Genomic DNA, 57,671 nt, shown 5'->3' on the forward strand with positions numbered 1-57,671 from the left:
ACAACCCCAGCCCGGCGCCCCGCTGCCCTACCCGCCGGAGCAGACGAACACGCTGGCCACACTCTCGGTCGTGTTCGCATTCGTGTTCGCACCCGTCGGTGCGCTGTTGGGACACCTGGCGCTGGGGCAGATCAAGCAGACACATGAACGCGGTCGCGAGCGTGCGCTCATCGGGATGACACTGTCGTATGCGGTGATCGTCTTCGCGGTGATCGCTCTCGTGGCGATGCTCACGGTCGTGGATCGATCGGGTGACACCCCCACGGTCGCCAGCGACGAACCCTCGCTGACGGTGCCCGCCCCCGCCGCGCCGCCGGCGACCACCGCACCGAGGCAGTCCCGCGTCGACATCTCCAACGTACTGCTGAGCCTCGACGAGGTCAGAACGATCATGAAGACCCCTGGTCTCTCGCCGTCGTCCTCGAGCGGCTCCGGATCGGGTGCTGATTCCGACAAGGACGTCACCGCCGAACCCGAGGAATGCCTGAGTGCCGTCGCCGCGGGCATTGACACGGTGTACGAGGGCAAGGGCGGCCGGGACTACAAGAGGGCCAGCTTCAGCGACAACAGCGTCCTCACCATCGTGGATCAGGTCGCGGTCGGCTTCCAGGACGCCGCCGCGGCGCACAAGTTCGTCGCCGAGAGCCGCACTCAGTGGCAGCAGTGCGCGGGCCGGACGTTCTCGCTGACGTCGCCGAGCGGCACCATCACGTGGGATATCGGCACCCCCACGGGTGGGCCGGAACGGGTCGCGGTGCGAAGCACCATCACCGCCGGACCGGGGGTTCCGCAGTTCCGGGTGCTGGCGGTCAAGGGCAGCGTCGTGGTCGACATCGCCGTGGTCTCACCGACCGCGACCACCGAACCCGACGTGATCACCGACCGGATCCTGGCGCGGATTCCGTCCTGAGCCACAATGGTGCAGATGGATCAGCCACAGCAGAGCTTCTACGACGCCGTCGGAGGCCACGAGACGTTCACCAAGATCGTCGCGCGGTTCTACGAGTTGGTGCGCGACGACGAGATCCTGCGGCCGCTGTACCCCGAGGATGACCTCGACGGGGCCGAGGAACGCCTGCGCATGTTCCTCGAGCAGTACTGGGGCGGCCCGAGGACCTACTCCGATCTGCGTGGACACCCCCGACTGCGCATGCGCCACAACCCGTTCCGCATCGGATTCCTTGAGCGGGACGCGTGGCTGCGCTGTATGCACACCGCGATCGCCGAGATCGACACGCAGACTCTCGACGACGCCCACCGGCGGGCACTGCTCGACTACCTGGAAATGGCCGCGCAGTCGATGGTGAACACCCCCTTCTGACCGCCCCAGCCTGCGTTTGCGAGGAACCCGCACCTTTCATCGATCTCGGCGAGCCCCCACGGCGTGTCCTCGCAACCATTTAAGGTTCGCGGGCACAAGGGGACGGAAGCCGCGCGCGAGGGTGAAGGTATAGCGCGCGCCACAGCCCCACCCGGGGCAGCGCGCCTGACTACCGCAGCACCACCGCGGGATCTCCCCTGCGCCGGTACACCGACCCGAACCGCGCGTCGATACGCAGCCACGCGGGCAGGATCCGGACGCGCACGATCTCGTCCGCAGGCACCGTCTCGGCGCGCTGCGGCAGGAAACCCATCGCCGTCAACGCGAAGACACAGCGCATCGGCACCCCCACGCTCAGATCGCCACCCGGTGCGCTGACCGCGAGCACCTCCTGGTCGAGCAGTGAGGTCGGCGGACCGTGCGCGCTGCCGTGCTCGCGAGCGAGTTCGGCGCCGCGCGCAGCGAGATCGAGCATGACGCGCGCGGGAACGTCGTCGAGGTGGACGAACCCGGTGTCCGGGGGCAGCACGCCCCGCCATGCCGAATCCATCGGGAAGCCGGGTTCAACGCGCACGGTGTCGGCGGCCAGCCCACGCGCCAGCGCGTCAGCGCCGGCCGACAGGTCCGCGGGGTTCACCCGGCCGTGCACCACCCTGCTGGCCAACACATCGAAACCCGTTGCCACCCAAGCGACAACCCGGTCCGAACCGCGGGACCGCAGCCGCACCACCGCGGCCTCGTCCAGACGCAGCGCCCGGTCGGTGAACGTCGCCAGATCGGTGCGATCGGCCGAGGTCGCCGGCCAGAGGCCGAATTCGCTCTCCCCGCTGTCGCTTCGACCGTTCCCCCGGTGGGGGGATGTCACTGCAACCACCGCTCCAGGTATGCGCGATGCTCAGGCGACAGCCGCACCAGTTTCTGCTCCTCGATGTCGAATGCCGCCAACTGCGTCTCGGCGATCACCGCGGGTCGAGAGTCCGGATCGGCGCTCACCGAACGCACCTCGTAGCCCAGCGTGAAGTCCACGGCCCGCAGTCTCTTCACCCAGATGGTGACCTGCAGGGGCGTGTCCACCAGCCGCAGCTGCCCCTTGTAGGACACCTTCACCTCGGCGATCAACAGCCCGGTGGTCGTGATGGTGGGCCCGAAGGCCTCCGACAGGAACGGGACTCGTGCCTCTTCGAGGATGGTCACCATCGTGGCGTGGTTGATGTGCTGGTACATGTCGATGTCCGACCAGCGCACCGGGACCGGTGTGACGTAGCGCTCCCCAGGCATTTACCTGCTGCTCCTGTTCAACTCGATCTCGTCATGTTGCGGATCTGGCGCGCCGCCACCGACAGCGTCGCCAGGTCGTGGGCCCCGTCGGCGTTGATCTCACCGAGCGTGCGCCGCGCCCGCCCCAACCTCGAGGAGTTGGTCTGCTGCCACTCCTCGATCTTCTCCTCGCCGCTCTCCTCGGGCTCGCCGACCGCGAGCACATCGAGAGTGAGCATGCGCAACGAACTGTAGAGGTCGTCTCGGATGGCCAGACGCGCCAGGGCGTGCCAACGGTCATCACGGGGCAGCCCGGAGACCGCGGTCAGCAGACCATCGGTGCCGAGATGGTCCATGAGGGCGAAGTAGGTGTCGGCCACCTCGACGACGTCGCGGTCCACGATGTCGGCGACGTCGATCACGTCAAGCAGGCTGTACTGGTACAGGCCCGTGCTCACCATGAAGGCGAGGTCCTTCGGGGCGCCGTGCGCGGCGAACTCCTCGGCCTCCTTGGTGACGATCGCCAGATCGTCTCCACGCAGCCACTCGAGCATCCGCGGCGTCAGCGCCGCGACCTTCGCCGCGAACCGGTTGATCTCGGCGCCGACGGCCAGTGGCTGGGGTCGGTAGTTCAGCAGCCAACGGCCGGCACGATCGATGAGCCTGCGCAGGTCCAGTGTCATCCGGTCCGAGATGTGAACGGGGATGTCGTTTTCCAGCGACGCGGCCCGAATCTGGCGCCAGACGTCTCCGATGCCGAAGATCGCATCGGTGGCCGCGTAGGTCCGCACGGCGTCGACGTAGCCGACGCCGACGTCTTCGGTGATGCGGTAGGCGTAGGTGATTCCGGCTGTGTCGACCATGTCGTTGACGAGCATGGTCGTGACGATCTCGCTGCTCAGCTGGTGGTTGCGGATCTCGGCGGTGAAGCGCTCCCGCAACTGCCGCGGGAAGTAGTTCGGCAGCCGGGATGCGAACACGTCCTGGTCGGGCAGTTCGCTGGCCAGCAGCTCCTCTTTGAGCGCGAGTTTGACGTGTGCCATCAGCGTGGCCAATTCCGGTGAGGTCAGCCCGATTCCGGCGTCGATGCGACGACGGATCTCCTTGTCGGTGGGCAACGCCTCAAGTTCCCGGTTGAGACCGCGAGTGTCCTCGAGCTCCTTGATCTGACGGGCGTGCACGTTGAGCAGCGCCGCGGCGTTGGCCCGGCTGGTGCCCATCAGGTCGTTCTGCTCCGCGTTGTTCTCGAGCACCAGCGCACCGACCTCGTCGGTCATGGACTCCAGCAGTGCCGATCGTTCGTCGGCGTCGACCCTGCCCAGGGTGACGAGCGAATCCACCAGGATCTTGATGTTGACCTCGTGGTCGGAGCAGTCCACGCCGGCTGAGTTGTCCAGGGCGTCGGTGTTGATCCGGCCACCGGCGAGGTCGAACTCGACACGGCCCCGGGACGTGACGCCGAGGTTCCCGCCCTCCCCGATCACCTTGGCGCGCACTTGATTTCCGTTGACCCGCACCATGTCGTTGGCACGGTCACCCACATCGGAATCGGATTCGGTCTCGGCCTTGACATAGGTGCCGATGCCACCGTTCCAGAGCAGGTCCACCGGGGCCATCAGGATCGCCTTGACCAGTGCGGGCGGGGTCAGCTCGGTGACGTCGGCGCTGATGCCCAGCACCCTGCGCATCTCGGCGCTGATCGGAATCGACTTCTGCTCACGGCTGAAAACGCCACCGCCAGAGGAGATCAACGACTTGTCGTAGTCGTCCCAGGTGGACCGCGGCAGATCGAACAGACGCCGGCGCTCGCGCCACGAAGCCGCGGCATCCGGGCTGGGATCGACGAAGATGTGCAGGTGGTTGAACGCCGCGATCAGCCGAATGTGCTCGGACAGCAGCATTCCGTTGCCGAAGACGTCACCGCTCATGTCCCCCACGCCGACCACGGTGAAGTCCTGCGACTGGGTGTCCCTGCCCATCTCCCGGAAGTGCCGCTTGACGCTCTCCCACGCACCCCGGGCGGTGATTCCCATGGCCTTGTGGTCGTAGCCGACGGACCCTCCGGACGCGAACGCATCGCCCAGCCAGAATCCATAGGACTTGGCGACGTCGTTGGCGATGTCGGAGAACGTCGCGGTGCCCTTGTCCGCGGCGACCACCAGGTAGGCGTCCTCGCCGTCGCGACGCACGACCTGGGGCGGCGGCACGACCGCCCGGGTCGCCTTCTCGACGTTGTCGGTCACGTCCAGCAGACCCGCGATGAACAGGCGGTAGCAGGCCACCCCCTCGTTGCGCGTGGCCTCGCGATCGGCCGCCGGGTCACCGGTCGGCGCAGGCGGACGCTTCACGACGAAGCCGCCCTTGGCCCCGACCGGCACGATGACGGCGTTCTTGACCGCCTGCGCTTTGACCAGGCCGAGGATCTCGGTGCGGAAGTCCTCACGCCGATCCGACCAGCGCAGCCCGCCGCGCGCCACCGCCCCGAAGCGCAGATGCACACCCTCCACCCGGGGTGAATAGACGAAGATCTCGAATCGTGGCCTGGGCAACGGCAGTTCGTCGATCAGACCGGGGTTCAGTTTGGTCGCGAGCACACCCTGGCTCCGCGCCGACTCCGGCCGTGTCACGAAGTAGTTTGTCCGCAGCGTGGCCTGGATAAGGGAGGCGAACGCGCGCAGCACCCGGTCGGTGTCCAGACTCACCAGGGCGTCGATGTCAGCGGCCACGGCCGCGGCAGCCGCCTGCGCCGCGGCCTTGGACGCCTCGGTCTGCTCGGGGTCGAACAGCGCCTCATAGAGTTCGACCAACGACCGCGCGGTCTTCGCGTTGTCGTTGACCACCGTCTCGATGTGCGACTGGCTGTACGGAAAACCGGCCTGCCGCAGATACTTTGCGTAGGCCCGCACGATCACGACCTGCTGCCAGGTCAGGCCGGCCCGCAACACCAGTTCGTTGAACCGGTCGATCTCGACACGGCCCTGCCAGATGGCGGTGACCGCGTCGGCGAACCGTTCGGCCACACCGCCGATCTCCTCGGGTCCCGATGCCGGGATCTCGGGGCGCGGTGAGATGCGGAACTGGTAGAGCCACACCTGGAGGCCGTCGGGCCGCCTGACGGTGAAAGGCCGCTCCTCCAGCACCACCACGCCCATGCACTGCAGCATCGGCAGCAGTTCCGACAGGGACGCCGACCTGCCACCCAGGTACCAGTTGAGTTGGTGATGTCTGGTGTCGACGTCAGCGGTGAGGACCAGCTTGACGGCGTCGGCGCTCAGGCTTTCGATGACCGCGATGTCGGCGAGGGCGTCCTCGGGAGCCACCACCTGCCGGTAGGACACGGGCAGCGCCGCGGCGTAGTGCTCGGCGGTGGCCCTCTCGATCGAGTCCGTGGGCACAGAGCTGAGCAGGCGGTCACCCCAGGTGCGGGCGGCCTCGGTGAGCAGGGCCTGGATCCGCGTCTCGTTCTCCGGGGAGACGTCGATGTCCTGCGGCTTGGCGCGGTCCGGCAGTCTGACCGTGAAATGAACCAGCGCCCAAGGTGATTCACTGACTCGCGCGGCGTATTCGATACCCACGCCGCCGAACTCTCGGACCAGGATGTCCTGCATCTCGAGGCGTACATCCGTGGTGTAGCGGTCCCGCGGCAGGTACACCAGGCAGGACACGAAGTGGCCCAGTCGGTCGGCGCGTGCGAACAACAGCGTGCGGCGTCGCGAGCCCAAATCGATCACCATCATCGCCATGTCGTGCAGTTCCTGGGCCGACAACGCGAACAACTCCGAGCGCGGGACGGTCTGAATGACGTCCAGCAGCATCTGTCCCGGCTGGCTGGGGTCCTCGGCCGCCATCGCCAGTGCGTCCTGCACCCGACGCGAGATCAGTGGGATCTCCATGACATTGGCATTGATCGCGGTCACCGTGAACAACCCGACGAAGCGGTGTTCGACGGCGGTGCCCGCAGCACCGTGTTCCCGCACGACGACGATGTATGGGTACGCGCCGTACCTCAGATAGCTCGGGACGGTCGCCTGGGCGAGCACCAACAGGTCATCGTCACCGGCCAGGCGCGGCAGGTCGTCGTCCCGCAACTTCAGCACGCCCAGCCTGCTGTCCTCGTCCACGGCGACGTGCCCGTCACTGACGACGCAGCGCTGGTGGCCCAGCAGCACGAAATGGCCATCGGCCAGCCACCGCAACCACCCAGCCACGTCTCGGCGGTCGGCGCCGGGGAAACGTCCGTCGGTGTCGCCGTCGAGTGCGTCGGCCAGGTCCTGGAGTCGCTGGGCCATCGCCGCGGAGTCCTCGGCGACCTGCCGGGCGTCGGCCAACACGTCCGGGATGAGTCGTTGGGCCTCTTCCAGCGCACGCCGGTCGACCGCCGGTGACAGCACCACCTGGATCCACGTCTCGACCATCCCGTCCGCCTGGTCCGCGCCGGCCGGTTCGATGTCGAGCAGCTCACCGGCGCCGTCGCGCCGCACCGTGAACGACGGATTCCGGATGGCCACATAGGCCACCGCGAGTCGGTGCAGCAGCACCGTCACCGAGTCCAGCAGCATCTCGGACTGGTCGGTCACCACCAGCAGCGTCCACCCGTGCGCCGGGTCGCCTACGACCTCCACCGCGGTCTGGCCGACCTGACGGCGCCCGCCCAGACTGAGGTGCGCGGCCAGCAGCGAATCCGGGACCGCAGCGGCGCGATCCGCCCCGTCGGTGCCGACGTCGGTACCGGCGTCGATGCCGGTGTCGGGTGCATCGCCCTGCGGGCCCCGGTGGGTGCCCAGGAACGCCTGCCGGAGTCGGTCGACCGCCGCCGCGGAGAGTCTGTCCAGGGCCGGTGGACGAGAGTCGGACGTCTCGGCCTCGGGCGGATTCACCGTCATGCGGTCACTCCTGACTACAGCGCTGTAGGTGCCGCGTCGGAGTCGCCTGCTGCGGTCCGACGCGCAGGCGTCACACTAGTCGCGTGTGAGCTTCCGGTGGGTCACCCTGTGCGGACGCGCCGCTTCCGCACCGAGACGCTCGATCTTGTTCTCCTCGTAGGCGCCGAAGTTGCCCTCGAACCAGAACCACTTGGCCTCGTTGTCGTCATCGCCCTCCCACGCCAGGATGTGCGTGCAGGTGCGATCGAGGAACCAGCGGTCGTGGCTGATCACCACGGCGCAGCCGGGGAACTGCTCCAGCGCGTTCTCGAGTGAGCCCAGCGTTTCGACGTCGAGGTCGTTGGTGGGCTCGTCGAGCAGGATCAGGTTGCCGCCCTGCTTGAGCGTGAGCGCGAGGTTCAGCCGGTTGCGCTCACCGCCGGAGAGCACGCCGGCGGGCTTCTGCTGATCGGGTCCCTTGAAGCCGAACGCCGAGACGTAGGCGCGCGATGGGATCTCGTTCTGCCCGACCTCGATGTAGTCCAGGCCGTCGGAGACGACCTCCCACACGTTCTTCTTCGGGTCGATGCCGGCACGGTTCTGGTCGACGTAGCTCAGCTTGACCGTCTCTCCGACCCGGACCACGCCGCTGTCGGGCTGCTCGAGGCCGACGATGGTCTTGAACAGCGTCGTCTTGCCGACGCCGTTGGGGCCGATCACGCCGACGATGCCGTTGCGCGGCAGCGTGAACGACAGGTCCTTGATCAGCTGTCGGCCGCCGAAACCCTTGTCGAGGTGTTCGACCTCGACCACCAGGTTGCCCAGCCGGGGACCGACCGGGATCTGGATCTCCTCGAAGTCGAGCTTGCGCGTCTTCTCCGCCTCGGCTGCCATCTCCTCGTAGCGCTGGAGGCGGGCCTTGTTCTTGGCCTGGCGGGCCTTGGCACCCGAACGGACCCAGGCCAGCTCGTCCTTGAGCCTCTTCTGCAGCTTCTGGTCCTTCTTGCCCTGCACCTCGAGGCGCTCGGCCTTCTTCTCGAGATAGGTCGAGTAGTTGCCCTCGTAGGGGTAGGCACGGCCGCGGTCGAGTTCGAGGATCCACTCGGCGACGTTGTCCAGGAAGTACCGGTCGTGGGTGACCGCCAGGATCGCACCCGGATAGCTCGCCAGGTGCTGCTCGAGCCACAGCACGCTCTCGGCGTCGAGGTGGTTGGTGGGCTCGTCGAGAAGCAGCAGGTCGGGCTTGGACAGCAGCAGCTTGCACAGCGCGACGCGACGACGCTCACCACCGGAGAGGTGGGTCACCGGTTCGTCCGGCGGCGGGCAGCGCAGCGCGTCCATGGCCTGCTCGAGCTGGGAGTCGATGTCCCAGGCGTCGGCCGCGTCGAGCTCCTCCTGGAGCTTGCCCATCTCCTCCATCAGCTCATCGGTGTAGTCGGTGGCCATCAGCTCGGCCACCTCGTTGTACCGGTTGAGCTTGGCCTTGATCGGCACGCCGTCCTCGACGTTCTCGCGGACCGTCTTGGTCTCATCCAGCGGCGGCTCCTGCTGGAGGATGCCGACGGTGGCGCCGGTGGCGAGGAACGCGTCACCGTTGTTGGGCTTGTCCAGGCCCGCCATGATTCGCAGGACGCTCGACTTGCCCGCCCCGTTGGGGCCGACCACGCCGATCTTGGCTCCGGGAAGGAAGTTCAGCGTGACGTCGTCGAGGATGACTTTGTCGCCGTGCGCCTTGCGGACCTTTTTCATCGTGTAGATGAACTCAGCCATGCCGCAGTGTCGCCTTTCTGGTCGGCAGGAATACTCGCGACCATCCTAGGCGGGTCCGCCGGTGCCGCCGAACGTGACGGGTGCCGCGGACCCGTCACGCTCGGTCTGCGGTCACGCGGCGGAGTCGCGCTCCTGCTCGTCCGGCGCATCTCCGGTGTCCGGTACGACCTCCGGGATCGGGCTTGGGGCGGGCCGCTCCTCGACCCGCTTGAGTTCCACGACGTACTTGGACAGGTCCGGTCCGACGCTGGTGGCGCGCATCTCCAGCGACGACCGGCGGTTGCCCTCCTTGTCGGCGTATTCGGCGGTGTGGACCGATCCGACGCAGATGACCGCGTCGCCCTTGGCCAGGCTGGCTGCGACACCGGTGGCCAGCTTTCCCCAGCAGTTCACCGCCAGATACAGCGAGTTTCCCGGCTCCCACGTGCCGTCGGCGGTGCGCCGACGCGCATTGCTGGCCACTCGGAACTTGACCACGTCCTGATCGCCGACGTGGCGGAGCGCCGGATCGGTGACGATGCGGCCGACCACGGTGATGGGTGTTTCGAACATTGCAGGGTCCTTTCGTCGTGCGGATGCTCGTCCCCAGTCCGCCCGACGGGTCCGACATCCGAGGCCACACCGGTGCGGCGCTGGCAAAGGGCTGTGGATGAAGTCGCAACTGTGGAGTCGCGCGAATACCTGTCAAGCGCTAGTTTTGCGGCATGTCCGTATGGATAAGTCGCAGAGCCCAAGCCGACATCGACGCGGATCTCGCCGCCAGCCGCGCCGCGGGCGGCCCGTTGGCCGGCCTGCGACTGGCGGTCAAGGACAACGTCGACGCGGTGGGCCTGCCGACGACCGCCGCATGCCGGGAGTTCGCGTACTCTCCCGAACGAGACGCCCCGGCCGTCGCCGCACTGCGCACCGCAGGTGCGGTCGTGGTCGGCAAGACCAATCTCGACCAGTTCGCGACCGGGCTGGTGGGCACCCGTTCACCGCACGGCGCGGTGCCCGACAGCCGTCGGCCCGAGTTCATCAGCGGTGGTTCGAGTTCGGGTTCGGCCGTCGCCGTGGCCACCGGCGAGGTCGACATCGCGATCGGCACCGACACCGCCGGGTCGGGCCGGGTGCCCGCGGCACTCCAGGGCATCGTCGGAATCAAACCGACGGTCGGTGTGATCAGCACCGTCGGCGTCGTTCCGGCGTGCGAATCCTATGACTGCGTCACCATCTTCGCGTCGAACCTGCACCTGGCCGACCGCGCGATGGCGGCCATGGCCAGCGGTGCCCCGGCGCGTGCATGGCCGAGCGATGCGAGGTTGGCCGCGCCCCCGCACCCCGTCGTCGCGATCCCAGACGAACTTCCCGAACTCGACGCGACCTGGCACGCGGCGTTCGACACCGCGGTCGCCCGCCTGGCGAGTGCGGGAGCGCGGATCGTCACCGTGCCCATCGCGCCATTCCTGGCCGCCGCCAAGCTTCTGTACGACGGCGCGCTGGTCAGCGAACGCTACGCCGCGACAGGCGAATTCATCGACAGCCACCCCGACGCCGCGGTCGACCCGGTGGTCAAGCGCATCATCACCGCCGCCCGGGAGCATCCCGCGCACCGCCTGGTCAGCGACCGTCGCCAGGTGGCCCGCCTGCGCGACGAGGCCATGGCCCACCTCGCCGGGGCCGATGCGCTGCTGGTCCCCACGGCGCCCACGCATCCGCGCCTCACCGAGGTCGCCGCCGACCCGGTCGGGGTCAATTCGCGCATGGGCACCTACACCAACTTCTGCAATCTGTTCGACCTGTGCGGCGTCGCGGTGCCGGCCGGGATGGCCGGCGAAGCGCAGTTCGGCGTCACCGTTCTGGCTCGCGCCTTCGAGGACGCGGTGGCACTCGACATCGCCGCGCTTCTCACCGGCGACGCGGCCCATCCGCGGGTCTGGCCACTGGCCGCGGCCCCGACCACCGACCTCGTGGTGTTCGGTGCGCACCTGCTGGGCGGCCCGCTCGCGCACCAACTGACCGACCTCGGTGCCCGGTGGGGCGGCGAGGTGGTCACCGCGGCCCGTTACCGCATGACGGTGTTGGACACCGTGCCACCCAAACCGGCAATCGGCCGGGTGCCCGACGGCGCCGCCGGCACGGCGCTGACGGGCCAGCACTGGCTGCTCTCCCCCGCGGCCCTGGGCCGGTTCCTGGCCCAGCTTCCCGCGCCCATGCAGCTGGGCAGCGTGGAGTTGGCCGACGGCACCTGGGTCACGGGATTCGGATGCGACGGCGCCGCGGCCGGCCGGGACATCAGCGGGTACGGCAGTTGGCCCGCGGCGATTGCGGCCGGGCAGGTCTGAGGCCGGCGCCTCCTCCCTTGCGCGAGCTAGTCGTTGCGTTGGGCCAGCTTGGCGAGCATCGCGTTGTACGCCGCGAGGTCCGCGTCGTCGTCGCGGTCGGCGGCCCGGTCGAGGCGCTTTGCGGTCCTGCGGTCGCTGCGCGTCCACTGGATCAGCAGCGCGATCATCACGACGACCAACGGCACCTCACCCGCCGACCAGGCGATGCCGCCACCGAGCTTCTGATCCCCCAACAGGTCGGTGTGCCACGGCAGCAGCAGCGAACGGTAGAACCCTTCCGCCAGAACGGTGTTCATGCCCATCAGAACCACCCCGAAGAAGGCGTGCAGCGGCAGGGACGCAAACACCATGCCCAGTTTGCCCAGCGGTGGGATGGGCCGCGGGGTCGGATCGATTCCGATCACCACCCAGTAGAAGAGGTAGCCCGACAACAGGAAGTGGATGTTCATCGCGACGTGACCGGCGTGACTTCCGGCCGCCGCGTCGAAGATGCCACCGAAGTACAGGCCGTAGAAACCGGCGACGAACATCACCGTCGCCACGATCGGGTGGGTGAAGAACTTCGACAACCGGCTGTGCAGGGCGGCCAGCAGCCATTCCCGCAGGCCCGGTGGACCGTCCCGACCGGCGGCGGGCAACGCCCGCAGGGCCAGCGTCACCGGCGCCCCGAGCACCAGGAGAATCGGCACGAGCATCGACAGCAGCATGTGCGCGGCCATGTGCATGCTGAACATCGCAGGCATGTAGCGGCCCAGCCCCGACGAGGTGGCCACCAGCAGCGTCGCGCAGCCCAGCAGCCAAGCCACCACCCGGCCCACGGGCCAGGTGTCCCCACGCTTGCGCAGGCGGCGCACTCCGGCCAGATACACCACCGCGAAGACCAGTGCGGCCGTGCCGAACACGAGGTCGAAGCGCCAGTCGAACAGCAGGCGCGCGACGGTCGGCGGGCCGGAGAAGTCGTAGCCGATCTCGACTTCGGGCACGGTGGGGTTCAGGTTGATCGGCGGCGGTGGCGGGGTGCGCCCGAGCGCCACCGCGATCCCGAACGTCATACCGAAGAGGACGGCCTCGGTCACGGCCAGCCGGATCAGCGGACCGCGGGACGTGGGTTGCGCCTGCAGTGCCGCGACGCCGGAGCGTCGCTGTCGCCAGCCCAGCACGCCCAATGCCCCCAGGGCCACGATCTTGGCCAGGATCAGCGCGCCATACCCCGTGCTGAGCAGGTCCGCCGGACGCAACCTCAGCAGTGCGTTGATCAGCCCCGAGGCCGCGACCGCGACGAAGCACCACAACGCCACCGAGGAGAACCGGCGCGCCGCCAGGGGCCCGTGTTCGCCGCCCCGCAGGGCGTGCGCGAGCAGCGCTAGCAGACCGCCGGCCCACACCGTCGTGGCCACGAGGTGGATGAGCAGGCTGTTGGTGCCCATGTCATGGGCGCCGCCGGCCGACGAATGGCCGGTCAGGCCCAACGGCAACAGGGTCACCAGTGCGCCGGCGAACAGCACCGGCGTCCACGTCCAGCGCAGGACGGGGATGCTGCACAGCGTCAACAAGGCCGCGAGGACCGCGGTCCAGCGCCACGCGCTCGCGGTGTCGACGTAGCCCGCGGCCGACCACAGCTCCACGACACTGAGGTGCTCCCGCAGCGGCTGCCCCGACACGTCGGACACCGTCAGCGGTACCAACAGTGCCGCGCAGACCGCCCACAACCCCATCGCCACGGTCCCGGTGCGCAGCGCCCGGTAGCCCGCTGCGTCGAGGACACCGTTGCGCTGGGGCGGCACGAAGAAGGCCGCGAACAGGAAGCTTCCGATCGCACACGCCGCGGCGATCTCCCCCGCGGCCCGAACGAACGGCAGACCGACCGTCGTCACAGGTCCGGGGTCAGGCAGTCCGCTCGCGGTCAGCGCCTCGGCCAACGCCAACGCCGCCAGTGCCGCGGCGGTCAACCCGGCCAGCAGGCCCACGCCGAGCAGCAGCGGCCACACCGAGATCGAGCGGGTGCGGACGGGTGTGGTCATCGTTCCAGCGTATGACCCCGCCAAGGTGGTCCACGTCGCCCGCCCCCACGCGCCGGAGTCGGGTTGTGCACGCCCACTCCTGGGCCGACACGTTCGGACGCAGACTCGGGCGGTGTCAGGCCGGGTTCGCCGGCTCGCTGCGGGCGGCGTCGCGCTCGAGGAAGTGGCGCCGCGAGAGCATGTGCACCTTGTTCATGTCGGCCATGATGCCGCGCAACTCCTGCAGGAACGCCTCGCGGCGCTCGGCCAGATCGGCCGCAGGCGTCAGCAGACCCTGGTCGGCCACCACCTGCCGGGCCGTCGCGAACAGCAGCGCCGACACCGACTCGTTGCTCCGCACGCGGCGCTGCGCCGCCAGTTGCCTGCCGACGCCGAGCGCGCGGTTGGTCAGGTCCTTCTCCGACACGTCGGCAGGCGAGTCTCGCAGCACGTCCGCGACGATCTCGTAGGCCTCGATGAACGGCCGCAGCATCGCGTGCGACATCAGCGGCTGCTTGTCGTACAGCAGTCGATCGATGCCCTCGCTGCCGGCGGCGACCTGCGCCTCCCAGTTGGCATGCCAGGTCATCTCCTGCGCGATGTTCTCGCGGAACGTCGCCGAATCGGCGAAGTAGAACTCGAACTTGAGCAGATCACGCAGACGCATCGCCTGGTCCCAGAACGCCTCGAGCCGGTCGCCTTCGGCGCGACCGGCATACGCCAGCGCCAACTCGACGATCGAGGTCTCCTGGAAGGCGTGGATGATCGAGTTCCGGTAGAACGCGGCCTCGTGCTCGTCCTCGGGAGCGATGCGCCACACCGGTTCTCGGCCACTGTCGACACGGGTCACGGGGTTGCCGCCCGACAGCGCGTCAAGGGCGGCCCGCACGCCCTCGGGCGTGCGCAGGCGCAGCGCCGATTCTGTCATCGGCGTGCCCTTGCGTTCCAGGTAGTCCAGCGACGGTGCCAGCGTGTGGTGGACCTGGTCGAGCGTCAGCGCGACGCCGCGCGTGGTGAGCAGCAGCGCCGACACCAGACCGGTCGCGTTGATCGGGGTGGCCTCGAGAATCCGCCACGCGACGTCGAACGCCATCTTCTGCAGCGCAAGACGTTTGGCATCGGGATCCTTCTCGAACTGCCCGTGCGGGGGTCCCAGATGGTGGCGCATCGACACCGCGGCCGGGAAGCGCACGTAGATCTTTCCGAAGTTGCGTTCGCCCTGGGCCTTGATGAAGTTGTACAGCCAGCTGACACCCTCGGGCGTCTTCTCGCCGCCTCTGGCATATGCGGCGTACTCGCGGGTCTCGTGCAGTTGGTCGAAGCTGATGGACACCGGCTGCAGCAGGATGTCGTCGCTGCGGCCGTCGAGGTACGCATCGGCGACATAGGCCAGCAGACCGAGCTTGGGCGGCAACATCTTTCCGGTGCGGGACCGGGTGCCCTCGATAGACCAGCTCAGGTTGAAGCGCTTCTCCACGATGTACCCGACGAACTGCCGCAGCACGTACTTGTACAGCGGATCGTCGAGCTTGCGACGGATGAAGATGACACCCGAGCGCCGCATCAGCGGCCCCATGAAGCCGAAGGACAGGTTGATGCCGGCGAAGGTGTGCACCGGGGGAAGCCTGTTCTCCTGCATGGCCACCGGGACGATCGCGCCGTCGAGGTACGACCTGTGCGAGAACAGCAGCACGGCGGGGTGCGTTTCGAGAGCCCGCCGCAGCGACTCGATCTCGGTGCCGTCATAGTCGATGTCGGGATCGAACCCGCGACTGAAGATCGCGCGGCCGAGGTTGGGCATCAGGTCGACGGAGAAGCGACTCCACCCGGTGGCCAGCTCGTCGAGCATCTCCCCGGCCTTCTCGACGGTGGCGCCCGGAATCTCCTCCAGACCGTCACGGAATCGGCTCGACGCCAACATCTCCGGCTTGATCAGCCGCGGCGACTTGTACTCCGGCCCCAGCAACCGGAGCTCGATCCGCTCAATGGCCAGACTGGCGCGGCGCAGCACGAAACGCGCGAAGTCACGGGGTGAGTCCGCGACCGTGGTGTCCTGCCACTGCTGGCGCAGCTCGGAGACCTTGGCGGGCTCACCGGCGACCACTCGGGCACGGCTCTTGTCCCGCCGCAGAATTCCGCGCTGCAGGAACTCCGGTGGGCGGTAGGTTTCCCGGCCCGACAACAGGCCGACGATCTTGACCCGCGTGGGAAGGCCACCAGGGACCCAGAACACCCGCACCGGGACCACCGACCGATCGTCGCCGGTCTGCAGTTCCTCCACCAGGCTGGCCACCACGGCCGGCGGCGGGTCCTCACCCGGCATCTGCAGCACGTCGATCTGGGCGTCGGGATGGTTCGCGCGCTGCGTGCGCACCCAGTCGTTGAGCAGCGCGGCCTCCGCCGGGGAGGAGACCGAGGCGAGCACCAGCGCGTCCCCGCTGATCGTCACCTCCGGCAGTTCACCGGAGTTCCTGACTCCCGTCACGACTGGTCCCGACCGGTGTCGTCGGCCGCGGGCGCGGCCTTCTTCGCGGCTTTCTTCGCCGGCGCCTTCTTTGCTGCCGCTTTCTTCGCGGCCTTCTTTACCGGCGCCTTCTTCGCGGCCTTCTTGGCGGGTGCCTTCTTCGCCGCCTTTCTGGGCTTGTCCCGCGCGGGCAGCAGATAGGGCTCCAGGCTGGGTAACTCGTCGACCGGCCAGTCCGCGAGGGTGTCCAGATAGAGCTGACGCACACCGGCGATCCGGTCACCCAGATCCTCGACCGTCCAGTCCTGCACCGAGATCGGCGGAAACACCGCGACGTCGACGGTGCCCGGGTTCATCAGTGTCGAATCACGCGATCCGATCGCCTCGGCGTTCCTGATCACCACGGGGACGATCGGGATGCCCGCGGCCATCGCGAGCCGGAACGGCCCCTTCTTGAACGGTCCGACGGTCGTGGTGTCGAGGCGGGTGCCCTCCGGGGCGATGACGATCGACAGGCCCTTGCGAGCGAGGTCTTCGACCTGCTTGAGCGCCGCCACGGCCGACTCGGTGTCGTCGCGGTCGATGAACACCGCGTCCATGAGCTTGCCGAGAGTCCCTGCGATGGGGTCGCTTTCGAGTTCCTTCTTCCCGACGCCGGTGAAGTTGTCCTTGACCAGTGCGCTGGTGATGACGGGATCGAAGTTGTTGCGGTGGTTGAAGATGAAGACCGCGGGCCGCTGGGCGGTCAGGTTCTCCCGACCGAGCACATTGAGCGCAACTCCACTGGAGGCCAACAGTATCTGCCCCCAGTTGCCGGTGAAGAAGTTGATGGCGCGGCGTCTGCTGCGGGTCAACAGGCCCCAGCCGACCGCGCCCGCGGCGATCGGCACGGCGGCGCCCACCCCGGCCAGGGTCTTGATGGTTCCGGTGACACCGGGACCACCGCGGCTGGTGAATCTCAGTATGGGCCAACCGCGTTGCCGCGCGACGGCGGCCATCTTGCCCTCGGGGTTGGTGGGCCGGGGGTTGCCGACCAGATACATCAACGCGACGTCCTCATTGCCGTCGGCGTAGAAGTAGCTGTCCTTCAGGTCGATTCCGCGCTCGGCGGCGAACTTCTGCACCGCGTTGGCCTTGCCCGGACCCCACAGGATGGGACGGACGATGTCACCGGTGAGCATGCCGTCGTCGTCGAGTTCGAATTGGTTGGTCAGGGTGTTGGGGATGCCGAGGAAGCGCGCGACCGGTTCGGCCTGGATGGTCAGTGCCGACGAACTCAGGCATACGGTGTGCCCACGATCGAGGTGTGCGCGCACGAGTTCCCGCATCTCCGGGTAGATCCGGGATTCGATCTTCGTGCGGAACAGGCGCTCCCCCACCTCATCCATGTCAGTGATCGACCGGCCCCGCATGACCTTCGACGCTGAGGTGATGAGGTCTTCGAACTCGGCCCTGCCCAGTTGGTGGTTGAGCCCGGCCTGGATCATGCCGATCAGATCGCCGATGCCCATCTCGCGCCTGCGGAACTGTTCCTGGGTCAGGATGACGCCGGTGAATCCCGCGACCAGGGTGCCGTCGAGATCGAAGAAGGCGCCGATCTTCGGGCCGGGCGGGCTGGCTTTGACCTCGGCCACCGATCCAGGCAGTCGAAGGTCACGCGGTGAGGTCATGAAGCCGCCGTTCCATTGTCCGATGGGTTCTGCTGAGCGCTCTGCGGCGACGCGCTCTCCGCCGCCGGGAAGAAGGATGCGGGTGCCGACACCGGTGCGGGGTCACCGGCCAGTGCCAGCACCTCGTCGAAGCCCGCGAGCAGGCTGCGCGCGAACAGGTCCCCGTTGGTGATCGAGGCCTGGTCGTACCGGGTGCTGATCGTGCACCAACCGCTTCGCGACACCAGCACCACCATCATCGCGACACCAGGAAGCGGACCGATTCCGTACTGCCGCAACACCTGTGCGCCGGCGATGAAGGTGTCGCCGGAGAACACCGGGATATTGCTGGCCTGCACGTCGGAGACGATCACGCTTCCGGTCATGGACTCGAGGATCGCGTCGGGCAGCAGTGAGAACAGCGGCGCCACCGCCCCGACGACGTCAAGGGCGACCTCCTCGCGCCGCTGCGTCATCTGGGTGCGGATCCTGCGGATGCGTTCGGCCGGGTCTGCGACACCGATCGGCGCGGCGAGATTCACACCGGCGAAACGGTTTCCGCCGGCGGGGTCGGAGTCCGAGCGCAGGTTCACCGGCACCGCCATCGGCAGTGTCGCGATCGGTACCCCGAGCGCCTCGTGGTAGCGGCGCAGCGCGCCGCACAGTCCGGCGAGGTAGGCGTCGTTGATCGACCCGCCGGCGGCCTTGGCGGCCCGATGCAGGTCGGAGAGCCTGATGTCGATCGCCTCGGTGCGGGTCGACAGACTGCGGCGACGCAGCAGCGGCGACGGCGGGGCCGCCTGCCGGGTGACGCGGCGACTGGAGCTGGCGTAGTTCAACGCACCGGTGACCACTGAACCGGGGCGGGCGATGGCCTTGCCCGCCATGCCGATCGCGCCACTGACGGCACCGAGGATGCCGCCGACGATCGTGCCCGGAAGGTCGTTGATTCCCTGACGCATCAAGTCGTTGGCCGACAGGTCCTGCGGGATCGGCAGCGGCGCCCTGGGGCGGGGGGCGGCATCGCGTTCGAGGTCGTAGAGTTCCCCGAACATCGCCACCGTGCCGACCCCGTCGGCCACGGCGTGACTCAGGTGCAGAATCTGGGCGGCCCGCCCGTCCTCCAGGCCCTCGATCAGCGTGGCACTCCACAACGGCCTGGTGATGTCCATGGGCGACTGCTGGATGATCTCGGCCATGTCGAACACCTGCCGCAGGGTGCCGGGCTCCGGCACCCGCACTCGGCGGACGTGGAAGTCGAGATTGAAGTCGGGGTCGATCACCCAGCGGGCCGAAGCGGTGGGCAGGGTCGGCACGACCACCTTCTGCCGCAGCCGAGGAAGACGGCGCGAGGCGTTGTCGAACGTCGCGCGGTAGCGCTCCCACTCCGGGGCTCTGTCGAGCACCTCGAGGGCCATGATCCCCGACCTGGTGCGCGGATTGGCCTCGCCGCGGTGCAGCAACTGGTCGACCGCGCTCAGTTCGTCGGACAGCTGCGTGGCATCGAAGGAATCATCCACCGGTCCCTCACTCCTCCCAGCCGTCTCACGCTGACCGCACACCACGCTAGTCGCAGCCGCGGTGCCGCGGGAGCTGATTGTACGGATCACCCGGGCCTGTCGCCCGCGCTCGACTCCGGGGCCGGAATCCCGCCCTTACACTCCACCAAAAGCGGTGGCGTATCGATGAATTGGCGTCAGCAGCGGCTCACCCGGCGCTGTGCATCAGTTCCGGCAGCGAGGCCCGGTGCTGGCCGTAGGCGACCCCGAGGAAATCCGAGACAGCGTCGCACACCAGTTGGGACCGGACCGTGGCCACCGTGTCGAAGGCGTGATGCGCGTTGGGCAGCTCGGCGTGCCCCACGGTCGAGGCTCCCGCGCCCCGCAGCGCGTCGACGAACGCGCGCGCCTGGGTGTGCGGGATGACGGCGTCGTTGCGGCCGTGCAGCACGAAGAACGGCGGCGCGTCGCGGTGGACGTGGGCGATCGGCGACGCGGCCCGGTACAGCGCGGGCGCGTCGGCCAGCCGGGCCCGCATGACGAACCGCTCCAGGAACGGCAGCATCAGCTCGCACATGTTGTCCTGATCGGTCAGGTCATAGGCCCCGTAGTACGGGACCGCGGCCTGCACGCTGGTGTCGACGTCCTCGAATCCGGGCTGCAGCTGGGGGTCGTTGGCCGTCAGCGCCGCCAGCGAGCCGATGTGCGCCCCCGCCGAACCGCCGGTGATCGCGATGAAGTTCGGGTCGCCCCCGTAGTCGGCGATGTTCTCCCGCAGCCAGGCGATGGCCCGTTTGACGTCGACGATGTGCGCCGGCCAGGCCGCCCGCGGGCTGCGGCTGTAGTTGATGGTGACGCAGATCCAGCCCAGTTCCACCATCCGGCTCAGCAGCGGCACCGCCTGGCCGCGCTTCTCGCTGATCGCCCACGCGCCGCCGGGAACCTGCAGCAGCACGGGCGCGCGGTGGCCGGGCGTCACATCGGGCCGACGCCAGATGTCGAGCAGATGGTCGCGGCCCCCGGGGCCGTAGGACACGTCGCGGGTGACGGCGGCGTACCTGCTGCGCTGCGCGGCGTACAGCACGCCGGCCACGCTGTGACGCCGAACCTCGGGATCGGTGACGGGGTGCGACACCCGGTCGGCGTACTCGCCACCGTGCGCCTCGGCGAGCGCCTCCCGCAGCACATGATCGGCGCGCTGCCCGGCCAGGTGGTTGGTGTAGCGGTGCACGTGCGAGACGTCCACCGCGGACAGCGCGTGGCCCGTGACGACGCGCAGCGGGAACTCCGTCAGCGCCCAGCCGGCCATCCAGAGAGCCAGCCTGGGCGCACCGCGCACCAGCACCGAGGCCGCCTGCGCGGTTCCGACCGGATCGCCGGCCAGCCCGCGCGCCATTTGGAACACCCCTGCTCCAACGCGGGTGGCGCGTTCGGGCAGAGACATCGACATCGGCGTCGCGGTCATGGCAGATGCATCCTCGCAATCCAGGTTCGGGCGTGGGTCCCGACTACGGACAACCGACGTGAAGGTTGTGCCGTGGCTCACACCATAACCATCGTTGTGGTGGCGTAAACACATTCCCCCCGGCGTGCCACGCGCCTACCGCGGCTCCGATCGCCGTTGGATACACTGACCTGCGCGTTGCCTCCGTAGCTCAGTTGGATAGAGCAAGGGCCTTCTAATCCCTAGGTCGCAGGTTCGATTCCTGCCGGGGGCGCATCGTGACCGGTATCACTTCGGTTGATGCATGGCATTTCGTCGTCGGTTGATGGGCGACAGTGTTTCGGCTGATGCCTCACAGTTGCTTCGGTTGACTCTTGATGCCCGCTGGATGAAATTTCGCGTCGCGTCTCGGCGTGCCAGCGTCACCAGACCAACGACATCGCGCCCGCATTCCCTGAGAACGGCGATCCGCCATCCGTAATCACCCCGCGACGTGCGTTTGGTCGCCGGTGGCGAGCTTCAGCGCACGGCTGCTTCAGGTGCAGGGTCAGGTGAAGATAGCGCGAACGTGGGATTTATGGTCATACTTATGACTATGACGGAAACCAGTTCGCTCGCTGAGACGAAAGCCCACCTGTCCGAGTTGGTGGCCCGGGTCGGCGAGCAACACGAGCGGGTCACCGTCACGGTCCACGGGCGACCTGCCGCGGTCCTCATCGCTGTCGATGATCTGGAGTCATTGGAGGAGACCATTGCGATCCTGTCCGACTCCGCTGCACTGCGCGCGTTGAGCGAAGCCGATGCTGAACTGGCCCGAGGCGAGGACGTGAGTATGGGCGATCTCGCCGCAGCGATGCGGAACCGTCGAGCCGGGAAGTGACCGGCCAACGCTACGACTTGGTCGTCGCCCCGACCGTGCGAAGACAGTTGACCGAAACCCTGCCCGAGGCGGTGGCGTTTGCGGCGTACGAGTTCATCACCGGACCACTGCTCGACAACCCGTACCGGGTCGGCAAACGATTGCGGCCGCCGCTGGAGGACCGTCACAGTGCCCGCCGGGGAACCTATCGCGTGATCTACCGGATTGACGACGAGCATCGGCGCGTCACGGTTGTGGGAGTCTTCGGCCGCGCCGACGCCTACCGCACGCAGTGAGCCCAGGTTCGATTCCTGCCGAAAGCACCTTCCACCCTCAGTGCGTCGGCGTACCACCCGCAGGACTCGGCTGCGTCGCCGTGAAGAACGCCGCGACCACGGCGACCACACTGATCACCGCCGCGGCCAGGAACGCCGCATGGATGCCGGGCATGTCCGGCGCACCGCCCGACTGCGATGCGTTTGTCATCACCGTCACGAACAGCGCGGTGCCCGCCGCGCCCCCGACCTGCTGCAGCGTCGTCAGGATGGCGCTGCCGTGGGAGTACAACCGGTCCGGAAGGACGCCGAGCGCGTCGGTCATCAGCGGCGTGAACATCAGCGCCAGGCCGACCATCATCACGGACTGCAGGACCACGAGCTGCCAGATCGGTGACGACGCGGTCAGCAGGGTCAGCCCCCACAGCGACGCGCACAGCAGCATCGACCCGGGCACGACGAGCACTCGGGCGCCGCGCCGGTCGTAGACGCGGCCGACCAGCGGACCCGCGACACCCATCAGCACGCCGCCGGGCAGCGTCGCCAACCCGGCCACCAGCGCGCTCCTGTCCAGAACGTCCTGGACGTACAGCGGCACCATGATGATCGCGCCGAACAGCCCCATGAAGCCGAGCACCACCAGGCCCAGCGACACCGAGAACCGCCGGTGGGAGAACGGCCGCAGATCGAGGAATGCCCGGTCCTGCCGCTGCAGGCGCACCTGCCGCACCCCGAAGACCACCATGGCGACCGCACCGACCACCATCGGCACCCACGCGGGCACTCGCTGCCCGCCGTGGCCGGACTCGCCGAGCAGCGAGAGTCCGAGCACCAGACCGGCGAACGCCGTCGCCGACAGCGGCACCGAGAACGCGTCGATCGGCGTCGGCTCCTCGCGCTCATCGTCGACCCACAGCCACACCGCACCGGCGACCAGCGCGGCCACGGCGATGGGCAGCACGGTCCAGAACGTCCATCGCCAGTCCAGCGAACCCAGGATGAACCCGGACAGCGTCGGTCCCACCGCGGGCGCGACCGCGATGACGATCGAGATGGTTCCCATCATCTGCCCTCGCCGTTCGGCGGGGATCAGCATCATCACCGTCGTCATCAGCAGCGGCATCATCACGGCGGTGCCGCACGCCTGCACGATCCGTCCCGCCAGCAGCACCGCGAAACCCGGTGCCAGCGCCGCGATCAGGGTCCCGGCGCAGAAGGCCGACATCGCCCCCAGGAAGACGGCCCGGGCCGAAAAGCGTTGCAGCAGCGACCCGGACATCGGAATGACCACAGCCATGGTCAGCAGAAAGCCGCTGGTGAGCCACTGCGCGGTGCTCGCCGAGATGTCCAGGTCGACGATCAGGGCGGGCAGCGCGACGCTCATGATCGTCTCGTTGAGGATCATGACGAAGGCCGAGAAGACCAGCAGCGCGATGATCACGTTGGCGCTGGGTTGGGCCCGTCGCGTCGACGCGGCGGTTCCGGCCCGCAGTCCGGTGCCCATACCCACACTCCTTGGTTGCGCTGTCTTCGGCGGCTACTCAGGGTAGGCGGGACACCTCGTGGGGAGAAAACGAATTCTTCGGTGCACTGGGCCGCAGGATTGAACGCAGGTACAAATGGGCATAGTTCCCCGGCACATCTGTCATGCAAAGGAGCTCACATGTCGTCGCCCGCTGCCGGTCCCGAGGTTCGAAAGAGGACGTCGACCGACGTCGCACTGGCCACCCTGGTGACCCTGGCCACCGCGGTCACCCTTCTGGTGAACGCCCTGGCCAACGGTCTGCCCATCAACGGCAAGACCACCGGCGACGTCACCCGTGACTTCGACGTGTACTTCTCCCCCGCCGGTTACGCGTTCAGCATCTGGAGCGTCATCTACACGGGGCTGATCGCCTACACCGCATACCTGTGGGTGGCCGTCATCAAGGGCGGGGCTGGGGTGCGCGCCGACACCGCGCGCGCCATCGCGCCCTGGTACCTGCTGACCGCCGTCGCGAACTGCTCGTGGCTGTTCGCCTGGCACCACACCCAGTTCCCGCTGACCATGCTGCTGATGGTGGTTCTGCTGGCGGCGCTGATCGTCATCTACCTGCTTCAGGCCGCCCGTACCCCCTCCTCGGCGTGGGAACTGTGGGCCGTGCACATCCCGTTCCGCGTCTACCTGGGCTGGATCTCGGTGGCGACCATCGCCAATGCGACCATCACGCTCAAGGACGCCGGATGGGACGGGTTCGGCATCTCCGAGCCGACCTGGGGCGTGATCATGATCGTGGTCGCGGCCGCGCTGGGCCTGGTGATGAGCTTCCGCTACGCCGACGCCGCCTACGTCGCGGTGATCGCCTGGGCGCTGGTCGCGGTCGCGGTGCGCCTCAGCGAGACCACCTCGATCCTGGTGGCCGCGCTGGCCGGTGCGGCCGTGGTGGTGGCGTCACTGCTGATCACCGTGCCGCGCCGCCGCGTCACACCCGTTCGAGCACCACGACCGGAATGACCCGGTCCGTCTTCTTCTGGTACTCGGCGTAGTCGGGCCAGACCTCGAGCATCCTGTCCCACATCGCCGGCTTCTCGTCGTCGGCGGCGATGCGGGCACGAACGGGGAAACGGTCGGCTTTGATCTGCACCTCGGCGTTCGGGTCGGCCTCGAGGTTGCGGAACCAGGCCGGCGGCGTGTCGTTGCCGCCCTTGGACGCGACGACGAGATACGCGTCATCGCCCCATGTCCGGAAGATCAGTGCGTGCCTGCGCGGCTTCCCGGACTTGTGGCCCTTGGTGAACAGGATCAGGATCTCGGTGCCGTTCCAGTGGTAGCCGTCGGCACCGTCGGTCTCGAGGTAGCGGTCGACGTGCGGGTCGCCGTGCAGGGAGTCTGCGGTAGTCATGACCTCCACGGTGCCACTGCTGCCCGAGCGCGTCACCCGGATGCCGAGATCGACGAAATGGAGCGATCCACTCGCACTTCTGCGCCCATGTGTCCGTTTGGGCGGAAAGGGAGGCGGGGTAGCGTGCCGCTCATGAGTTCAGATCTCGTGCTCTACGCCGTCACGGACAAGGTCGCCCTGCTCACGGTCAACGACCCCGACCGGCGCAACGCCGTCACCGACGCGATGTCGGCGCAGTTGCGCGCCGCGGTCGAGCGCGCCGAGGCAGACCCCGACGTGCACGCACTCGTCATCACCGGCGCGGGTAAGGCGTTCTGTGCGGGGGCGGACCTGAGCGCGCTGGGTGCCGCGGCCGAAGAGGGCCTGCTGCGGATCTACGACGGTTTCATGGCCATCGGCAACTGCACCCTGCCGACGATCGCCGCCGTCAACGGCGCCGCCGTGGGCGCGGGCCTCAACCTCGCCCTGGCCGCCGACGTCCGGATCGCCGGACCGCACGCACTGTTCGACCCCCGCTTCCAGAAACTGGGCATCCATCCCGGCGGCGGCGCAACCTGGATGCTGCAACGCGGTGTCGGACCTCAGGTCGCGCGCGCAGCCCTGCTGTTCGGCATGCGGTTCGACGCGCAGGCGTCGGTCGCTCACGGTCTGGCACTGCAGGTCGCCGACGACCCGGTGGCCGCGGCCCTGGAACTGGCGTCGGGCCCCGCATCCGCGCCCCGCGAGGTGGTCCTGGCCACCAAGGCCACGATGCGGGCCACAGCGACACCCGGCCAGGTGGACACCGACCTGCATCACACCGCGATGCGCACCGAACTCGGGCCACAGGCCCAGTCGATTCAGTCGCCGGAGTTCCAGGACCGATTGAAGGCCGCACAGCGCAGGTAGTCACAGGTCCAGCAGCGCGGTCTCGGGCGACTCGACCAGGGACCGAAGTTCGGACAGGAACGCGCCGGCCTGCGCACCGTCGGCCACCCGGTGGTCGAAGGCACAGGTCAAGGTCATGGTCGACCGAGCCGCCACCGCCCCGTCAATCACGACTGCCCGCGGCTTGATCGCCCCCATGCCCAGAATCGCCACCTCCGGGGGATTGATCACCGGCACTCCGCGGTCCAGGCCGAGCGCACCGAAGTTGGACACGGTGAACGTCGAGCCCTGCAGCTCAACGGGTTTCAGAGTGCCCGCGCGCCCGTTGTCGACAAGTCGGGACACTTCGTCGGCCAACTGCCGCGTGGTGAGTCCATCGGCGTCGCGCACCACAGGCACCAGCAGTCCGCGCGGCGCGGCGACCGCAACGCCCAGGTGTACGCCGGGATGCGAGTGCACCTGGGGGCCATCCGGTCCGTCCACCCACATCGAATTGAGCACCCGATGATGTGTCAGTGCGAGCACCGCCAGCCTCAGGGTCAGTGCGAACGCGCTCACCGAGAGGCGCTCGTGCACCTCGAGAAGCCTGGTGCAGTCGACGTCGACGCTGGCGTGCGCGTCGGGAATCTGGCGGCGTGACAGCGTCATCCGCCTGGCCATCTCGGCGCGCACCCCGCGAACCTCGCTGACCTCGTCGCGTCCGGAACCGGTGTGGGCCGCCGCCAGCACGGACTCCCGGGACACCACACCACCGGGCCCGGCGGGCAGGTCCTCGAGGTCGACCCGCAGCTGGGCGGCCAGCCTGCGCACCGACGGCTTGGCTCTGGCCCGTCGCCTGCTGGTGTCGAATTCTGCGTCGGTGCCGTAGCCGACCAGCACCGGATTCCGCGTGCGGGCGCCGTTGGTCTCCTGCGCGCCATTCGTTTTCGGCGAATCCGGCTCCGAGGGCGTCGAGGCCGACAGCTCCGGGGGTGGCCCGGCAGCCGCATCGATCCCGGTGTCGATCTGCACCAGCACCGCGCCCACCGCCAGCACGTCGCCCTCGGCGCCGCCGAGCGCAGTCACCCGTCCCGCGTACGGACTGGGAATCTCGACCTGTGCCTTGGCGGTCTCCAGCGTGCACAGCGTCTGGTTCAGTTCGACGGTGTCGCCGACCGCGACACTCCAACTCGTCACGGTGGCGTCTTCGAGACCCTCACCGAGGTCGGGAACCAGGAAGTCGCTCATGGCAACTCCAGCACCCGTTCCACGCAGTCCAGCAGCCGGTCGGGGCCCGGCAGCCAGAGCTTCTCCAACCTGGCGGGTGGATTCGGCGTGTCGAACCCGGTGGCCCGCAGCACCGGAGCCTCGAGGTCGTAGAACAACTCCTCGGACAGGCGGGCCGCGAGTTCGGCGCCGAAACCCAACGTGCGCGGGCCTTCATGCATCACCACACACCGACCGGTGCGGCGCACCGACTCCGCGACGGTGTCGAAGTCCAGGGGGTTCAGCGACCTCAGGTCGACCACCTCCAGGCTCCACCCCTGCTCTTCGGCCGCCACCTCGGCCGCCGAGATCGCCGTGGCCACCAGGCCGCCATAGGTGACGACCGTGACGTCGGTGCCACTGCGGGCGACGGCGGCCGTCCCGATCGGAGGTCCCGGCACGGCGGTGTCGACGATTCCGCGAGTCCAATACCGCCGCTTGGGTTCCAGGAACATCACCGGATCGGGACTGGCGATCGCATACCGCAGCAGCCAGTAGGCGTCGGCCGGGTTCGACGGCACCACGACCTTGAGGCCCGCGGTGTGTGCCCAGTACGTCTCGGTGGACTCGGAGTGGTGTTCGACGGCGCCGATGCCGCCGAACGACGGGATGCGCACCGTGACCGCCATGTCGACGTCGCCGTGGGTGCGCATGTGGTATTTCGCCAGATGGCTGGCGATCTGGTCGAACGCCGGATAGCTGAAGCCGTCGAACTGGATCTCGGGCACGGGGACCAGTCCGCGGATCGCCATCCCGATGGAGATGCCGATGATCGCCGACTCGGCCAACGGGGTGTCGAAACACCGTGTTGCCCCGAAGGTCTCGGCCAGCCCCTCCGTCACCCGGAACACCCCGCCGAGTGTTGCGACGTCCTCGCCGAATACCAGGACGCGGTCATCGCCGGCCATCGCGTCATGCAGCGCACGGTTGATCGCGGCGACCATGGTCAGTTCCGTCGCGGCCGGCATGGGAGTCAGTAACGGAGGCAGCGGATCTGGAGCGTCGTCGCCCTGCAGGGGCGGCCGGTCGAAAAGCTGCGTCATCTCAGGCCTCCTTCGCCAGTTCGGCCCGCAACTGGTCACGCTGTGCAACCAGATCCGGGGTGATCTCGGCGTAGACGGTGTCGAACATTTCGCCGACGTCGGCGTCTGGCGCATCGACGATCACGTCCCGGAGCTCAGCGCGCACCCTGGCGACATGCGCGTCGACGCGCCGCTCGAGACGTTTGGTCAGCAGTCCGATGTTGCGCAGATGGGTGCGAAACCGGGCGATGGGGTCACGCGCCTGCCACGCCTCGACCTCACGAGCATCGCGGTACCGGGTCGGGTCGTCGGACGTGGTGTGGGGGCCCATCCGATAGGTGACGGCCTCGATCAGAGTCGGCCCACCGCCGCCGCGGGCGCGGCGCGCGGCCTGCTCCATGACCGCGTAACAGGCCAGCACGTCGTTGCCGTCCACCCGGATGCCCGGCATCCCGTATCCGGCGGCGCGGTGCGCGATCGACGGCCCGGCAAGCTGCTGTCCGACAGGAACTGAGATGGCCCACTGGTTGTTCTGCACGTAGAAGACGCATGGCGCGGCGAACACCGAGGCGAGATTGAGCGCCTCATGCACGTCGCCCTCGCTGGTGGCACCATCACCGGCAAACCCCACCGTCACCGCGTCCTCACCCAGGCGCTGGGCGGCCATCGCGGCACCCACGGCGTGCAGAAGCTGCGTACCGATCGGAATGGCGATGGGAGCGCATCGCTTGGCGGTGAAGCCCAGTCCCCCGTGCCAGCTTCCGCGCCACATCGCGCCCAGTTGCGCCGGCGTGATGCCGCGCAGCAGAAAGGCCCCGAGCTCGCGGTACTGCGGGAACAGCCAGTCGGTCTTGCGCAGGGGCGCCACCGCACCGACCTGGGCGGCCTCCTGGCCTCGGCAGGAGGCGTACAACGCGAGCTCACCCTGTCGCTGCAGGTTGGTCAGTTCGGCGTCCAATTCCCGGGTGACGACCATGGTCTCGTAGAGCCAGGCCAGGGTCTCGGGGGGAAGGTCACGGCGGAATCGCTGTTCGGAGGTGACCGCCCCATCGGGGGCGAGCAGTTGGACGGGCTCCAGATCCGGGACGTCGTGCAGCGTCCAGAGATGATCCGCCCCAGCCATAGCCGCCTCCTTCAGGTCGCCGACGACATGTTTGGTCGTCAGACCCTGTGGGTCAGCTCCAGCGCGGGGCCGGTCCGAGTCACCCGCTTGTGGCGGCTGCCCGCTGGCGTCCGATGTCAGGGCGCAAGCTGGACGATTCGCTCAGCCCGCCTCAACACTGGTGCATCCACCATTATGCCCTCATGGGCGAATGCTCCCGGCTGATTCTCCGCGGCCGCGAGCACGTGTCGCGCCCACTCCACCTGCTCGGCCGACGGCGCATAGCCGTCCCGGATGACAGCGATCTGGCTGGGATGGATCGCCACCTTGATGTCGAATCCGACCGCCACGGCGTCGTCGACCTCGACGCGCAGGCCATCGAGGTTCTTGATGTCGATGTACACCGAATCAAGCGCCTGTCGGCCATACGCCTTGGCCGCCAGCAGCGATCGGGACCGCACATACTTGGCGACATCGCGGTAGGAGTCGTCGGGGAAGCGGTTGGAGGTGCCGCCCAGGAATCCGAACAGGTCCTCGGCGCCCCACATGACGCCCCAGGTGTTGGCGGCCGCGGCGGTCTCCTCGACCTTGAGCGCACCCAATGGGGTCTCGACAATGAGGACCACGTCCAGCGGCGCGAGCGCGCTCACCTGCTCCGCGGACTCGCACTTGGGCAGCATCACGGATGTGTAGTCGGTCTTGGCGAGCACCTCGAGGTCGAGCTTCTGCTCGGGCGAGTCGCCCGCGTTGATGCGGATCACCGTGCGGGCCGGATCCAGCGGAGTGCTCAGCAGCGCCTCGCGTGCGGCCGGTTTGTCGCCGGCACCGTCCTCGAGGTCGAGGATCACGACATCGGCTGCCGCGGCGGCCTTCTCGAAACGCTCGGGGCGATCGGCAGGGCAGAACAGCCAGGCCGGACCCGCATTCGTCAGTGTCATCTACTCCTCCACCGGCTTCTTGCGCACCATCGTCTTGCGGGTGGCGGTCGCGACGACGTCGCCGTGCTGGTTGCGTCCGATGTGCGCGAACGTCACGATGCCCTCACCGGGGCGACTCTTGGACTCCCGCTTGTCGGTCACCTCCGACTCGGCATACAGCGTGTCACCGTGGAAAAGCGGTTTCGGGAAGGCGATTTCGGAGAATCCGAGGTTGCCGACGATCGTGCCCTGGGTCAGCTGCGCAACGGACAGACCCACCAGGGTCGACAGCGTGAACATCGAGTTCACCAGGCGCTGATTGAACGGCGGAAGGGCGTCGGAGAACGCCGCGTCCAGGTGCAGGGCCTGCGTGTTCATGGTCAGCGTGGTGAACAGGACGTTGTCGGCCTCGGTGATGGTGCGGCCGGGGCGGTGCAGGTACAGCACACCGGGCTCGAACTCCTCGAACCACAGGCCACGCTGTTCGATGACACGCTTCGGGGTCTCGGTCACAGGCCCAACTCCCGACCGATCAGCATCAGTTGCACTTCGGTTGTCCCTTCACCGATTTCGAGGATCTTGCTGTCGCGGTAGTGCCGTGCCACGGAATACTCGTTCATGAACCCGTAGCCGCCGAAGATCTGCGTGGCGTCGCGCGAGTTGTCCATCGCGGCCTCGCTGGCCACCATCTTGGCCACCGACGCGGCCTTCTTGAACGGCTTTCCGGCCAGCATCAGCGCCGCGGCGTCGTAGTACGCCGTGCGCGCGGCATGCGCGCGGGCCTCCATTCGGGCGATCTTGAAGGCGATGGCCTGATAGGTGCCGATCGCCGCGCCGAACGCCTGACGTTCCTTGGCATACTTCACCGACTCGTCGACACAACCCTGCGCTGCGCCGACCGACAGGGCCGCGATCGCGATCCGGCCCTCATCGAGGATGCGCAGGAAGTTGGCGTACCCGCGGCCGCGTTCGCCGAGCAGGTTCTCCTCGGGCACACGCACGTCGTCGAAGCTCAACGGGTGGGTGTCGGAGGCGTTCCAGCCCACCTTGTTGTACGCGGGTTCGGCGGTGAACCCGTCGGTCGGCACGGGCACCAGGATCGACGAGATCTCCTTCTTGCCGTCGGCCTTCTCACCCGTCACGGCGGTCACCGTCACCAGCTTGGTGATGTCGGTGCCGGAGTTGGTGATGAACTGCTTGGAACCGTTGATCACCCAATGCCCGTCGTCGAGGCGCGCGGTGGTCTTGGTGGCACCGGCGTCGCTGCCGCCGCCGGCCTCGGTCAGACCGAACGCACCCAGCGCCGTGCCGCTGGACAGCAGCGGCAGCCACTCCTGTTTCTGCGCCTCGCTGCCGAACCGGTACACCGGCATGGCACCCAGCGACACCCCGGCCTCGAGCGTGATGGCCACGCTCTGGTCGACCTTGCCGAGTTCCTCGAGCGCCAGGCACAGCGCGAAGTAGTCGCCGCCCATGCCCCCGTACTCCTCGGGGAAGGGCAGCCCGAACAGGCCCATGTCGGCCATGCCGGCGACGACCTCATACGGGAACGAGTGCTCCTCGTCGTGTTTGGCCGCGACGGGAGCGACGACGCTCTGCGCGAAGTCACGGACGGTCCTGGCCAGCTGTGCGTATTCGTCGGGCAGGCTGCCCGTCGACAGGTAGTCGGTCATCAGCTCTGGTCCTTCTGTTCCGATTCGGCGGCCGTCACCGTTGCCAGCGGTTGGCCCACTTTGACCTGATCGCCCACGGCGACAAGAATTTTCACCACACCATCGACCGGCGCGGTCAGCGAATGCTCCATCTTCATGGCCTCCACGGCCACCACGACCGTGCCCGCGGCCACCTCTGCGCCGTCGTCGACGTTGACGGCCACGACGGCACCGGGCATCGGACTGACCAGTTCGGCGTCGCCGCTGTGCTCGTCATCGGGCCGGACGGGGGCCTCACGGACCTCGTCCACCCACCACACCACACCCGGTGCGGCCAGCCAGATGCGGTGGTCGGCGTCGGCGACACGGTAGCGCTGCGAGACGCCGTCGATGACGAGGCTGATCTGGTCACCGTCGAGCGCCGCGGTCAGTGTGTGCCGCCCAGCGTTCTCGATGGTGACCGTGGCCGCCCCGGGCGTCCCGACGATTCCCACGTGGTCGGTGCGCTGCCCCGAACGCAGGCGCAGCACCGTGGGCGCGTGCTGGCCGCCCCGCCATCCCGAGGGCTGCGTCCACAGGTCGTCGCCTGCGGCCGCCCACAACTGGAGCCAGCGGTAGGCAGCCGCGGCGATGAACGCCGAGTCGTCGGCCGCCGGTGCGAGCGTGTCCAGGTAGTGCCCCACGCGGCGGTCCAGCAGACCGGTGTCCAACCGACCGGCGACCACGTCGGCGTCGGTCAGCAGGTGGCGCAGGAAGTCGATGTTGGTGACCACCCCGAGCACGGCCGTGTGGGCCAGGGCGCGGTCGAGTCCGCGCAACGCGTCCTGTCGCGTCGCGCCGTGCGTGATCACCTTGGCCAGCATCGGGTCGTAATCGCTTCCGACGACCGTGCCGACCCGCAGACCGGAGTCCACCCGGACCCCGGGTCCGCCGGGTTCCACGAGATCGAGCACCGTGCCGCCGGTCGGCAGGAAGCTGTTGGCCGGGTCCTCGGCGTACACGCGCGCCTCGACGGCGTGGCCGCGCAGTTCGATGTCCTGCTGGCGGGCCCGCAGCGGTTCGCCGGCCGCGATCCGGACCTGCCACTCCACCAGGTCCCAGCCGGTGACCAGTTCGGTGACGGGGTGCTCGACCTGAAGGCGGGTATTCATCTCCATGAAGAAGAACTCGTCGGGCCGGTCAGCCGAGACGATGAATTCGACCGTGCCCGCGCCCACGTAGTCCACACTGCGTGCGGTGTCACACGCGGCGGCACCGATCCGCTCTCGGGTCGCGGCGTCCAGCAGCGCCGACGGCGCCTCCTCGATGACCTTCTGATGGCGACGCTGCAGACTGCACTCACGCTCCCCGAGGTGGATCACATTGCCGTGCTGGTCGGCGAGCACCTGCACCTCGATGTGCCTGGGCCGCAGCACGAATCGCTCGAGGAACAGGGTGTCGTCGCCGAACGCGGCGGCCGATTCGCGCCGTGCGCCGGCCAGTGCGCCGGGCAGGTCGGCCGCGTCGTGCACCAGCCGCATGCCCTTCCCACCGCCGCCCGCCGAGGGCTTGACGAGTACGGGATAGCCGATGTCGTCCGCCGCGGCGATCAGCTCCGCGTCGGTCAGGCCCGGGCGGGCGATGCCGGGAACCACGGGGACGCCGAACTTCGTGACTGTGGCCTTGGCTGTGATCTTGTCGCCCATGGTCGCGATGGCCGCTGCGGGTGGGCCGATGAACACGATTCCCGCCTGAGCCAGCGCTTCGGCGAATTGGCTGTTCTCCGAAAGGAATCCGTAGCCGGGGTGCACAGCCTGAGCGCCGGTGCGCACGGCGGCGTCGACGACCGCGTCGATGTTCAGATAGCTCTGCCGTGCGGCCGCCGGACCGATCAGCACGGCGGCGTCGGCTTCGAGGACATGCAGCGCCGCGGCGTCGGCTTCGCTGTAGACCGCCACCGACCTGATGCCCAGCCGGCGCAGGGAGCGGATGACGCGGACCGCGATCTCACCGCGGTTGGCAACCAGGACCGTATCGAACATCAGTTCCTCACATCCGGAAGACGCCGTAGGACACCGGCTGCACCGGTGCGTTGCCAACTGCCGAGAGCGCCAATCCCACAACGGTTCTGGTGTCCGCGGGATCGATCACACCGTCGTCCCACAACCGGGCCGTCGAGTAGTAGGGGTTGCCCTGGTGTTCGTACTGGGCACGAATGGGCGCCTTGAACGCCTCCTCCTCCTCGGCCGACATGTCACCGCGAACCGTGGCCAGCACCGAGGCGGCCTGCTCGCCGCCCATCACCGAGATACGGGCGTTGGGCCACATCCACAGGAAGCGCGGTGAGTACGCCCGACCGCACATCGAGTAGTTGCCCGCGCCGTAGGACCCGCCGATGACAACCGTCAGTTTGGGCACTCGCGCGCAGGCCACCGCGGTGACCATCTTGGCGCCGTGTTTGGCGATGCCGCCGGCCTCGTAGTCCCGGCCCACCATGAAGCCTGTGATGTTCTGCAGGAACAGCAGCGGCACCGTGCGCTTGTCGCACAGTTCGATGAAATGCGCTCCCTTGAGCGCCGATTCACCGAAGAGGACGCCGTTGTTGGCGACGATGCCGATGGGATGTCCGTGGATGTGGGCGAAGCCGGTGACCAGGGTGGTGCCGTATTCGGCTTTGAATTCGCTGAACTCGCCGCCGTCGACGATTCGGGTGATGACCTCGCGGACGTCGTAGGGCACGCGTGCGTCGACCGGGACCACGTCGTACAACTCGGTCTGGTCGGCGACGGCGGGCAGCGTCGGGCGCACGTCCCAGGGCCGCGGCGATCGGGGCCCGAGCGTCGAGACGATGTTCCGCACGATGCGCAGTGCGTCGCGGTCGTCGTGTGCCAGGTGGTCGGTGACGCCGGAGACCTTGGAGTGCAGATCGCCACCGCCGAGTTCCTCGGCCGTGACGACCTCACCGGTGGCGGCCTTCACCAGCGGTGGACCGCCGAGGAAGATGGTGCCCTGGTTGCGGACGATGACGGCCTCGTCGCTCATCGCCGGCACGTAGGCGCCGCCCGCGGTGCAGGATCCGAGCACCGCGGCGATCTGCGCGATGCCCGCGGCGCTCATCGTGGACTGGTTGTAGAAGATGCGCCCGAAGTGCTCGCGGTCCGGGAACACCTCGTCCTGGCGGGGCAGGAACGCGCCACCGGAGTCCACCAGATAGATGCACGGCAGTCGATTCTCGAGCGCGATCTCCTGTGCGCGCAGGTGCTTCTTGACCGTGACCGGGTAGTAGGTACCGCCTTTGACGGTGGCGTCGTTGGCCACGATCATGCACTCGCGACCAGAGACGCGGCCGATGCCGGCGATCATTCCGGCGCCGGGGCATTCGTCGTCGTACATGCCGTCGGCCGCCAGCGGCGCGATCTCCAGCAGAGGACTGCCCGGGTCGAGCAGGCCGTCCACGCGATCGCGTGGGAGCAGCTTGCCACGTGACACGTGGCGTTCCCGGGCGCGCTCAGGCCCTCCCAATGCGGCGCTGGCGAGCTTCGCGCGCAGTTGCGCCACCAGGGCCACGTGTTCTTCGCGGTTCGATGTCCCGCCTGCCATCGGCTTCCCACCAATTCAGTTAATGGTGACTAACTCGTGGTATGTTAGTCACCATTAACCGACGTGTCCAGCCTTTTGGATAGCGAGGCCTGATGCCTGCCGCCACCGACGAGAACCAACCGACGCTCAGCCGCCGTTCCCGGCAGAAGTCGGACCGCCGTTCCCAGCTTCTGGCCGCGGCCGAACGCCAGTTCGCCGAACGCGGATTCCTCGCCGTGCGCCTTGAGGACATCGGCGCGGCGGCCGATGTGAGCGGCCCCGCCATCTACCGCCACTTCCCCAACAAAGAGGCCCTGCTGGTCGAACTGCTCGATGAGATCAGCACCAGGCTTCTCACGGGCGGTCGGACTGTGGTCGATCAGGCTGGAGACGACCCCGTCGCCGCGCTGTATGCGCTCATCGACTTCCATCTCGACTTCACCCTCGGCGAACCGGACCTGATCCGCATCCAGGATCGCGATCTGAGCCACCTGCCCGCACCCGCGCTCCGGCAGGTGCGACGCAGCCAGCGCCAGTACGTCGAGATCTGGGTGCGGGTGCTGCGGCGCCTGGATCCCAACCGCGACGAATCCGACACGCGGCTGATGGCCCACGCCGCGTTCGGCCTGATGAACTCCACCCCGTACAGCACAAAGCCGGCCGGTGGAACACCGGCCGGCCTGCGCTCGCGATCTGTGCTGCGGGCGATGACCATCGCCGCGCTGCGCTCAGCCGAGAGTTAGTACCAGTACTTTCGACCGCCGACCGGACGGCCCACGGCTCCCAGAATCCACAGCACCGCACCGATGACCAGCAGGATGACGCCGATGGTCCACAGGATATTAATCTTCAACAGCAACCCAAGGATGAGCAGAATCGCTCCGAGGACAATCATGACAACTCCCTTTCATATGCCTTCAATGACCGAACATGCTTGAAACTCTTGACTATTGGCTGGGTTGTGGCAGTCTGCAGTCCTCGACTTTCGGGTTGGCTCCGGCATAGTTGAGCGGGCCGGCGACAACCGTGAGCGCGATCGTTCCCGCAGTGGCGCAGTTGGTTTCGGAGCTGTCGAAATAACCCCGCTGGAACGTGGCGAAAACCCCAATCAACAGCCAAACAACGGCGATCACGGTGATAAGTCGCATGTGTGCCCTCCATTCGCTCCGCACCGTCTGGCGGACAGAGGTTTACCCGACCGAAAGTCTCCCAAACATCACAATTTCGTCATGGTTTGCTGGCGGACGCGGTCAGGCCCCGTCTGGACCCGAAAACGCTGTTCCCAGCCAGTCCCGGATGGCCTCGGCGAGCCGGACGCGGTTCTCTCGTTTCGCGATCTCGTGTCCGTCGTCGTCGAACACGAGATAGCGGACGGGGTGCCCGCGGTCCTTGCACGCGGCATACATCTGCTCGGACTCGGTGACGGGGACGTTGGTGTCATGTGCACCGTGCACGAGCAGCAGTGGCGCGGTCAGCGCGTCGACCCGTTGCAGCGGCGACAACGCCTCGAGCAGATCACGGTCGCTGACCGGATGCCCGTACTTGGGCTGGGCCGCCGCCGCGATCCACGCTTCGGTGTTGCGATAGAAGCTGTTGAGATCGCTCATGCCGCACACGCTGATCCCGGCCGCGAACAGATCGGGGTGGAAGGTCAACGCGGCCAGCGTCAGGTAGCCGCCGTAGGACCACCCGGCACACGCCACGCGGCCGGGGCGAGCGTGTCCCCGCGCGATCAGATGCCCCACGCAGTCGGCGACGTCGTCGATGGCCGCGAACCGCTTCTCGCGATCGTCGGCGTGCATGAAGGTCCGCCCGAACCCACCCGATCCGCGCACATTGGGGGCGAACACCGTGATCCCCGCGTCCAACAGCAGGGGGAACACCTCGCTGTACCCGGGGCGCGACTGGCCCTCCGGACCGCCGTGCAGATAGATCAGCGTCCCGGCGTCCGGCGCCCCCGCCGGCGGCGAGTACAGCCAACCCGTCAGCGTCAAGCCGTCGCGGGCGGTCACGGTCTCCAGCGTCGGCGCCTCGGCCAGCGGGCCCGACATCGGAACCCGGTCGACGGGCTCCCACTCCCAGGACCGGGTGTCGACGAGTTCGACAGTGCGTGGCTGCGAAGGGCTTTCGACCGTCATCGCCACCATCGAACCGCCGGCGCTGATCGACAACTCGCTGGCCACCAGTCCCGGCAGCGGAATCATCCGACTCATCGTCCGATCGGTGTACTGCATGATCTGCAACTCGCTGCAGCCGTGGATGTTCCACAGTATGGCCACGGTGGACAGGTCGTCGCTGATGACGAACTCGTCCAACTCGACGCCCTCGCGTTCGGCCACCACCTGATAGGTGACCCCGTCCTCGGTCACCGTGACCTCGAGCAGCCTGGCGTGGTCGGCACCGTTGTCACTGCGGATCAGCGCACGCACGAAACCCGCTGTGCTGCCCGGTCCATACTCCTTGGCCGGGTGGTAGAGCTTGGTGGACTCACCCTCCGGCCCGTACCTCAGACGGCGCGGATGATGGTCGTCGAGGATCACGCCCGCATCCGTCGTGGAGCCGGGATCGTAGGGCAGCAGCGCGATCTCGGTGAACCCGTGCAGCATCAGGAGTTCCCGATAACCCCGCGGACCGACGCGGATCAGGGACGCTCCGGCCCATGCGTCCACCAGCCGCCCCGCCGATCGGCGGTCCAGAATCACCCGGTCGCCGCTGGCCGGGTCGATCAGACAGGACTGCCCGACGCCGTCATCACCGGTCAGGATCGCCGCCACCGAGGTGCCGTCCCAGCCGACGAGTTCCGCGGTGCCATCGGTGCTGTGCGGGTCCTGCGAGCCCAACGCGTCGATCCGCCGCGCGGCACGATCGTCGGGGTCGGTGGTCACCACCCAGATCTGCGTGCGCGAACCACCTTCGGGGGCCACCTCGCATGCCAGCCAGTGACCGTCGGCGGAGTGCATGACGCGGGTGACCGGGCCCTCGACCGGAAGCTCGACGTCGCGGGACGACGACGCGCGCCAGCCGCGCAGGAACCGTTGTACGGCCCGCGGGTAACCCCCGTCGTCGACGATGTGGGCGAACGCCGTGGCGTCGGGGGACAACGACGGACCGTAGATCGCGCGCACATGGCGCACCTGCGGTCCCACAGTCAATCCTCCTCGCCACGGCCCTTCGCAGGCTACCCACGATGTGGTGGTCGCCGGCAACCGCTCGTGCCCTTCGTGCTTTGTCACATAGGCTAATTCCGCCTTGCCGACCGGCAGTCTCCGGTCCGCAGGTAGCCTGCAAGACATGAGGTGGTCATGAGCGATCCCCAGTGGCCCCAGGGTCCCGATCCGAACCGGTCGGGTTGGTCGCCGCCAACCGAACCCCTGGGCGACCGGAACGCCGGGTATCCCGATCCGGCGTACGCCGGGCAGTTCAGCTACCCGAGCTACACGCCGCCCCCCGGCCAGGACGCAACCCGTCAACTGCCGCCCCACTGGACCCAGACCCAGTACCAGGCCCCCGGCCAGGACCAGGCCCAGTTGCCGCCCGAACCGCCGCGGTCACCGCGTTGGCTGTGGTTGCTCGCGGGCGCCGCGGTGCTGTTGGTCATCGGTCTCGTGGTGGCGCTGGTGATCGCGAACGGAGCCTCCAAAGAGGACTCCGCGGTGACTCCCCTGCCGACCATGCCTGTTCCGACCGCCACCGCGCCGACCACCACGACGCGGACCCCGCCCCGGACGGCGACATCGGTTCCCCCCGTCCCCACCGCGCCGACGGAGTCGCCGACCACCACCGCGACCGGGCCGACGCAGACTGTGGTCTACACCGTGACCGGCGAGGGACGCGCGATCAGCATCACCTACGTCGACTCCGGCGGGATTCTGCAGATGGAGTTCAACGTCGTCCTGCCGTGGACCAAAGAGGTGACGTTGTCGCCGCCCGCGTCGACCGCGGCCAGTGTCACGATTCTCAATGTCGGCCGCGATGTCACGTGCACCGTGACGGTGGACGGCGAGGCGGTCCGGGAGCGGACAGGTTCGGGCCTGACGATCTGTGCTGCCGCGGGTTAGTTCCCCACCCCGTGCCGCTGGTGCGGGGCCCGCACCACCAGCATTGCGCCCAGGCCCGCGACCAGCACCACCAGGATTCCACCCAAGCCCGCACGGTCGGCGCTGAACACGTCGACGAACAGGAAGAACAGCCAGGGCGCCAGGAATGAGACCGCCCTGCCGGTCATCGTGTAGAGGCCGAATGCCACGCCCTCGCGTCCGTCGGTCGTCAGGCGCAGCAGCAGCGTCCGCGCCGACGCCTGGGTGGGCCCCAGGAACAGGCACAGCATCAGTCCGCAGATCCAGAACGCGGTGGGCCCCGACAACGACAACAGCGCCAGACCGACGACGATCATGGCCGTCAGCGACCCCACGATGACGGGCTTGGACCCGATCCGGTCATCGACCAGCCCGCCGAGCACCGCACCGAGCCCGGCCACGATGCAGGCCACCACTCCGAACATCAGAACGTCGGCCTGCGAGATGCCGTACACCGACACCCCGAGCACCGCGCCGAACGTGAACACTCCGGTCAGTCCGTCCCGGAAGATCGCGCTGGCCGCCAGGTAGTAGACCAGGTTGCGGTCGCGGCGCCACTCGGCGACCAGGTCAGCCCACACCCGCCGGTAGGCCCCGAGCACGCTCACCGGGACATGCGGTGCCGCGTCGGAGGGGGTGAGGTGATGCGCGGTGAACAGCAGCGGCAGTGCGAACAATGCGAACCAGACCGCCGCGACCACCATCACCAACCGGGTGTTGGCACCGTCGTCGGCCGGAATCCCCAGCAGGCCACGTGTCGGTCCGTCGCCCATGATGAAGCCGACGTACACCAGCAGCAGCAACAGCACACTGCCGAGAAAGCCTGCGCCCGAGCCCAATCCGGAGATCCGACCCGATGTCGCCGGTGTCGCCAGCTGCCGCAGCATCGCGTTGTACGGCACGCCGGCGAGATCTCCGCACGCGGCCGTGGCCGCCAGCAGCACCAGACCCGCGAACAGGTAGCGGGGGTCGTCGCGGATCAGGCTCATGGCCGCGGTGAGCACCACCGCCAGACCCGTCAGGATGGTCAGCGCCCGCCGTCGGCGCTGCGGGGCCTGCACCCACACCCCGATCACCGGCGCCAAGGCGGCAACGGTCAGCCCCGCGACGGTGAGGGCGCGGCCGAGCCAACTCGTCGGCGAAGCCCCGCCCGGCGTGCCCTCGCCGACCGATTCGGTGAGGTAGACGGAGAACACGAACGTCACGACGATCGCGTTGAGGCCCACGAAACCGCAGTCCCACAGCGCCCACGCGGCGATCCGGGATCTGCGCACGCCGGTCGGCGCCTCAGTCATGCCCGGCACTCTATCCAGTCCGGCCTTGTCTACGATTGCCGCATGCCTGTACCCCCACCAAGTCCGGATGCTCGCGCCGTCGTCACGGGCGCATCGCAGGGCATCGGCGAGGCCCTGGCCACCGAACTCGCCGCACGCGGCCACAGCCTGATCGTGACGGCCCGCCGCGGCGACGTGCTGACTGGACTGGCCGAGCGCCTCACCGAGCGTTACGGCGTCACCGTCGAGGTTCGCGCCGTCGACCTGACCGACGCCGCCGGACGCGACGCGCTGGCCGAAGAATTGGCGAGCCGACCCATCTCGATCCTGTGCAACAACGCGGGCACGGCCACCTTCGGGCCCGTCGCCAAGCTGGATCCCGCCGTCGAGAAGGCGCAGGTCCAACTGAATGCGATTGCGGTGCATGATCTTACGCTCGCGGTGCTGCCGGGCATGATCGAGCGGGGCGCGGGCGGCATCCTGATCTCGGGGTCCGCGGCAGGCAATTCGCCGATTCCGAACAACGCGACGTATGCCGCCAGCAAGGCGTTCGCCAACACCTTCAGCGAGTCACTGCGCGGCGAGGTCAAGCAGCATGGCGTGCATGTCACGCTGCTGGCGCCCGGGCCGGTGCGCACCGAATTGCCCGACGAGTCCGAACGCTCCCTGGTGGAGAAGCTGATTCCGGACTTCCTCTGGATCAACACCGAATACACCGCCCGGGTGTCGCTCGACGCGCTCGAGCACAACCGGATGCGCGTCGTCCCGGGTCTGACGTCCAAGGCCATGTCGGTGGCCAGCGGGTACGCCCCGCGGGCCATCGTCGCCCCGATCGTCGGTGCGGTCTACAAGAAGCTCGGCGGCGACTGAGCGACTTCGGCCCGGCCTTCACCGCCGCCGGCGGCGACCCGTCCCGAAGATGCTGCGGGTGATCTCGCGGCCGATCACCGTGCCCGCCGAACGCATCGCGCTCTTGAACGCCGGGCTCTCCATCATCTTGTCGAAGAAGCCCGGCTCCGGCGGAGCCGCGGGCGCGGGCATCGGGGGGATGTCGATCCCGGTCGGCACGGGCGGCAGTTCGTCCTTCTCCGGCGGCGGGGCCAACGCGGCCGACAGCCGCTCGTAGGCCGAATCCCGGTCGATGGTCTGGCCGTACTCGGCCTGCAGTGGGCTGGCCTTGGCGGCGGCCGCGATGGCCTCCGGGCCGATCGTGTCCATCAGTGACCGCGGTGCACGCATCCGTGTCCAGGCCACGGGCGTCGGAGCCCCCCGTTCCGAGAGCACCGTGACGACGGCCTCGCCGATGCCCAACGAGGTCAGCGCCGACTCCAGGTCGTACACCTTGGTCTTGGGGTAGGTCCGCACGGTCTTCGACAACGCCTTCTGGTCGTCGGGGGTGAAGGCGCGCAGCGCATGCTGGATCCGGGCGCCGAGCTGGGACAGCACGTCGTTCGGGATGTCGGTGGGAAGCTGCGTGCAGAAGAACACCCCGACGCCCTTGGACCGGATCAGCTTGACGGTCTGCTCCACCTGCTCCAGGAACGCCTTGGACGCGTCGTTGAACAGCAGGTGCGCCTCGTCGAAGAAGAACACCAGTTTGGGCTTGTCGAGGTCGCCGACTTCGGGCAGGTAGGTGAACAGGTCGGCCAGCACCCACATCAGGAAGGTCGAGAACATCACCGGACGGGCGGCCTGAGCCCCCAGTTCCAGCAGCGTGATGACGCCCCGGCCCTGCGCGTCGACACGCATCAGGTCGTCGGGGTTGAGCTCCGGCTCACCGAAAAAGGTGTCGGCGCCCTCAGCCTCGAGGTTGATCAGCGCCCGCAGAATCACGCCGGCTGTGGTGGTCGACACCGCACCCAGCGCCTTCAACTCCGGCTTGCCCTCGTCGCTGGTCAGATACTGGATCACCGATCGCAGATCCTTGAGGTCCAGCAGCGGCAGCCCCTTCTGGTCGGCCCAGTGGAAGATCAGGCCGAGCGTGGACTCCTGAGTCTGGTTGAGGCCCAACACCTTCGACAGCAGGATGGGCCCAAAGCTGGTGATCGTCGCGCGCACCGGAACGCCGATGCCATCGGTGCCCAACGACAGGAACTCCACCGGGAAGCCCGTGGGTGTCCACTCGTCGGCGGTGTCGGCGGCACGCTGCGTGGTGTTGTCGTTGGACACACCGGGCTTCGACAGCCCCGACAGGTCACCCTTGACGTCGGCCATCAGCACCGGAACGCCCGCGGCCGACAACTGCTCGGCAAGCACCTGCAGGGACTTGGTCTTACCTGTGCCCGTCGCGCCCGCCACCAGGCCGTGGCGGTTGACCGTCTTGAGCGGGATGCGCACCCGGGCCTTGGGGTCCACCACCCCGTCGACGACGACGGAGCCCAACTCGAGGGCCGGACCGTCCACCGCATAGCCGCCGGCGATGTGCTGTGCGGGGGTCATCGCCGATCCGGTGCCGGTGGTTTCAGAGCTCACAGCCGAGGTCCTCTCGCCCAGTGTCATTGCCAGTGTGCGCGGTGCAGCAATGCACGACCTTACTTGCCCGACTCCCGCTTGGGTCGCCCGCAGCGGTGGGGTGCTGCGAGAACAGGTTGAAGTGCGCCTACTGTGGAACGCTGTGCGCGATGAATTGGTGTGGATCGACTGCGAGATGACGGGCCTCGACCTGGGGTCTGACCGGTTGATCGAGATTGCTGTGCTGGTCACCGATGCCGAACTCAACGTTCTGGGCGACGGCATCGACGTGGTGATCCACGCCGAGGACGCCGCATTGGCCGGGATGATCGACGTGGTCAAGAAGATGCACGCCCGATCCGGTCTGACCGACGAGGTCAGGGCCTCCACGGTGGACGTCCCCACCGCCGAGAAGATGGTGCTCGACTACATCAAACAGCACGTCAAGCAGCCCAAGACGGCGCCGCTGTGCGGGAACTCGATCGCCACCGACCGCGGTTTCCTCGCGCGCGACATGCCCACGCTCGACGACTACCTGCACTACCGGATGATCGACGTCAGTTCGATCAAGGAACTGTGCCGCCGCTGGTATCCGCGGATCTACTTCGGCCAGCCGGAGAAGGGTCTCGCGCACCGCGCCCTGGCCGACATCCACGAGTCGATCCGCGAACTGAAGTACTACCGTGCGACCGCCTTCGTACCCCAGCCCGGGCCCGCCACCAGCGATATCGCGGCGGTTGCGGCCGAGCTCGGCCCGCCGACGGACACCGATTCGGTTCCAGAGCCTCCGACCGGTTAAGATCGACCACGCTGCCCAGTCCGGTTCGCCGGAAAGCAGCAATGGTGGCTGTAGTTCAGTTGGTAGAGCACCAGGTTGTGATCCTGGCTGTCGCGGGTTCGAGTCCCGTCAGCCACCCCAACTGATGACGGTGCCCCCACATGCGCAAGCAGGTGGGGGCACCTTCTCTTGGGCCCATGTCCGATCTAGCCGAGGAGTCCCGTGGCGCGCGCTCGCGCAGCCGCCTCGCTCCGGTTCTCGGCGTCAAGCTTCGCCAGAATCGCCGAGACATGGTGGCCCACGGTCTTCACCGACAGATACAACCGCTTCGCGATCTCGGGATTCGTCAAGCCATCATCGATGAGGCGCAGCACGTCCACTTGGCGGACGGTGAGTCCAGCCGCGTTGGCCAGCGTGGTGGGACGACGGCGCGCTGGGACCGCGTTGGCGCCCGCCGACCGCAGGTCCCGACGGACCTTCGCGGCGGTGGCATCGGCACCGAGACGGTCCAGGACGTCGAGCGCCTCTCTGGCACGAACCGTGTCGCCCGAATCGATCAGCGCCAGGGCAGCGTCATATGGCGTTGACAAGCAGATGAACTCATCAGCGGCCGCATCGAACTGTCCGTCCAGAAGCAGCCGGTACGGCTTCGCGACGCCGATCGCGTCACAGGTGCCATCGAGGCGACGCAGCCACATCGCGAGCTCCCCCCGGCTCCACTCCAAACCCTTCATCGGTGGATCCTCGAGAAGCGCGCGGCACTCGTCGAGCCGATCGTCGGGTTCATCCGTCAACCACGCCCTTTCGACGATCACCGACGCGGCGGCAAGCAGCCGGAACGGTTCGCCGAACCGACGGGCCAGACCCCATGCCGCGTCGAGCGCATCCAAGTCGGCGCTCCCCCGTCGCATCGCCACAATGGAGCCGATCAGCAGCGGCCACGTTCGCGCCAACGGCATGGTCGGGCTGGCGAGCACCGTGTCCGCATCGATGACGGCCTCGTCCCATTCGCCCCGCAGCAGTTCGAGCCTGGCGCGCACGCCGAGTTGCCATACCCGGCAGATCGACAGATCACGGTCGACTGTCAGCGGTAGCCCGACTTCGAGCACCTGCGCGGCCTCGTCCAGGCGCCGGTGCTCCACGTCGAGATAGGCGAGGTTGCTGTACCCGCCGGAGTAGATCTCGTCGAGATGCTTGGGCGCCGATCTGATGACCGACAGAATCCCGTCCCGGCCGGCGTCGTCGCCGGCGAGAACAGCACAGAATCCCTCAATGAGACCGATTCTCACCAGCAGCGCGGAATCGCCTGTCCGGTCGGCGATCAACCGTGCCGCAGCCGCCCGCGACGACGCACGCTGGACGTCGGTCGCGTGCACCGCAAGATAGGCCTGCATCGCGAATGCATGCCCCAGTGTCACAAGGTCGGTCACATCGGCCGGTTCACCGGTGGCGCCGAAGACGGTCGCGGCCTGCTCGGCATGGTGTTCGGCAACTGCACGATTCGAGTTCTTCCACTCATAGAGCGCAAGTGCCTGATGGCTTGCGCTCAATCCCCGCGGGCAACCCAGCTGCTCGCGCAACCCCAACGCACTTCTGCACGCGGCGATGGCGTCTTCCAGTCGGTCGGCGAAGTAGTACTCCCCGGCGACCAATTCGAGGAGTTCAGCCTCGATGTCAGGCGGCAGCACCCCACCGTGACGCAGCGCGATCTCATAGAAGGCCATCGCCTGGACATGTGCACCCGCGCGGGCCGCAGCCCGACCCGCTTCGCGGGCGCAGTCGCGCACCCGCGCGAAATCCCCGGCACCGACCGCATGATGGGTGAGCACAGCCGGATCCTGCTGCCCCACCGCGTCATACGCTTCGATCATCCTTTGATGCAGGCGGGCGGTGAGCCCGGGAGGGATCACGCTGGCGACTGCGAGTCGGCACAGGTCGTGACGCAGGGCCGCCCCCCGCGGCCCAGCCTGGGTCAGGTTGGCCGCGTCGAGAGCCTGAAGCGCGGCCGGCCCCACGCCGAGATGATCGAACAGCGGATAGGGCACCGGCCCCGGTGCGCAGGCGAGCAGATGCAGCGCGTCAAGCGCCAGATCGTCGAGACCGACTGTGCGCGCGAGTATCACGTCACGAACCGTGGTCGGCAACTCCAGACCGCTGTGATCGAGCATCTCGGTGATGAAGAAGGCGTTCCCCGCGGTGATTCGATGCAACCACGCCGCGTCGATGTCGCGGTCACCGACCAACCCGGTGACGGCATCGAGACTCAGGGGCGGCAGGGACAACATGGAGGCGTCATCACTCCTGGCGACATCACCCAGCAGGGAGCGCACCGGGTGGCTGGCCGACAGCTCGTCGTCACGCACGATGGCGATGACCAGTGACCGGGTGCGCCGAATCCGCCGGAGCACAAATCTGAGCAGGTCGATCGTGCCCTGATCGGCCCAGTGCAGATCATCGAGCACCACGACCGAAGGCCGGGCCACCAGGTCCTCGAAGACGGCGCTGAAGATGTCGTACGCCTGACCGCCACCTCGAAGCATCTGCCGGGTGTCCGAACCGAGTGACCCGGCGATGTCGTGGATGGGTCCCAACGGACGAGGGGTGGGCAACGGGTCACAGGCGGCACGCAAGACGACCTCGCCACCGGCCAACGTGTCCAGAAACGCCTCGACCAAGGAGGTCTTGCCGGCCCCGGATTCGCCCCGCACAACGACGACACAGCCACGCTCTGCTCGCGCGATATCCGCGCGGTCAGCCAGCTCGGCGAGCTCATCCTCCCTCTCAGTGAGCTTCACGCTCGCGGATCGTACCGGTGCTCACAGCCGCCTACCAGGAGATTGCGTGTCTCCCCCAGTGCGGGACGGATCGGCGCCCGCAAGATAGGGCATTGCGCCCGATGTGGGTGGGGCCCGGCTCGACCAGGGTCTTGGAAATGGTCAACACTCACAAAAACGACGTGACTCCGATGTTCGCCTCCGTACGGCGTGTGCTGGGGACACGACTGCTCATTGCCGCACCGGCACTCGCCGCCGTCATGCTGTTGAGCGGACCGACCGCTGGGCCCGATGCTGCCCACCGCGCGGTCGATCTCGCCAGCACCGTCGACGCGCCGCTCCCGCTCAGGCCCAACAACGGCGACCAGACCGAACCCGGCACCACCGCCGAAGAGGAGTGGAATCGGATCGGAGGGAACAACCTCGGGCCCGTGGGCCGACTCGGCGCCGGCAGCGGCGTCTGGGATGTCGGCGCCTACGACAAGTGCATGAGGACGCCCGGCCGAGTCGCTGACCTCTGCTGCGTCGAGTCCGGAGGCACCGTCGGCCTGAAGAACGGGTCGTGCGGCGCACCGGCGCCAGCCCCCGATCCCAAGAAGAATGAACCGAAGCCCAAGCCCAAGCCGCGTGCCAGCGACTACCTCGGCTGACGGACCCCGACACCGCTGACTCCCGTTGCCCCCCGAACGGGGAAGCGCCGCCCACAGGAGGGGGCGGCGTCCCCCGTTCGGGGTTGGCCTCCGTCGGCCACGTCCGTCAGCCGTTGTCGGCTACGCGTTGTCGGAGCTGGCCTTCCGCTTGGCCTTCTCGGTGTCGGCCAACTCCTCGGCCGTGGCCGCCTCGTCGCGCTTGCGCGCCGCCTCACTGCGTCGTGTCCGAGCGTCGTCCTGCTTGGCCTCGGCCGCTTTCACCGCGGCCCTCTCCGCGGCGTCGATGCGCGCCTCCTCGGCCCGCTTCGTCGACTCCGCCGATTTCCGGCGCTGCGCGGCGACCTCGTCTGCGCGCTCCTTGGTCTCGACGGTCCGCTTCGCGGCGGCCTCCTCGGCGACCTGTTTACGCTGCGCGGCGGCCGCTCGGGCGTTGCGCTGTTTGTCGAGCTTGGCACGGTGCGCCTCGTCGTGGGCGTGCGCGGTGCGCTCGCTCTCCTCATCAAGCTGTCTGCGTGCCCGCTTGCGTTCCAGTTCGGCCTCCTTGTCGAGAAGCCCAGCCTCGAACCGCGCCGCGCTGCGTTGAGCGATCGCCACGCCACGCATCTCAAGCTCGGAATCGCCCAGCATGCTCCCGACAGCGGCGTCGACTGCTCCAAACGAACGCTCATAGAGCAGCCTCGCCGGTGCCTCCTCGTCGATTCTCGACACGATGCGCTGCTCGATCAGCTGAAACGGGAATCGCGCGATCCGGTACTGCGTCCGTAACAGCGCGAAGGGAATCTGAGCCAGATTCATTGCACACTCCTGTTCTCGCTGCCGCCTATCACGGCAGGTCAGCGTCCTTCGTCAGCTCGTCGGCCTCGGCACGGATCCGTTTGGCCTCAACCTCAGCCCGTTCCGCGCCGGACAAGGACTGCTGGTAGTCGTTGATCGCCTCGCCGTAGTGTTCGGTCGCGGCCTTGCGCTCCTGCTCCTCGCGGTTGGCGGCCTGGGCGACCTGGACCTGCGCGGCCTGCTCAGCGTTCGCCTTCTCCCGCGCGGCGTCGTTGCGTGCGGCCTGCTCGGCGGTCCTGCGCTGCGCGATCTGGTCCTCGCGGATCTGCTGCTGCGCCGCGGCAGCGCGGACATGAGCCGCGCCACGCTGTTGGGCGCCGGCAATCTCGGCTGCGCTTGCCAAGTGCTCCGCGCGCTCGTCCTGTGCTTGTGCCACGTTCTCCAGAGCGCTGGCCGCTCGTCGCTGCTGGGCTTCGTGCCGTTCCAGCTGACCCTCCGCGGTCAACGAGTCATTGCGGGTGATGGCACCCACCAACTCTTTGGCCCTGCCCTTGATCGATGCGACGAAACCCTTGCGGGCGTGGTCTGCGGTACCGTCCTCGGCCATGTCGAATCTCCTCTCCTCGCCGCCCATGCTGAGGGCGGAGTCGCTGTCGAGGCCTCTCTGACGAGGTTCCACACAGGAGAATCTTGAAACATCTGCGATCCGAGCCCCAGGTCACAGGGCATCGGGCGGCTGCGGCGCCGCGGCGAGGGTGCGTCACACGACACGACGCCGGAGGGAAGGACGGTCCACCAGCGGTCTCCGATACGTCTGGCGCAGACGTTCGATGTCCGCACGGTATCGCCAAGACCGCCGATTCACGGGCCAACCCAGCAGATTGGCCCTAGGTGCTGGAGTTGCCGGCCTTCCACTGCGACCACGGAATGTTCCAGTCCCCGAGCCCGTCTGTGCCCGGAAGTGTCGAGCCCACGGTGTTCTTCACCTCGACGATGTCGCCACGCTTGGTGTTGTTGTAGAACCACTGCGCGTTGCTGGTGCTCACGTTCAGGCATCCGTGGCTGACGTTCGAGTACCCCTGGCTCCCGACGGACCACGGCGCGGCATGCACATAGATGCCGCTGTAGGACATCTGTGTCGCGTATTCGACCTCGGTGCGATAACCGTTGGGCGAGTTCACCGGGACGCCATAGGTCGAGGAGTCCATGACCAGTTCGGCGAACCGGTCGCCGATGATGTAGGTGCCGTTGTTGGTGGGCGTGCTGTTCTTGCCCATCGAGGTCGGCATGGTCTTGACCACCTCGCCGTTCACCCGGACGGTGATCGTCTTGGTGTTGTCGTCCGCGGTCGCGATCACCTCGTCACCGATGGTGAAGTGCGTGCTCACGTTGTCCTGCCCGAAGAGGCCATCACCGAGATCGACGCCGTAGGTGTTCACCGAGACGTCGACGGTGGTTCCGGGCTTCCAGTAATGCTGCGGCCGCCAACGCACTTCGCGATTGTTCAGCCAGTAGAACGCACCCTCCACGGGCGGATTCGTGGTCACCTTGATGGCGCGCTCGGCGGCCACCCGATTGGGGATGTTCTCGTCGAACCGCACTGCGATGGGCTGCCCGACCCCGACGGTCTCACCGTCGTTGGGCAGCACATACGGCATCGTCAGGTTGTCCGGTGAGTGCGTCTCGAAGGACATCGTCTGCGTCGTCTCACCGCCGAGGCCCAGTGACCGCGCCTCGAGGGTGTAGCGCTTGTTGTAACCGAGAGGTTCATCCGTCGACCACGTCAGGCCGTCGGCGCTGAGCTTGCCGGCCACCGCGGTGCCCTCTTCGTTGACCATCGACACCGCGCCCAGGACACCGTCCTCGGCGGTCACGGTGACCGGCTTGTCAACGGCCACACCCACGGCCCCATCGGTGACCGACGCCGAGAGCTTCGGCACGAGCAGATCGGCGAACGGGGTGCCTTTGTCGGCGATCCGCTGGGGTTCAGCCGATTCCGATCCCGCGCCGCACGCGCTCACCCCCAGCACCACACACGGAACCAGCAGCAGCGCCGCCAGCCAACGTCGACCACCACGCGGACGGGTCACCGATCGGACCTGCCACATACCTACGTCCCACCTCCACAGCCGGAGCCACCCCTGGATTTCTTGGCAATAGTCTAAGGGCACCCTGGACAACAAGCGCGACTCCAGCGTCGCGCACGACATTCGCGCAGGTGAGAACAACGATTTCATTCCACGCCGCGATGCCTGATAGTGTCTCACACGCAGCAAACGCGCCGTTAGCTCAGTTGGTAGAGCAGCTGACTCTTAATCAGCGGGTCCGGGGTTCGAAACCCTGACGGCGCACCACAGTCATTTCAGGCCAGGCGGATCCCCGCCTGGCCTGAAGTGTTTGACGGATCAGTCCGCGGCGTATGACGCGAACACCGCGGCCTCTCGCTCGCGTCCCGGATACCAGCGCCACACCGCGATCAGGGCCAGCGCCACAAGGACGATGGCGATGACGAACGCGTAGGTCTTACCGGTCGAGAACGCCGTGGCCGCGTCGCGCAGCAGTCCCTCCGCCGATGCCGGCGGGTAGCTGCCCGCCACGGATTCGGCCTTCTGGTACGACCCGGCGATCCCCTCGGCTGCGGCCTGGCTGGTGCGTTCGGCCTCCTCGGCGGGCAGTGAGGCGTACGAGGTCATCATCGCACTCGAGTAGGTGATGGTCAGGGCACCGGCCATCAACGCCTGAATCAGCGCACCGCCGAAGTCTCGCGTGAGGTCCGTGAACGACGAGCCCATACCGGCTCGGTGGGTCGGCAGGCTGCCCATGATCGCGGTCGACGCGGCCGCTCCCGCGAAGGACGTTCCGGCGCCCAGGATCGCGTACGGCAGCAGTACGACCCACACCGAGGAGCCCGGATTCCACAGCAGCGCGATGATGACGAACCCGATCCCGATGCAGACGATGCCCACGCTCAAGGTGAATCGCCCGCCCCTGTTGGTCATCCACCGGCTCGCGACCGGAGATCCGAGGAGGAACGTGAGGGCAGCCGGTATGGTCGTTGCAGCCGACTGGAAGGTGTTGTACTGCAACACATTCGCGGTGAACTGTTGGCCGATGTAGAGGCCGCCGATCAGCGCGCCGAAGGTGATGCTGCCGGCCAGCGATGCGATCAGGAAGGTGGGCTGTCTGGCCAGTCGCAGGTCGACGAGGGGACGCTGCGCCGTACGTTGACGCAGAAGGAACAGCGCCGTCACGAGCACTGCGACCACCAGCAGGATCACCAGTTGGGCGGAGTTGCCCTCGGTGATCTCCTGAACCGCCAGCACCAACGCCGCAACCGCGATGATCGACAACAGACCACCGAGATGGTCGACCGGCTCGGTGTCGAGGTCTTCGTCGGGGGGAATCGCCCAGGCCGCGACCACCAGCAGGGCGGCCGCAAACGGTGCGGTGAGCAGGAACACCGATCCCCACCAGAACCAGAGGAGCAGCGCGCCGGCCACGACACTGCCCAGGAACGCCGTACTTCCGCCGACCCCGGACCACAACGCAATGGCCCCGGCGCGGGCCTTGCCGCGCCACAGCACCGAGATGAGCGACAGGGTCGTCGGGAAGAGCAGCGCCGCTCCGATGCCCCCGACGATGCGGGCGCCGACCAGGACGTCCACCGAGGGGGCCCACGCCGCGACCAGCGAGGCGGGCACCGAGACCGCCGCGCCCCACAGCAGCAGCGCCTTGCGGCCATACCGGTCGCCCACCGCGCCGAGGTAGAGCACCGTCGCGGCCAACGACATCGTGAAGGCGTCTGCGATGAGGTTCTGCTGGCTCTGCGTGGCGTCGAGGGCGTGAGCGATGTCGGCGAGCGCCACGTTCGCGATCGACATGTTGATGTTCGCCACTCCCGCCGCGACCAGGAGAACGCCGAGAATCCACGGTGCGCGCGCTGGGCTTTCTTTCACCGGTGTCAATATAGGAGCCGGGTGAGCGGCGGACCGGACGCCACGCCCAGTCAGCAATACCCCGTCACCCACCGGACGATGCGGACCGGACAACACGTCGTCACGTACGTCAAAATGTGCTGTGTGCGGCTGTCGCCCTCCCCGGCTGGGGTCCGGAAAACAGAACCGCCGGTAACGGGAACATGCCGCCGGTCCGATTTTCTATGCGTTCTACTGCGCATATCGCCGAGAACACTGCTACCATCGAGTTAGCTGCAGCACACTGCAGATGTCGTTCCCAGTCCACGCCGCAACCCCACGAGGTTTAGCTATGTCGACGGCACACCGCCCTCTCGGTGACGATCTGGGAACCCCTGGCGGCCGCCACACGCTAACTTCACAGCCACCCGCGGCTGGTCCGGTGCAGATTCGAAGCTGCAGCCGTATCGGGATGTCGGCCAATCCGCCGGGCTTCCAGTGGTCCTTCGGGTGGTTTCGGCGCCGGTAACGACGGGGCGATCAGCGGTTGCGGATCCGGCGGATCACCAACACGACCGTGAGCACACCCAGGCCCGCGAGTGAGATCGTCACGGCCGGCTTCTGCACGAAGGCCAACGCCTTCGCCTTGGCATCGTCGGCGATTCGCTGGGGGTTCGCCCGCTCAGCCAGCAGGTCCACCGTGGACGCGAGCTGCGTGCGCGCCTGATCGATCTCCTTCTTGATCTCTTCGGGATCTCGATCCGCCACGCTCATCCTCCAAGTCGTACCGGCCACGCTGGTGTGTGCCCCTGCCGCACTACCCTAGATCAGCACCGAGCGAAATCCACGCACCGGTGGACAGGAGGGAACCGACCTTGACCGCGACCACACGACTCGAAGCCGGCGACAAAGCACCGTCGTTCAGCCTGCCCGACGCCGACGGCAACACCGTGACGTTGTCCGACTTCTCCGGCCGCAAGGTCGTCGTGTACTTCTACCCCGCCGCGTCCACGCCCGGATGCACCAAGCAGGCCTGCGATTTCCGCGACAGCCTGGCCGAGTTGAACGAGGCCGGTATCGACGTCGTCGGCATCTCCCCCGACAAGCCCGAGAAGCTCGCCAAGTTCCGAGACGCCGAAGGACTGAACTTCCCGCTGCTGTCCGATCCCGAGAAGAAGGTGCTCACCGAGTGGGGCGCGTTCGGCGAGAAGAAGATGTACGGCAAGACCGTGCAGGGCGTCATCCGTTCGACGTTCGTCGTCGACGAGAAGGGCACCATCGAGGTGGCGCAGTACAACGTCAAGGCCACCGGTCACGTCGCCAAGCTGCGCCGCGACATCTCGGTCTAGGGCGCCTCGCCCAACGCGGCCAGCAGCAGCGTCTCGGCCGTCGCGGCCTTCGCCAGCACCCCCAGGTGCAGGCTTTCGTTGATGCTGTGCGCCTGTGTGCCCGGATCCTCCACGCCGGTCACCAGAATCGTGGCATCCGGGAACGCGGCGGCGAACTCCGCGATGAACGGGATGGACCCGCCCATCCCCATGTCCACCGGCGCGGTTCCCCAGGCCTTTTTGAACGCGGCGCGGGCGGCGTCGTAGACCGTCCCGCTGGCGTCGATCGCGTAGGGCTGGCCGACGTCACCCGGGGTGACGGTGACCCTGGCGCCCCACGGGGCGTGGCTCTCCAGATGGGCGCTCAGTGCCGCCAGGTGCGCCGCGGCGTCACCGCCGGGGGCCACCCGCATGGACACCTTGGCCCTGGCGCTGGGGATCAGGGTGTTCGACGACTTCGCGATGGGGGTGGTGTCGATGCCGATCACCGTGATCGCGGGTTTGGCCCAAAGCCGTTGCACCACTGAGCCGGTGCCGATCTGCTCGACACCGTCCAGCAGGCCGGACTCCTCGCGCACCCAGTCCGGGCCACGGTCGACGTCGGCCGCGGTCCCCTCGTGCAGGCCCGCCACCGCGACGTTGCCCTCGTCGTCGTGCAGGCTGGCCAACAGGCGAACCAGCACGCTCAGCGCATCGGGCACCACGCCGCCCCACAGGCCCGAGTGCAGCCCGTGGTCCAGGGTCGCCACCTCGACCACACAGTCGGCGAGACCCCGCAGCGACACCGTCAGCGCGGGGATGTCGACGCTCCAGTTGTCGGAGTCGGCGATGATGATGACGTCGGCGGCCAGGTCGTCCCTGTGGGCGGCCAGCAGACGCCCGAGCGACGGAGAGCCGGACTCCTCCTCACCCTCGACGAACACCGTCACACCCACCGGCGGCTTGCCGTCGAAGGCGCGCATGGCCGCCAGATGCGTTGCGATACCGGCCTTGTCGTCCGCGGTGCCGCGACCGTAGAGCCGGCCGTCGCGTTCAGTCGGCTCGAACGGCTCGGAATGCCATTGGGAGCGGTCACCTTCGGGCTGCACGTCGTGGTGGGCGTAGAGCAGCACGGTCGGCGCACCGGGCGGGGCGGGATGCTTGGCGATCACCGCGGGGGCGCCGCCCTCGCTGACGATCCGGACGTCCTCGAACCCCACACCGGAGAACAGGTCGGCCACGGCCTGTGCGCTGCGGTGCACCTCGTCGCGGCGTTCGGGGTCGGCCCACACCGATTCGATGCGCACCAGAGCCTCGAGGTCCGCCCGGACCGACGGCAGGATCTCACGGACGCGCGCCTGCAGATCACTCATGGGGAGAGGTTAGTCGGCGGGCAGATCACCACACCGGGTCAGCCCCGCACGAGCAACGGGTCCAGTCCTGCACGAGCGGGCGTTCAAGGGGCCGTGAGCGCCCCACCTTGTACGCAGATCACGGCGTGTCCGCGTACAAACACGGCCCCTCGCCGCAGGTCAGTTCTCCAGGATCGCCACCGCCGCGGCGGTGTCCCCCTCATGGGTCAGCGATACGTGGATGGTGACCTCGGCGAGGTGCTTGGCGATGTCACCGGTGAGGCGAACCTTCGGCCTGCCCCACATGTCGGTGACCACCTCGATGTCGCGATGGATGGCCTCCGGGAGCACGGGACGCTGCGCGAACCGAGACCCCGACCATGCCTTGATCACCGCTTCCTTCGCCGCCCAGCGGGCCGCCAGGTGCCGCGCCGCCACCGAACTCTTGTCGGCGGCGTCGCGGCGCTCCCCGGGCGTGAACGTCTCAGCGAACACCGTCCCGGGCTGGTCGACCTGCTCGGCGAAATCTGGAATGGAAACTACGTCGATCCCGACTCCGACTATCGCCACACGCAGACCCTAACGGATGTAGACATCGCCATCGCCGAGGCGCGAGCCCGCGTCCAGCAGCATGGCGGCCTCCTGCTTCTTCTCCGGCGAATCGTGGTCGAAGCGACGGTCGGCGGGTTTCTCGTACATCGGCTTGCCACCGGCGATCGCCGAGGCCAGTCGACGCTGTCCGGCCAGGATGCGCTCCTGCGAACGCTCCAGGTAGGACTCGCGCTCGGCAGGATCCAGCGAGGCCAGGAACGCCTCCGGATGCACCAGCGCCACCAGACCCGACACGTGCCCGAACCCGAGGCTGGTCACCAGACCGGCCTTGAGCGGCAGCTTGTCGCCCAGTCGCAGGGTGTCGCGCACCCACACGAAGTGACCGGAGGTGGCCAACTCGTCGTCGACGCAGTCCAGGCTGCGGTTCGGCGGGATGACGCCGTCGCGCAGGATCTGGCACAGACCCATGATCTGGAACACCGCGGCGCCACCCTTGGCGTGACCCGTCAGGGTCTTCTGGCTCACCACGAACAGCGGGTTGCCCGGTGCCCGGCCCATCGAGTCGGCCAGGCGCTCATGCAGTTCGGTCTCGTTCGGGTCGTTGGCCAGCGTCGAGGTGTCGTGCTTGGAGATCACCGCGATGTCGTCGGCGCCGACGCCCAGCTTGGCCAGCGACCGTGCGAGCACCGAGTCCTTGCCACCGCGACCGGCACCCAGGGCACCGAGTCCCGGAGCCGGGATCGAGGTGTGCACACCGTCGGCGAAGCTCTGCGCGTAGCCGACCACCGCGAGCACGGGCAGGCCCATCTTCAGCGCGAGGTCACCGCGGGCCAGCAGGATGGTGCCACCGCCCTGGGCCTCCAGGAAGCCCAGTCGGCGACGGTCGTTGGCGCGCGAGAACTTCGAGTCGCTGATGCCCTTGGCGCGCATCATCTCGGTGTCGGCCGTGGCGGCCATGTCACCGAAGCCGATGATCGCCTCGAGTGTCAGATCGTCGAAGCCGCCGGCAACCACCAGATCGGCCTTGCCGAGCCGAATCTTGTCGGCACCCTCTTCGACCGACACCGCGGCGGTGGCGCACGCGCCGACCGGGTGGATCATCGCGCCGTAGCCGCCCACGAAGGACTGCATCACATGTGCGGCAACCACATTCGGCAGGACCTCCTGCAGGATGTCGTTGGGCTTGGATCGGCCCAACAGGTTGCCGTGGTACATGGTCTGCATCGAGGTCATGCCGCCCATGCCGGTCCCCTGCGTGGAGGCCACCATGCTCGGGTGCACCCACCGCATCAGTTCGGTCGGCGTGAAGCCCGAGGACAGGAACGCATCGACGGTCGCCACGATGTTCCACAGTGCGACGCGGTCGATCGAGCTCGCCATGTCCGGGCTGATGCCCCACACGGTCGGATCGAAGCCGGTCGGGATCTGCGCACCCACCGTCCGCGACAGCTTGGTCTTGCGCGGCACGCGAATCTCAGTGCCCGCCTTGCGGATCACCTCCCAGTCGCCGGAGTCCGGGACCGGACGGGCGACGGTGTGCTCGGGATCGAACTGCACGAAGGCACGCGCGTCGGCCTCGCTGGACACGACGAACGAGAAGTCCTTGTCCAGGAACACACTGACCAGCAGCGGCGACGCGTGATCGGGGTCGATCGCGCCGTCGTCGACGAATTCGCGAATGCCACACCGCTCCACGACGGCGTCGTGGTAGCGCTCGACCAGTTCGGCCTCGGGCACCAGCTCACCTGTCGCGGCGTCGTACCAACCCGGCTTCGGGTCGTCCTCCCACTTGATCAGGCCCGTGGTCCATGCCAATTCGAGGACACCGGCGGCCGACAGCTCGTTGTCGACCTCCATCTCGAAGCGCGTGCGCGACGACCCGTACGGTCCGAGTTCGGCACCGCCGACGATGACCACCATGTCGGCGGGGTCGACGTCGATCTCGTCCCAGACCGGCGGCGGCGCCGGGGTGTAACCCCGCGGCGGCGACGGCAGAGCCGCGATCGTGCCCGCGTCCTGCTCCTCGTCGTCGGAGGCGGATTCGCTCAGCATCTCCTCGCGCGCCTTGGCAGCCAGCTCGGCCATGTCGAGCTGGATGTCGCCGAGGCCGCCGGTGAGGTCGACCTTGATCGGTGCGACCGCGGCAGTCACCTTCGAATCCACCGTGCACAGATCCAGCAGCATGGCTGCCATCTCGGCGGTGGTGTACGTGGTGACACCGGCCTCCTCGACCGCACCGACGATGGCGTCGTTGTGACCCATCAGGCCCGTGCCCTTGGTCCAGCCGATCAGCGCGTGAGCCAGCGTGACCCGCTCGGCCCACGACGACTCCGCGTGCCAGCGGTTCACCAGGGCATCGAGTGCGGACTTCGACTCGCCGTAGGCACCGTCACCGCCGAACATCCCGCGGTTGGGCGAGCCCGGCAGCACGACGTGCAGCCGTGAGGCGATGTCGCGCTCGGCGCCGATCGTGGACAGCCCGCCGATGAGCCGCTGCACGGCCCACAGCAGCACCTTCATCTCCATCTCCGAACGCGAACCCGCCTCCGAGAGGTCCCCTGCCACACGCGGTGCGGCGAACGGGAACAGCAGCGTCGGGGTCTGCGCATCCTTGAGGTGAATCGACTGCGGCCCAAGGCTTTCGATCTGCTCGGTACCGACCCACTCGACGAGCTTGTCGATGTCTGAGTACGAGGCCATGTTCGCCGGAACCACCCACAGCGTCGCGCCGAAGCGCGCGTTGTCGCGGTAGAGCTCCTTGTAGAACGCCAACCGGTCGTCGTCCAGCTTTGAGGTCGTG

General features: G+C 67.9%; 47 protein-coding genes and 3 tRNA genes (1 of these 50 running past the window's edge). 16 read left to right on the forward strand and 34 right to left on the reverse strand.

Going from position 1 to position 57,671, the window contains the following annotated elements; all coding sequences use genetic code 11:
- On the forward strand, positions 1 to 910 hold a 910-nt coding region (locus A5727_RS22345; protein WP_068255275.1), incomplete at its 5' end, for a sensor domain-containing protein.
- A 6-nt stretch (positions 911 to 916) separates the two neighbouring features.
- Positions 917 to 1,321, forward strand: a complete 405-nt coding sequence (locus tag A5727_RS22350) for a globin (protein WP_197507725.1) — start codon at positions 917 to 919, stop codon at positions 1,319 to 1,321.
- Between the two features lie 169 nt (positions 1,322 to 1,490).
- Here A5727_RS22350 and A5727_RS22355 read toward each other — a convergent pair whose 3' ends face one another.
- The 5 genes from A5727_RS22355 to ssb all read right to left on the reverse strand — a co-directional run bounded on the left by A5727_RS22355 (position 1,491) and on the right by ssb (position 9,762).
- Positions 1,491 to 2,186 carry a DUF8185 domain-containing protein gene (locus tag A5727_RS22355; RefSeq protein ID WP_068255281.1) on the reverse strand — a complete coding sequence of 232 codons (696 nt, stop codon included), beginning with the start codon at positions 2,184 to 2,186 and terminating at the stop codon, positions 1,491 to 1,493.
- Positions 2,183 to 2,599, reverse strand: a complete 417-nt coding sequence (locus A5727_RS22360) for an acyl-CoA thioesterase (protein ID WP_068255285.1) — start codon at positions 2,597 to 2,599, stop codon at positions 2,183 to 2,185. The genes A5727_RS22355 and A5727_RS22360 overlap by 4 nt, the downstream gene beginning before the upstream one ends.
- 17 nt (positions 2,600 to 2,616) lie before the next feature.
- Positions 2,617 to 7,461 carry an NAD-glutamate dehydrogenase gene (locus A5727_RS22365; protein WP_068255288.1) on the reverse strand — a complete coding sequence of 1,615 codons (4,845 nt, stop codon included), beginning with the start codon at positions 7,459 to 7,461 and terminating at the stop codon, positions 2,617 to 2,619.
- A 75-nt stretch (positions 7,462 to 7,536) separates the two neighbouring features.
- Positions 7,537 to 9,210 (reverse strand): energy-dependent translational throttle protein EttA, encoded by a 1,674-nt coding sequence (ettA, locus tag A5727_RS22370; RefSeq protein ID WP_068255291.1) that lies wholly within the window; start codon positions 9,208 to 9,210, stop codon positions 7,537 to 7,539.
- A 111-nt stretch (positions 9,211 to 9,321) separates the two neighbouring features.
- A complete protein-coding gene (ssb, locus tag A5727_RS22375) occupies positions 9,322 to 9,762 on the reverse strand; it encodes a single-stranded DNA-binding protein (protein WP_068255294.1) in 441 nt (146 codons plus the stop codon).
- A gap of 152 nt (positions 9,763 to 9,914) precedes the next feature.
- Here ssb and atzF point away from each other — a divergent pair, with 152 nt between their 5' ends.
- Entirely contained in the window at positions 9,915 to 11,534 is a 1,620-nt protein-coding gene (atzF, locus tag A5727_RS22380) for an allophanate hydrolase (RefSeq protein ID WP_068255296.1), read from the forward strand.
- Between the two features lie 26 nt (positions 11,535 to 11,560).
- Here the strand turns inward: atzF and A5727_RS22385 are convergent, their stop codons facing one another.
- The 5 genes from A5727_RS22385 to A5727_RS22405 all read right to left on the reverse strand — a co-directional run bounded on the left by A5727_RS22385 (position 11,561) and on the right by A5727_RS22405 (position 20,611).
- The gene (locus A5727_RS22385; RefSeq protein ID WP_068255298.1) at positions 11,561 to 13,555 is read right to left on the reverse strand and encodes a bifunctional copper resistance protein CopD/cytochrome c oxidase assembly protein; all 1,995 of its coding nucleotides are present in this window, start codon (positions 13,553 to 13,555) and stop codon (positions 11,561 to 11,563) included.
- A gap of 115 nt (positions 13,556 to 13,670) precedes the next feature.
- A complete protein-coding gene (locus A5727_RS22390; protein WP_231992189.1) occupies positions 13,671 to 16,019 on the reverse strand; it encodes a glycerol-3-phosphate 1-O-acyltransferase in 2,349 nt (782 codons plus the stop codon).
- A complete protein-coding gene (locus tag A5727_RS22395) occupies positions 16,016 to 17,668 on the reverse strand; it encodes an HAD-IB family hydrolase/lysophospholipid acyltransferase family protein (RefSeq protein ID WP_068255302.1) in 1,653 nt (550 codons plus the stop codon). The genes A5727_RS22390 and A5727_RS22395 overlap by 4 nt, the downstream gene beginning before the upstream one ends.
- Complete coding sequence (locus tag A5727_RS22400; RefSeq protein ID WP_068255305.1) at positions 17,665 to 19,167, reverse strand: wax ester/triacylglycerol synthase family O-acyltransferase; 1,503 nt, start codon at positions 19,165 to 19,167, stop codon at positions 17,665 to 17,667. Before A5727_RS22400 ends, A5727_RS22395 begins: the two co-directional genes overlap by 4 nt.
- A 187-nt stretch (positions 19,168 to 19,354) precedes the next feature.
- Positions 19,355 to 20,611: an alpha/beta hydrolase fold domain-containing protein gene (locus A5727_RS22405; RefSeq protein WP_502687702.1), complete on the reverse strand. Its 1,257-nt coding sequence runs from the start codon at positions 20,609 to 20,611 to the stop codon at positions 19,355 to 19,357.
- A 179-nt stretch (positions 20,612 to 20,790) separates the two neighbouring features.
- On the opposite strand from A5727_RS22405, the gene A5727_RS22410 reads away from it, so the two are divergent.
- The 3 genes from A5727_RS22410 (at position 20,791) to A5727_RS22420 (ending at position 21,745) form a co-directional block, all read left to right on the forward strand.
- Positions 20,791 to 20,864: transfer RNA gene (locus tag A5727_RS22410), tRNA-Arg, on the forward strand.
- 321 nt (positions 20,865 to 21,185) lie between these two features.
- Positions 21,186 to 21,470 (forward strand): type II toxin-antitoxin system Phd/YefM family antitoxin, encoded by a 285-nt coding sequence (locus A5727_RS22415; RefSeq protein WP_231992190.1) that lies wholly within the window; start codon positions 21,186 to 21,188, stop codon positions 21,468 to 21,470.
- Entirely contained in the window at positions 21,467 to 21,745 is a 279-nt protein-coding gene (locus tag A5727_RS22420) for a type II toxin-antitoxin system RelE family toxin (protein WP_068255315.1), read from the forward strand. The genes A5727_RS22415 and A5727_RS22420 overlap by 4 nt, the downstream gene beginning before the upstream one ends.
- A gap of 37 nt (positions 21,746 to 21,782) precedes the next feature.
- Here A5727_RS22420 and A5727_RS22425 read toward each other — a convergent pair whose 3' ends face one another.
- A complete protein-coding gene (locus A5727_RS22425) occupies positions 21,783 to 23,228 on the reverse strand; it encodes an MDR family MFS transporter (RefSeq protein ID WP_068255317.1) in 1,446 nt (481 codons plus the stop codon).
- Between the two features lie 159 nt (positions 23,229 to 23,387).
- On the opposite strand from A5727_RS22425, the gene A5727_RS22430 reads away from it, so the two are divergent.
- Positions 23,388 to 24,218 carry a TspO-related membrane protein gene (locus A5727_RS22430; protein WP_068255319.1) on the forward strand — a complete coding sequence of 277 codons (831 nt, stop codon included), beginning with the start codon at positions 23,388 to 23,390 and terminating at the stop codon, positions 24,216 to 24,218.
- On the opposite strand, the gene A5727_RS22435 is transcribed toward A5727_RS22430, so the two are convergent.
- Entirely contained in the window at positions 24,187 to 24,606 is a 420-nt protein-coding gene (locus A5727_RS22435; protein ID WP_068255442.1) for a nitroreductase family deazaflavin-dependent oxidoreductase, read from the reverse strand. The genes A5727_RS22430 and A5727_RS22435 overlap by 32 nt on opposite strands.
- Positions 24,607 to 24,738: 132 nt before the next feature.
- Here A5727_RS22435 and A5727_RS22440 point away from each other — a divergent pair, with 132 nt between their 5' ends.
- Positions 24,739 to 25,494 carry an enoyl-CoA hydratase gene (locus A5727_RS22440; protein WP_068255320.1) on the forward strand — a complete coding sequence of 252 codons (756 nt, stop codon included), beginning with the start codon at positions 24,739 to 24,741 and terminating at the stop codon, positions 25,492 to 25,494.
- Here the strand turns inward: A5727_RS22440 and A5727_RS22445 are convergent, their stop codons facing one another.
- The 8 genes from A5727_RS22445 to A5727_RS22480 all read right to left on the reverse strand — a co-directional run bounded on the left by A5727_RS22445 (position 25,495) and on the right by A5727_RS22480 (position 34,990).
- Positions 25,495 to 26,700, reverse strand: a complete 1,206-nt coding sequence (locus tag A5727_RS22445) for a dihydrolipoamide acetyltransferase family protein (RefSeq protein ID WP_068255327.1) — start codon at positions 26,698 to 26,700, stop codon at positions 25,495 to 25,497.
- A complete protein-coding gene (locus A5727_RS22450) occupies positions 26,697 to 27,761 on the reverse strand; it encodes an alpha-ketoacid dehydrogenase subunit beta (protein WP_068255330.1) in 1,065 nt (354 codons plus the stop codon). Before A5727_RS22450 ends, A5727_RS22445 begins: the two co-directional genes overlap by 4 nt.
- A gap of 1 nt (position 27,762) precedes the next feature.
- Positions 27,763 to 28,863: a pyruvate dehydrogenase (acetyl-transferring) E1 component subunit alpha gene (gene pdhA, locus A5727_RS22455; RefSeq protein ID WP_068255332.1), complete on the reverse strand. Its 1,101-nt coding sequence runs from the start codon at positions 28,861 to 28,863 to the stop codon at positions 27,763 to 27,765.
- A gap of 116 nt (positions 28,864 to 28,979) precedes the next feature.
- Entirely contained in the window at positions 28,980 to 29,780 is an 801-nt protein-coding gene (locus A5727_RS22460; protein ID WP_068255334.1) for an HpcH/HpaI aldolase/citrate lyase family protein, read from the reverse strand.
- Entirely contained in the window at positions 29,781 to 30,272 is a 492-nt protein-coding gene (locus A5727_RS22465) for a MaoC family dehydratase (protein WP_068255336.1), read from the reverse strand.
- Positions 30,269 to 31,432 carry an acyl-CoA dehydrogenase family protein gene (locus A5727_RS22470; RefSeq protein ID WP_068255338.1) on the reverse strand — a complete coding sequence of 388 codons (1,164 nt, stop codon included), beginning with the start codon at positions 31,430 to 31,432 and terminating at the stop codon, positions 30,269 to 30,271. Before A5727_RS22470 ends, A5727_RS22465 begins: the two co-directional genes overlap by 4 nt.
- Positions 31,432 to 33,432 carry an acetyl/propionyl/methylcrotonyl-CoA carboxylase subunit alpha gene (locus A5727_RS22475; protein ID WP_068255340.1) on the reverse strand — a complete coding sequence of 667 codons (2,001 nt, stop codon included), beginning with the start codon at positions 33,430 to 33,432 and terminating at the stop codon, positions 31,432 to 31,434. Before A5727_RS22475 ends, A5727_RS22470 begins: the two co-directional genes overlap by 1 nt.
- A gap of 7 nt (positions 33,433 to 33,439) precedes the next feature.
- A complete protein-coding gene (locus tag A5727_RS22480) occupies positions 33,440 to 34,990 on the reverse strand; it encodes a carboxyl transferase domain-containing protein (protein ID WP_068255342.1) in 1,551 nt (516 codons plus the stop codon).
- A 92-nt stretch (positions 34,991 to 35,082) separates the two neighbouring features.
- On the opposite strand from A5727_RS22480, the gene A5727_RS22485 reads away from it, so the two are divergent.
- Positions 35,083 to 35,712, forward strand: a complete 630-nt coding sequence (locus A5727_RS22485; protein ID WP_068255351.1) for an SACE_7040 family transcriptional regulator — start codon at positions 35,083 to 35,085, stop codon at positions 35,710 to 35,712.
- On the opposite strand, the gene A5727_RS27930 is transcribed toward A5727_RS22485, so the two are convergent.
- From A5727_RS27930 to A5727_RS22490, 3 genes are all read right to left on the reverse strand, one after another.
- Entirely contained in the window at positions 35,709 to 35,864 is a 156-nt protein-coding gene (locus A5727_RS27930) for a DUF6131 family protein (RefSeq protein ID WP_197507726.1), read from the reverse strand. The two genes, A5727_RS22485 and A5727_RS27930, sit on opposite strands and share 4 nt — an antisense overlap.
- Before the next feature lie 52 nt (positions 35,865 to 35,916).
- The gene (locus tag A5727_RS27155; RefSeq protein ID WP_082949968.1) at positions 35,917 to 36,117 is read right to left on the reverse strand and encodes a hypothetical protein; all 201 of its coding nucleotides are present in this window, start codon (positions 36,115 to 36,117) and stop codon (positions 35,917 to 35,919) included.
- 102 nt (positions 36,118 to 36,219) lie between these two features.
- On the reverse strand, positions 36,220 to 38,115 hold the full coding sequence (locus tag A5727_RS22490; protein WP_231992191.1) for an alpha/beta hydrolase family protein: 1,896 nt from the start codon (positions 38,113 to 38,115) through the stop codon (positions 36,220 to 36,222).
- A gap of 156 nt (positions 38,116 to 38,271) precedes the next feature.
- On the opposite strand from A5727_RS22490, the gene A5727_RS22495 reads away from it, so the two are divergent.
- Entirely contained in the window at positions 38,272 to 39,027 is a 756-nt protein-coding gene (locus A5727_RS22495; RefSeq protein WP_068255371.1) for an MmpS family transport accessory protein, read from the forward strand.
- Here the strand turns inward: A5727_RS22495 and A5727_RS22500 are convergent.
- The gene (locus A5727_RS22500; RefSeq protein WP_068255373.1) at positions 39,024 to 40,340 is read right to left on the reverse strand and encodes an MFS transporter; all 1,317 of its coding nucleotides are present in this window, start codon (positions 40,338 to 40,340) and stop codon (positions 39,024 to 39,026) included. The two genes, A5727_RS22495 and A5727_RS22500, sit on opposite strands and share 4 nt — an antisense overlap.
- 42 nt (positions 40,341 to 40,382) lie before the next feature.
- Here A5727_RS22500 and cmrA point away from each other — a divergent pair, with 42 nt between their 5' ends.
- On the forward strand, positions 40,383 to 41,189 hold the full coding sequence (gene cmrA, locus A5727_RS22505; RefSeq protein WP_068255378.1) for a mycolate reductase: 807 nt from the start codon (positions 40,383 to 40,385) through the stop codon (positions 41,187 to 41,189).
- Positions 41,190 to 41,207: 18 nt separating this feature from the next.
- Here cmrA and A5727_RS22510 read toward each other — a convergent pair whose 3' ends face one another.
- Positions 41,208 to 42,758 carry a helicase HerA-like domain-containing protein gene (locus tag A5727_RS22510; protein ID WP_157521525.1) on the reverse strand — a complete coding sequence of 517 codons (1,551 nt, stop codon included), beginning with the start codon at positions 42,756 to 42,758 and terminating at the stop codon, positions 41,208 to 41,210.
- A 175-nt stretch (positions 42,759 to 42,933) separates the two neighbouring features.
- Between A5727_RS22510 and orn the strand changes: the two genes are divergently transcribed.
- Complete coding sequence (orn, locus tag A5727_RS22515; protein WP_068255384.1) at positions 42,934 to 43,569, forward strand: oligoribonuclease; 636 nt, start codon at positions 42,934 to 42,936, stop codon at positions 43,567 to 43,569.
- 44 nt (positions 43,570 to 43,613) lie between these two features.
- Positions 43,614 to 43,689, forward strand: a tRNA-His gene (locus tag A5727_RS22520).
- A gap of 65 nt (positions 43,690 to 43,754) precedes the next feature.
- On the opposite strand, the gene A5727_RS22525 is transcribed toward A5727_RS22520, so the two are convergent.
- Positions 43,755 to 46,343 (reverse strand): helix-turn-helix transcriptional regulator, encoded by a 2,589-nt coding sequence (locus tag A5727_RS22525; protein ID WP_068255386.1) that lies wholly within the window; start codon positions 46,341 to 46,343, stop codon positions 43,755 to 43,757.
- Between the two features lie 170 nt (positions 46,344 to 46,513).
- Here A5727_RS22525 and A5727_RS22530 point away from each other — a divergent pair, with 170 nt between their 5' ends.
- Positions 46,514 to 46,972 (forward strand): hypothetical protein, encoded by a 459-nt coding sequence (locus A5727_RS22530; RefSeq protein WP_157521519.1) that lies wholly within the window; start codon positions 46,514 to 46,516, stop codon positions 46,970 to 46,972.
- 120 nt (positions 46,973 to 47,092) lie between these two features.
- Here A5727_RS22530 and A5727_RS22535 read toward each other — a convergent pair whose 3' ends face one another.
- The 3 genes from A5727_RS22535 to A5727_RS22545 form a co-directional block, all read right to left on the reverse strand.
- Positions 47,093 to 47,767, reverse strand: coding sequence for a hypothetical protein (locus A5727_RS22535; protein ID WP_068255391.1), 675 nt, complete (start codon positions 47,765 to 47,767; stop codon positions 47,093 to 47,095).
- A gap of 28 nt (positions 47,768 to 47,795) precedes the next feature.
- A complete protein-coding gene (locus A5727_RS22540) occupies positions 47,796 to 48,353 on the reverse strand; it encodes a hypothetical protein (RefSeq protein ID WP_068255445.1) in 558 nt (185 codons plus the stop codon).
- Positions 48,354 to 48,633: 280 nt separating this feature from the next.
- A complete protein-coding gene (locus tag A5727_RS22545; protein WP_068255394.1) occupies positions 48,634 to 49,854 on the reverse strand; it encodes a L,D-transpeptidase in 1,221 nt (406 codons plus the stop codon).
- 170 nt (positions 49,855 to 50,024) lie between these two features.
- Between A5727_RS22545 and A5727_RS22550 the strand changes: the two genes are divergently transcribed.
- Positions 50,025 to 50,100: transfer RNA gene (locus tag A5727_RS22550), tRNA-Lys, on the forward strand.
- A 51-nt stretch (positions 50,101 to 50,151) separates the two neighbouring features.
- On the opposite strand, the gene A5727_RS22555 is transcribed toward A5727_RS22550, so the two are convergent.
- Complete coding sequence (locus tag A5727_RS22555) at positions 50,152 to 51,702, reverse strand: MFS transporter (protein WP_157521520.1); 1,551 nt, start codon at positions 51,700 to 51,702, stop codon at positions 50,152 to 50,154.
- Positions 51,703 to 52,200: 498 nt separating this feature from the next.
- On the reverse strand, positions 52,201 to 52,428 hold the full coding sequence (locus A5727_RS22560) for a DUF3618 domain-containing protein (protein WP_068255457.1): 228 nt from the start codon (positions 52,426 to 52,428) through the stop codon (positions 52,201 to 52,203).
- 107 nt (positions 52,429 to 52,535) lie between these two features.
- On the opposite strand from A5727_RS22560, the gene bcp reads away from it, so the two are divergent.
- A complete protein-coding gene (bcp, locus tag A5727_RS22565; protein ID WP_068255398.1) occupies positions 52,536 to 53,009 on the forward strand; it encodes a thioredoxin-dependent thiol peroxidase in 474 nt (157 codons plus the stop codon).
- On the opposite strand, the gene A5727_RS22570 is transcribed toward bcp, so the two are convergent.
- From A5727_RS22570 to A5727_RS22580, 3 genes are all read right to left on the reverse strand, one after another.
- Positions 53,006 to 54,340: a dipeptidase gene (locus A5727_RS22570; protein WP_068255401.1), complete on the reverse strand. Its 1,335-nt coding sequence runs from the start codon at positions 54,338 to 54,340 to the stop codon at positions 53,006 to 53,008. The genes bcp and A5727_RS22570 overlap by 4 nt on opposite strands.
- Before the next feature lie 159 nt (positions 54,341 to 54,499).
- Complete coding sequence (gene acpS / locus A5727_RS22575; protein ID WP_068255404.1) at positions 54,500 to 54,889, reverse strand: holo-ACP synthase AcpS; 390 nt, start codon at positions 54,887 to 54,889, stop codon at positions 54,500 to 54,502.
- A 9-nt stretch (positions 54,890 to 54,898) separates the two neighbouring features.
- On the reverse strand, positions 54,899 to 57,671 hold the 3' portion of the coding sequence (locus A5727_RS22580; protein WP_068255412.1) for a type I polyketide synthase. It continues 6,473 nt past the right edge of the window; only the last 2,773 of its 9,246 coding nucleotides appear in the window; its start codon lies off the right edge, out of view — the gene reads right to left on this strand; it ends in the stop codon at positions 54,899 to 54,901.

It is taken from the genome of Mycobacterium sp. ACS4331 (genome assembly GCF_001667265.1).
Classification (GTDB): domain Bacteria; phylum Actinomycetota; class Actinomycetes; order Mycobacteriales; family Mycobacteriaceae; genus Mycobacterium.

What these genes read in the sequence shown, in the direction of transcription:
- A5727_RS22350 (WP_197507725.1), top strand. Translation starts at nt 917, where the DNA reads ATGGTGCAGATGGATCAGCCACAGCAGAGCTTCTACGACGCCGTCGGA.
- A5727_RS22360 (WP_068255285.1), bottom strand. Translation starts at nt 2,599, where the DNA reads ATGCCTGGGGAGCGCTACGTCACACCGGTCCCGGTGCGCTGGTCGGAC.
- A5727_RS22365 (WP_068255288.1), bottom strand. Translation starts at nt 7,461, where the DNA reads ATGACGGTGAATCCGCCCGAGGCCGAGACGTCCGACTCTCGTCCACCG.
- ettA (WP_068255291.1), bottom strand. Translation starts at nt 9,210, where the DNA reads ATGGCTGAGTTCATCTACACGATGAAAAAGGTCCGCAAGGCGCACGGC.
- ssb (WP_068255294.1), bottom strand. Translation starts at nt 9,762, where the DNA reads ATGTTCGAAACACCCATCACCGTGGTCGGCCGCATCGTCACCGATCCG.
- atzF (WP_068255296.1), top strand. Translation starts at nt 9,915, where the DNA reads ATGTCCGTATGGATAAGTCGCAGAGCCCAAGCCGACATCGACGCGGAT.
- A5727_RS22385 (WP_068255298.1), bottom strand. Translation starts at nt 13,555, where the DNA reads ATGACCACACCCGTCCGCACCCGCTCGATCTCGGTGTGGCCGCTGCTG.
- A5727_RS22395 (WP_068255302.1), bottom strand. Translation starts at nt 17,668, where the DNA reads ATGACCTCACCGCGTGACCTTCGACTGCCTGGATCGGTGGCCGAGGTC.
- A5727_RS22405 (WP_502687702.1), bottom strand. Translation starts at nt 20,611, where the DNA reads ATGACCGCGACGCCGATGTCGATGTCTCTGCCCGAACGCGCCACCCGC.
- A5727_RS22415 (WP_231992190.1), top strand. Translation starts at nt 21,186, where the DNA reads ATGACGGAAACCAGTTCGCTCGCTGAGACGAAAGCCCACCTGTCCGAG.
- A5727_RS22425 (WP_068255317.1), bottom strand. Translation starts at nt 23,228, where the DNA reads ATGGGCACCGGACTGCGGGCCGGAACCGCCGCGTCGACGCGACGGGCC.
- A5727_RS22430 (WP_068255319.1), top strand. Translation starts at nt 23,388, where the DNA reads ATGTCGTCGCCCGCTGCCGGTCCCGAGGTTCGAAAGAGGACGTCGACC.
- A5727_RS22435 (WP_068255442.1), bottom strand. Translation starts at nt 24,606, where the DNA reads ATGACTACCGCAGACTCCCTGCACGGCGACCCGCACGTCGACCGCTAC.
- A5727_RS22440 (WP_068255320.1), top strand. Translation starts at nt 24,739, where the DNA reads ATGAGTTCAGATCTCGTGCTCTACGCCGTCACGGACAAGGTCGCCCTG.
- A5727_RS22445 (WP_068255327.1), bottom strand. Translation starts at nt 26,700, where the DNA reads ATGAGCGACTTCCTGGTTCCCGACCTCGGTGAGGGTCTCGAAGACGCC.
- A5727_RS22450 (WP_068255330.1), bottom strand. Translation starts at nt 27,761, where the DNA reads ATGACGCAGCTTTTCGACCGGCCGCCCCTGCAGGGCGACGACGCTCCA.
- pdhA (WP_068255332.1), bottom strand. Translation starts at nt 28,863, where the DNA reads ATGGCTGGGGCGGATCATCTCTGGACGCTGCACGACGTCCCGGATCTG.
- A5727_RS22460 (WP_068255334.1), bottom strand. Translation starts at nt 29,780, where the DNA reads ATGACACTGACGAATGCGGGTCCGGCCTGGCTGTTCTGCCCTGCCGAT.
- A5727_RS22470 (WP_068255338.1), bottom strand. Translation starts at nt 31,432, where the DNA reads ATGACCGACTACCTGTCGACGGGCAGCCTGCCCGACGAATACGCACAG.
- A5727_RS22475 (WP_068255340.1), bottom strand. Translation starts at nt 33,432, where the DNA reads ATGTTCGATACGGTCCTGGTTGCCAACCGCGGTGAGATCGCGGTCCGC.
- A5727_RS22480 (WP_068255342.1), bottom strand. Translation starts at nt 34,990, where the DNA reads ATGGCAGGCGGGACATCGAACCGCGAAGAACACGTGGCCCTGGTGGCG.
- A5727_RS22485 (WP_068255351.1), top strand. Translation starts at nt 35,083, where the DNA reads ATGCCTGCCGCCACCGACGAGAACCAACCGACGCTCAGCCGCCGTTCC.
- A5727_RS27930 (WP_197507726.1), bottom strand. Translation starts at nt 35,864, where the DNA reads ATGATTGTCCTCGGAGCGATTCTGCTCATCCTTGGGTTGCTGTTGAAG.
- A5727_RS27155 (WP_082949968.1), bottom strand. Translation starts at nt 36,117, where the DNA reads ATGCGACTTATCACCGTGATCGCCGTTGTTTGGCTGTTGATTGGGGTT.
- A5727_RS22495 (WP_068255371.1), top strand. Translation starts at nt 38,272, where the DNA reads ATGAGCGATCCCCAGTGGCCCCAGGGTCCCGATCCGAACCGGTCGGGT.
- A5727_RS22500 (WP_068255373.1), bottom strand. Translation starts at nt 40,340, where the DNA reads ATGACTGAGGCGCCGACCGGCGTGCGCAGATCCCGGATCGCCGCGTGG.
- cmrA (WP_068255378.1), top strand. Translation starts at nt 40,383, where the DNA reads ATGCCTGTACCCCCACCAAGTCCGGATGCTCGCGCCGTCGTCACGGGC.
- A5727_RS22510 (WP_157521525.1), bottom strand. Translation starts at nt 42,758, where the DNA reads ATGACCCCCGCACAGCACATCGCCGGCGGCTATGCGGTGGACGGTCCG.
- A5727_RS22530 (WP_157521519.1), top strand. Translation starts at nt 46,514, where the DNA reads ATGTTCGCCTCCGTACGGCGTGTGCTGGGGACACGACTGCTCATTGCC.
- A5727_RS22535 (WP_068255391.1), bottom strand. Translation starts at nt 47,767, where the DNA reads ATGAATCTGGCTCAGATTCCCTTCGCGCTGTTACGGACGCAGTACCGG.
- A5727_RS22540 (WP_068255445.1), bottom strand. Translation starts at nt 48,353, where the DNA reads ATGGCCGAGGACGGTACCGCAGACCACGCCCGCAAGGGTTTCGTCGCA.
- A5727_RS22545 (WP_068255394.1), bottom strand. Translation starts at nt 49,854, where the DNA reads ATGTGGCAGGTCCGATCGGTGACCCGTCCGCGTGGTGGTCGACGTTGG.
- A5727_RS22570 (WP_068255401.1), bottom strand. Translation starts at nt 54,340, where the DNA reads ATGAGTGATCTGCAGGCGCGCGTCCGTGAGATCCTGCCGTCGGTCCGG.